The organism is Neobacillus dielmonensis (assembly GCF_000612665.1).
GTDB classification, from domain to species: Bacteria; Bacillota; Bacilli; order Bacillales; family Cytobacillaceae; genus Neobacillus; species Neobacillus dielmonensis.
In genome coordinates this window covers 57,672-107,354 of record NZ_HG942065.1, presented here as the reverse complement: position 1 = coordinate 107,354, position 49,683 = coordinate 57,672, and the positions used below count along the sequence as shown (strand labels likewise).

48 protein-coding genes, 1 other RNA gene, 2 pseudogenes and 1 other annotated feature are annotated in these 49,683 nt (G+C 40.7%); of the genes and pseudogenes, 39 read left to right on the top strand and 12 right to left on the bottom strand.

The genetic code is table 11. From position 1 onward, the window contains the following. The first annotated feature begins 268 nt into the window (after positions 1-268). Positions 269-1,108, top strand: coding sequence for a YtnP family quorum-quenching lactonase (locus BN2425_RS12435; RefSeq protein WP_042459787.1), 840 nt, complete (start codon positions 269-271; stop codon positions 1,106-1,108). Positions 1,109-1,161: 53 nt separating this feature from the next. Here BN2425_RS12435 and BN2425_RS12430 read toward each other — a convergent pair whose 3' ends face one another. After that, positions 1,162-1,494 carry a PepSY domain-containing protein gene (locus BN2425_RS12430; protein ID WP_042459784.1) on the bottom strand — a complete coding sequence of 111 codons (333 nt, stop codon included), beginning with the start codon at positions 1,492-1,494 and terminating at the stop codon, positions 1,162-1,164. Between the two features lie 176 nt (positions 1,495-1,670). Between BN2425_RS12430 and BN2425_RS12425 the strand changes: the two genes are divergently transcribed. The 12 genes from BN2425_RS12425 (at position 1,671) to ccpA (ending at position 13,847) form a co-directional block, all read left to right on the top strand. Then, complete coding sequence (locus tag BN2425_RS12425; protein WP_042459781.1) at positions 1,671-2,744, top strand: M42 family metallopeptidase; 1,074 nt, start codon at positions 1,671-1,673, stop codon at positions 2,742-2,744. A gap of 119 nt (positions 2,745-2,863) precedes the next feature. Beyond that, positions 2,864-3,385: a DUF84 family protein gene (locus BN2425_RS12420; RefSeq protein WP_042459779.1), complete on the top strand. Its 522-nt coding sequence runs from the start codon at positions 2,864-2,866 to the stop codon at positions 3,383-3,385. 375 nt (positions 3,386-3,760) lie between these two features. Next, complete coding sequence (locus BN2425_RS23080) at positions 3,761-3,985, top strand: hypothetical protein (RefSeq protein ID WP_235714623.1); 225 nt, start codon at positions 3,761-3,763, stop codon at positions 3,983-3,985. A 159-nt stretch (positions 3,986-4,144) separates the two neighbouring features. After that, positions 4,145-4,459 carry a thioredoxin family protein gene (locus BN2425_RS12410; RefSeq protein WP_042459773.1) on the top strand — a complete coding sequence of 105 codons (315 nt, stop codon included), beginning with the start codon at positions 4,145-4,147 and terminating at the stop codon, positions 4,457-4,459. Positions 4,460-4,466: 7 nt separating this feature from the next. Next, on the top strand, positions 4,467-5,255 hold the full coding sequence (locus tag BN2425_RS12405) for a DUF1444 domain-containing protein (RefSeq protein ID WP_042459882.1): 789 nt from the start codon (positions 4,467-4,469) through the stop codon (positions 5,253-5,255). A gap of 184 nt (positions 5,256-5,439) precedes the next feature. Continuing rightward, a complete protein-coding gene (locus BN2425_RS12400) occupies positions 5,440-8,157 on the top strand; it encodes a DNA translocase FtsK (protein ID WP_074433060.1) in 2,718 nt (905 codons plus the stop codon). A 225-nt stretch (positions 8,158-8,382) separates the two neighbouring features. Then, positions 8,383-9,681: a UDP-N-acetylmuramate--L-alanine ligase gene (gene murC / locus BN2425_RS12395; protein ID WP_042459770.1), complete on the top strand. Its 1,299-nt coding sequence runs from the start codon at positions 8,383-8,385 to the stop codon at positions 9,679-9,681. Between the two features lie 173 nt (positions 9,682-9,854). Beyond that, positions 9,855-10,316: a DUF948 domain-containing protein gene (locus BN2425_RS12390; protein WP_042459767.1), complete on the top strand. Its 462-nt coding sequence runs from the start codon at positions 9,855-9,857 to the stop codon at positions 10,314-10,316. A 75-nt stretch (positions 10,317-10,391) separates the two neighbouring features. Beyond that, the gene (locus BN2425_RS12385; RefSeq protein WP_042459765.1) at positions 10,392-10,847 is read left to right on the top strand and encodes a YtxH domain-containing protein; all 456 of its coding nucleotides are present in this window, start codon (positions 10,392-10,394) and stop codon (positions 10,845-10,847) included. A 77-nt stretch (positions 10,848-10,924) separates the two neighbouring features. Continuing rightward, the gene (ytxJ, locus tag BN2425_RS12380) at positions 10,925-11,254 is read left to right on the top strand and encodes a bacillithiol system redox-active protein YtxJ (RefSeq protein WP_042459763.1); all 330 of its coding nucleotides are present in this window, start codon (positions 10,925-10,927) and stop codon (positions 11,252-11,254) included. Between the two features lie 243 nt (positions 11,255-11,497). Further along, a complete protein-coding gene (locus BN2425_RS12375; RefSeq protein ID WP_042459761.1) occupies positions 11,498-12,574 on the top strand; it encodes a bifunctional 3-deoxy-7-phosphoheptulonate synthase/chorismate mutase in 1,077 nt (358 codons plus the stop codon). A gap of 271 nt (positions 12,575-12,845) precedes the next feature. After that, complete coding sequence (gene ccpA / locus BN2425_RS12370) at positions 12,846-13,847, top strand: catabolite control protein A (protein ID WP_195891933.1); 1,002 nt, start codon at positions 12,846-12,848, stop codon at positions 13,845-13,847. 64 nt (positions 13,848-13,911) lie between these two features. Here ccpA and BN2425_RS12365 read toward each other — a convergent pair whose 3' ends face one another. The 3 genes from BN2425_RS12365 to BN2425_RS12355 form a co-directional block, all read right to left on the bottom strand. Further along, the gene (locus BN2425_RS12365) at positions 13,912-15,099 is read right to left on the bottom strand and encodes an acetoin utilization protein AcuC (protein ID WP_042459759.1); all 1,188 of its coding nucleotides are present in this window, start codon (positions 15,097-15,099) and stop codon (positions 13,912-13,914) included. Then, positions 15,096-15,743 (bottom strand): acetoin utilization AcuB family protein, encoded by a 648-nt coding sequence (locus BN2425_RS12360; RefSeq protein ID WP_042459756.1) that lies wholly within the window; start codon positions 15,741-15,743, stop codon positions 15,096-15,098. Before BN2425_RS12360 ends, BN2425_RS12365 begins: the two co-directional genes overlap by 4 nt. Positions 15,744-15,865: 122 nt before the next feature. Continuing rightward, complete coding sequence (locus tag BN2425_RS12355; protein ID WP_042459753.1) at positions 15,866-16,498, bottom strand: GNAT family N-acetyltransferase; 633 nt, start codon at positions 16,496-16,498, stop codon at positions 15,866-15,868. A gap of 196 nt (positions 16,499-16,694) precedes the next feature. Here BN2425_RS12355 and acsA point away from each other — a divergent pair, with 196 nt between their 5' ends. Then, positions 16,695-18,413 (top strand): acetate--CoA ligase, encoded by a 1,719-nt coding sequence (gene acsA / locus BN2425_RS12350; protein WP_042459750.1) that lies wholly within the window; start codon positions 16,695-16,697, stop codon positions 18,411-18,413. A gap of 44 nt (positions 18,414-18,457) precedes the next feature. Here acsA and BN2425_RS12345 read toward each other — a convergent pair whose 3' ends face one another. After that, on the bottom strand, positions 18,458-21,235 hold the full coding sequence (locus BN2425_RS12345; protein WP_042459747.1) for a transglycosylase domain-containing protein: 2,778 nt from the start codon (positions 21,233-21,235) through the stop codon (positions 18,458-18,460). A 146-nt stretch (positions 21,236-21,381) separates the two neighbouring features. Next, positions 21,382-21,605, top strand: a binding site (T-box leader). A gap of 41 nt (positions 21,606-21,646) precedes the next feature. On the opposite strand from BN2425_RS12345, the gene tyrS reads away from it, so the two are divergent. From tyrS to BN2425_RS12330, 3 genes and pseudogenes are all read left to right on the top strand, one after another. Beyond that, positions 21,647-22,906: a tyrosine--tRNA ligase gene (gene tyrS / locus BN2425_RS12340; protein WP_042459744.1), complete on the top strand. Its 1,260-nt coding sequence runs from the start codon at positions 21,647-21,649 to the stop codon at positions 22,904-22,906. Positions 22,907-23,095: 189 nt separating this feature from the next. After that, positions 23,096-23,487, top strand: a pseudogene (locus tag BN2425_RS23540) (DUF4395 domain-containing protein). Between the two features lie 338 nt (positions 23,488-23,825). Further along, positions 23,826-24,017 carry a DUF6954 family protein gene (locus tag BN2425_RS12330; protein ID WP_042459741.1) on the top strand — a complete coding sequence of 64 codons (192 nt, stop codon included), beginning with the start codon at positions 23,826-23,828 and terminating at the stop codon, positions 24,015-24,017. A 48-nt stretch (positions 24,018-24,065) separates the two neighbouring features. On the opposite strand, the gene rpsD is transcribed toward BN2425_RS12330, so the two are convergent. Further along, a complete protein-coding gene (rpsD, locus tag BN2425_RS12325; RefSeq protein WP_042459739.1) occupies positions 24,066-24,668 on the bottom strand; it encodes a 30S ribosomal protein S4 in 603 nt (200 codons plus the stop codon). A 362-nt stretch (positions 24,669-25,030) separates the two neighbouring features. Between rpsD and megL the strand changes: the two genes are divergently transcribed. Then, complete coding sequence (megL, locus tag BN2425_RS12320; RefSeq protein WP_195891932.1) at positions 25,031-26,215, top strand: methionine gamma-lyase; 1,185 nt, start codon at positions 25,031-25,033, stop codon at positions 26,213-26,215. Between the two features lie 43 nt (positions 26,216-26,258). Here the strand turns inward: megL and BN2425_RS12315 are convergent, their stop codons facing one another. Then, on the bottom strand, positions 26,259-26,741 hold the full coding sequence (locus BN2425_RS12315) for a GAF domain-containing protein (RefSeq protein WP_042459734.1): 483 nt from the start codon (positions 26,739-26,741) through the stop codon (positions 26,259-26,261). 160 nt (positions 26,742-26,901) lie between these two features. On the opposite strand from BN2425_RS12315, the gene refZ reads away from it, so the two are divergent. The 7 genes from refZ to rarD all read left to right on the top strand — a co-directional run bounded on the left by refZ (position 26,902) and on the right by rarD (position 35,244). Beyond that, positions 26,902-27,534 (top strand): forespore capture DNA-binding protein RefZ, encoded by a 633-nt coding sequence (gene refZ, locus BN2425_RS12310; RefSeq protein WP_042459731.1) that lies wholly within the window; start codon positions 26,902-26,904, stop codon positions 27,532-27,534. Positions 27,535-27,867: 333 nt separating this feature from the next. Further along, a complete protein-coding gene (gene ezrA / locus BN2425_RS12305) occupies positions 27,868-29,556 on the top strand; it encodes a septation ring formation regulator EzrA (protein WP_042459728.1) in 1,689 nt (562 codons plus the stop codon). 132 nt (positions 29,557-29,688) lie between these two features. Then, positions 29,689-30,834 carry a cysteine desulfurase family protein gene (locus BN2425_RS12300; protein WP_042459725.1) on the top strand — a complete coding sequence of 382 codons (1,146 nt, stop codon included), beginning with the start codon at positions 29,689-29,691 and terminating at the stop codon, positions 30,832-30,834. Next, complete coding sequence (gene thiI, locus BN2425_RS12295) at positions 30,831-32,039, top strand: tRNA uracil 4-sulfurtransferase ThiI (RefSeq protein ID WP_042459722.1); 1,209 nt, start codon at positions 30,831-30,833, stop codon at positions 32,037-32,039. Before BN2425_RS12300 ends, thiI begins: the two co-directional genes overlap by 4 nt. A gap of 99 nt (positions 32,040-32,138) precedes the next feature. After that, the gene (locus BN2425_RS12290; protein ID WP_042459719.1) at positions 32,139-32,345 is read left to right on the top strand and encodes an alpha/beta-type small acid-soluble spore protein; all 207 of its coding nucleotides are present in this window, start codon (positions 32,139-32,141) and stop codon (positions 32,343-32,345) included. Positions 32,346-32,576: 231 nt separating this feature from the next. After that, positions 32,577-34,163, top strand: a complete 1,587-nt coding sequence (mbcS, locus tag BN2425_RS12285; protein WP_042459716.1) for an acyl-CoA synthetase MbcS — start codon at positions 32,577-32,579, stop codon at positions 34,161-34,163. A gap of 157 nt (positions 34,164-34,320) precedes the next feature. Continuing rightward, complete coding sequence (gene rarD / locus BN2425_RS12280; RefSeq protein WP_042459714.1) at positions 34,321-35,244, top strand: EamA family transporter RarD; 924 nt, start codon at positions 34,321-34,323, stop codon at positions 35,242-35,244. 46 nt (positions 35,245-35,290) lie between these two features. Here the strand turns inward: rarD and BN2425_RS12275 are convergent, their stop codons facing one another. Further along, on the bottom strand, positions 35,291-36,094 hold the full coding sequence (locus BN2425_RS12275) for an NAD kinase (protein ID WP_042459711.1): 804 nt from the start codon (positions 36,092-36,094) through the stop codon (positions 35,291-35,293). Between the two features lie 142 nt (positions 36,095-36,236). On the opposite strand from BN2425_RS12275, the pseudogene sppA reads away from it, so the two are divergent. From sppA to BN2425_RS12230, 9 genes and pseudogenes are all read left to right on the top strand, one after another. Then, positions 36,237-37,248, top strand: a pseudogene (gene sppA / locus BN2425_RS12270) (signal peptide peptidase SppA). A gap of 11 nt (positions 37,249-37,259) precedes the next feature. Continuing rightward, positions 37,260-37,817 carry an RDD family protein gene (locus BN2425_RS12265; protein WP_081798060.1) on the top strand — a complete coding sequence of 186 codons (558 nt, stop codon included), beginning with the start codon at positions 37,260-37,262 and terminating at the stop codon, positions 37,815-37,817. Positions 37,818-37,901: 84 nt separating this feature from the next. Further along, a complete protein-coding gene (locus tag BN2425_RS12260; RefSeq protein WP_042459708.1) occupies positions 37,902-38,594 on the top strand; it encodes a DUF2953 domain-containing protein in 693 nt (230 codons plus the stop codon). Between the two features lie 17 nt (positions 38,595-38,611). After that, positions 38,612-39,094 (top strand): GerW family sporulation protein, encoded by a 483-nt coding sequence (gene ytfJ / locus BN2425_RS12255; protein ID WP_042459705.1) that lies wholly within the window; start codon positions 38,612-38,614, stop codon positions 39,092-39,094. 201 nt (positions 39,095-39,295) lie between these two features. After that, on the top strand, positions 39,296-39,796 hold the full coding sequence (tpx, locus tag BN2425_RS12250) for a thiol peroxidase (protein WP_042459702.1): 501 nt from the start codon (positions 39,296-39,298) through the stop codon (positions 39,794-39,796). Between the two features lie 145 nt (positions 39,797-39,941). Continuing rightward, on the top strand, positions 39,942-40,925 hold the full coding sequence (locus tag BN2425_RS12245) for a class I SAM-dependent methyltransferase (RefSeq protein WP_042459701.1): 984 nt from the start codon (positions 39,942-39,944) through the stop codon (positions 40,923-40,925). 295 nt (positions 40,926-41,220) lie between these two features. After that, positions 41,221-42,414 (top strand): acetate kinase, encoded by a 1,194-nt coding sequence (locus tag BN2425_RS12240; RefSeq protein ID WP_042459699.1) that lies wholly within the window; start codon positions 41,221-41,223, stop codon positions 42,412-42,414. A 134-nt stretch (positions 42,415-42,548) separates the two neighbouring features. Then, positions 42,549-43,385: an EcsC family protein gene (locus BN2425_RS12235; protein ID WP_042459697.1), complete on the top strand. Its 837-nt coding sequence runs from the start codon at positions 42,549-42,551 to the stop codon at positions 43,383-43,385. A 4-nt stretch (positions 43,386-43,389) separates the two neighbouring features. Next, a complete protein-coding gene (locus BN2425_RS12230) occupies positions 43,390-43,902 on the top strand; it encodes a MogA/MoaB family molybdenum cofactor biosynthesis protein (RefSeq protein WP_042459871.1) in 513 nt (170 codons plus the stop codon). Between the two features lie 29 nt (positions 43,903-43,931). On the opposite strand, the gene BN2425_RS12225 is transcribed toward BN2425_RS12230, so the two are convergent. Further along, a complete protein-coding gene (locus tag BN2425_RS12225; RefSeq protein ID WP_042459694.1) occupies positions 43,932-44,249 on the bottom strand; it encodes a hypothetical protein in 318 nt (105 codons plus the stop codon). 119 nt (positions 44,250-44,368) lie between these two features. After that, entirely contained in the window at positions 44,369-44,821 is a 453-nt protein-coding gene (locus BN2425_RS12220; RefSeq protein ID WP_042459692.1) for a universal stress protein, read from the bottom strand. A 104-nt stretch (positions 44,822-44,925) separates the two neighbouring features. Between BN2425_RS12220 and BN2425_RS22760 the strand changes: the two genes are divergently transcribed. Then, on the top strand, positions 44,926-45,087 hold the full coding sequence (locus tag BN2425_RS22760) for a hypothetical protein (protein ID WP_195891931.1): 162 nt from the start codon (positions 44,926-44,928) through the stop codon (positions 45,085-45,087). A 154-nt stretch (positions 45,088-45,241) separates the two neighbouring features. After that, positions 45,242-45,463, top strand: coding sequence for a hypothetical protein (locus tag BN2425_RS12215; protein ID WP_042459689.1), 222 nt, complete (start codon positions 45,242-45,244; stop codon positions 45,461-45,463). Between the two features lie 264 nt (positions 45,464-45,727). Here BN2425_RS12215 and ssrS read toward each other — a convergent pair. Both ssrS and BN2425_RS12205 read right to left on the bottom strand, forming a co-directional pair. Next, positions 45,728-45,923, bottom strand: a non-coding RNA gene (gene ssrS, locus BN2425_RS12210) — 6S RNA. 51 nt (positions 45,924-45,974) lie between these two features. After that, positions 45,975-47,075 carry a M24 family metallopeptidase gene (locus BN2425_RS12205; RefSeq protein WP_042459686.1) on the bottom strand — a complete coding sequence of 367 codons (1,101 nt, stop codon included), beginning with the start codon at positions 47,073-47,075 and terminating at the stop codon, positions 45,975-45,977. 171 nt (positions 47,076-47,246) lie between these two features. Between BN2425_RS12205 and BN2425_RS12200 the strand changes: the two genes are divergently transcribed. The 3 genes from BN2425_RS12200 to BN2425_RS12190 all read left to right on the top strand — a co-directional run bounded on the left by BN2425_RS12200 (position 47,247) and on the right by BN2425_RS12190 (position 49,673). Then, positions 47,247-47,924: a metal-dependent hydrolase gene (locus BN2425_RS12200; RefSeq protein WP_042459682.1), complete on the top strand. Its 678-nt coding sequence runs from the start codon at positions 47,247-47,249 to the stop codon at positions 47,922-47,924. A gap of 79 nt (positions 47,925-48,003) precedes the next feature. Further along, the gene (locus tag BN2425_RS12195; RefSeq protein WP_042459680.1) at positions 48,004-48,240 is read left to right on the top strand and encodes a hypothetical protein; all 237 of its coding nucleotides are present in this window, start codon (positions 48,004-48,006) and stop codon (positions 48,238-48,240) included. Positions 48,241-48,356: 116 nt separating this feature from the next. Further along, positions 48,357-49,673 carry a CBS domain-containing protein gene (locus BN2425_RS12190; protein WP_042459677.1) on the top strand — a complete coding sequence of 439 codons (1,317 nt, stop codon included), beginning with the start codon at positions 48,357-48,359 and terminating at the stop codon, positions 49,671-49,673. Positions 49,674-49,683 lie beyond the last annotated feature (10 nt).

Sequence of the window (49,683 nt, the reverse complement as noted above, 5' to 3'; positions counted from 1 at the left end):
ACCCCGCAGGCGCTAAAGCGCCGAGGAGGCTCCCCGGCACGCCCGCGGAAAGCGAAGCACCTGGAGCGGAAATCAATAGGCCCCATTGCAGGCGATAATCAATTCTAAAAATCATATTTTAATTCAAGTAAAATGAAAAATTGCCGAGAAAAATAACCTTTCTCGACAATCTGAGGACAGTCTACTTGACTGTCCTCTTTTATTAATGTTTTGAGTTTTCCAAACAGTCTGTCAGTGGTAAACTTTAACTAAGGAGGGCTGAAGAAAAATGCAAACGTTAAAGATTGGCAAGGTGACATTAACATGGTTATCCGGTGGAGTGACCCATTTGGACGGGGGAGCAATGTTTGGGGTCGTGCCCAAGCCTTTATGGTCGAGGCGTTATCCATCTAATGACAACAATCAAATTAAACTTATGGCTGACCCAATTTTGGTGCAGATGGAGGGCAAAAATTTATTAATTGAATCTGGCTTGGGAAACGGCAAACTGACAGATAAACAAAAAAGAAATTACGGAGTTACAAAAGAATCAGAAATAGAAGACTCCCTTAAGCGGCTAGGACTGGATACAAATTCGATTGATTATGTACTTATGACTCATTTGCACTTTGACCATGCCTGCGGTTTAACCAAGCCTAAAGTGGAGGGATATCAATCCTCATTTCCTAATGCCCAGATGATTGTATCCAAGATTGAATGGGATGAAATGCGGAGCCCTAATATCCGCTCTAAAAGTACATACTGGCAAGAAAACTGGCAAGCAATTGAATCACAAGTAGTAACGTTTGAAAGCACCTGGAGCCTTGGGCCGATTCAAATGATCCACACGGGCGGCCATAGCGATGGCCATAGCATTATTATCATTGAGGATGGCGGCGAGATGGCGATCCACATGGCTGACCTAATGCCGACCCACGCCCATCAAAACGTATTATGGGTAATGGCTTATGATGATTATCCAATGGATTCAATAAGGGAAAAAGAAAAATGGCTGCCTTATGCAACAAATCAAAATGCCTGGTTTACGTTTTACCATGATGCATTTTACCGGGCGGTTAAATGGGACCAAGAGACCGGGCAGTTAAAGGAGTTTATAGAAGTTAAATAACCTGCTGGGTAAGTATAAATTAAACAAGCCGCTTTTTATCGCGGCTTGTTTGTTTAAGAAGCTAAATCCTCAGGGAGACGACGTATATCTATGAGCGTGCCTGTATAGGCATCTGCAATAAATTCATATTGCACATTGGCTCCATTAGTATTTTTTGAGATGCCCCCCTTATATACTTGATAATGAAATTTATGCTTTTCATATGGTACAGCTTCCATATGTATCCAAGAACCGCTAATAGGACCAGATTCTTTAAATTGTTTCTTCACATATTCCAAAACTTTTTCAGGTGAGACCTTTGTTTTTTTGGAAACAAACTCCCTTGCAGCATATCCTCCAATCACTCCGATAACCGCGCCTAGAATTAACGATGACTTCCAGTTCATTTGCAGACCTCCAAAAATTTTTTGGAAAAAAATACATGATTACTTCCCTTTCAGTATATCGTATTAAACAGGAATTAGGTAATATTACATTTAATAATTGAATTATTGGTAAGTACTTAAAAGTTTAGCTAAAATAATAATATATACATATATATTGCATGGTAAGGAGATAGAAAATGAACGAACAAACATTAAAGCTTTTCAAAACTTTAACTGAACTCCCTGGTGCACCAGGTAATGAGCATTTAGTCCGAAAATTTATGAAGGAACAATTAACGAAGTATGCCGATGAAATAATTCAAGACAATTTAGGTAGTATCTTTGGAGTAAAAAGGGGAAACGGTGACGGTCCAAAGGTTATGGTTGCAGGCCATATGGACGAAGTTGGATTTATGATTACGGCCATAACAGACAATGGCATGCTTCGATTCCAGCCACTTGGAGGCTGGTCAGCACAGGTGTTACTTGCCCAGCGTGTTCAAATTTTAACCCAAAATGGTCCGATTATAGGGGTGGTTGGCTCCATTCCTCCACATCTTTTAGATGATTCTAAGAAAAACAAACTGCCAGAAATTAAAGACATGCTCATTGATATCGGGGCAGATGACCGGAAAGACGCTGAAAAAATCGGTATTAAGCCTGGCCAAGCTGTATTGCCAATTTGTCCTTTTACTCCAATGGCCAATCCTAAAAAAATTATGGCAAAAGCTTGGGATAACCGTTACGGCTGCGGATTAGCCATCGAGCTGTTACAGGAATTACAAAACGAAACATTGCCAAACATCCTTTATTCAGGTGCTACTGTTCAAGAGGAAGTTGGCTTACGCGGTGCACAAACGGCAGCTAACATGATTAAGCCTGATCTCTTTTTTGCTCTTGATGCCAGTCCAGCAAATGATATGACAGGGGATAAAAACCAATTTGGCCAACTGGGCAAAGGAGCACTGTTGCGGATTTTTGACCGGACCATGGTTACGCATAGAGGAATGCGTGAGTTTGTTCTCGATACAGCGGAAACTCATCATATCCCATATCAATATTTTATCTCTCCGGGAGGCACTGACGCAGGACGTGTGCATCTCTCGAATGAGGGTATTCCAAGTGCTGTAATTGGCATTTGCTCCCGCTATATACATTCACATGCATCGATTATACACGTGGATGATTATGCCGCAGCAAAGGAATTGGTGACCAAACTGGTCTTAGCTTGTGACAAAACCACTGTAGAATCCATTAAAGCTAACAGCTGATTTATTGAAGAGGCATGTCATGCGCATGCCTTATTTTTATTCACAAGGCTCTGTTAAATGAAAAACTTGATTTTTTAACAGCCAAATCTAACAGAGCCATTCACAAAGGAGTTGCGTATATGAAGATTGTCATCGGATCAAAAAACCCCACAAAAATTGCTGCTGTAGAAAGAAGTTTCACCGGCTACGAAGCCGAGTTTGTCTCATTGGACGTATCATCGGGAGTTAGCAATCAACCTTTTTCAGATGAAGAAACCATTAGAGGTGCCATCAATCGCGCTAAAGCAGCCTTAAAGGAAGGAACCGGAGATATAGGTGTGGGTCTTGAAGGGGGAGTCCATGAAACCAGCCATGGATTGCTTTTGTGTAATTGGGGCGCCTTAGTGACCACCGAAATGAATCCGATTGTTGCTGGCGGCGCGCGATTCCTCCTTCCTGAAGAAATCACTGAACGGCTGCGGGCAGGCGAGGAACTTGGAATTGTCATGGAGGACTTTTCCAAAAAGAAAAATGTTAGTAAACAAGAAGGGGCAGTAGGAATCTTTACTAATGGCATGGTTAATCGTGCGGAAATGTTTACCCACGTTATGTATCTGTTAGTGGGACAATTTGCTTATCACCAAAAGTTTTCACAAAACTAATATTTTTCGACGGTAACTTTCGACAAAACTCTTGTCATTTGAATAATTTGGAAGGTATGATGGAGATAGCATATATTTAGGAGGCGAAAGCGTCTGAAATCTTTAAAAGCGATCTCTGTTCTATTCCTATTTGTTGTCCTATTAAGTGCTTGCGGACATTCCTCTTATAAAGCAGAAAGTAAAAATGCCATAAAGTCAGTAAAATCTGCATTTGAGGAGAAGGCAAAAAAGCCAAATAAAAAAAGCGAAAATATAAAGTTTTATCTACCTTTCGGGTATGAAATTAAGGAAAAAGCACCCAATAATCTCATTCTTAAAAATGGTTCAAACACATATATCTTGTTTATAAATCCAAAGGAGAACCCTTCGAGCGAAGTGGTTTATCAGGCAACGATAGACCAATATAAAAAGTTGGATACGATTGAGAAGTTTAAGAGCGCTGAGCAGTTTGGATTTTTGGCCATTAAACAAGTAGAAGAAGATTTAAATGAGGTGACTGTCGGTGTTGGCGGGGCCAAAATTACTACTCAAGTAGAGACGAACAGTATGGCCCAAGAAGCAGAAACGATGATGGAGATAGCTCGTTCTGTTCAATATTAATAAAAACGGAGGCGGCCCTCCGTTTTTTATTGTTAACTTTAAATGGATATGTAAAGAGTGTGTTCCTGCAGGGCTGGTTCATTTAGTTGGACTCAGTGGCTGAAACACTGTTATGATGGAAAAAATAGAAACAATAGTGCAAATGGAGGATGATTTACGGTGAAAAATTTAGAGTCAATGGAGCAATTTGAACAAGTAAAAAGCCAAAATAAAGCAATCTTTATGTTTTCTGCAGGTTGGTGTCCGGATTGCCGCTTTATTGAACCGGCACTGCCAGAAATCGAAGCAAACTTCCCTGAGTATACTTTTATCCATGTAGACCGTGATGAATATATTGATTTATGCCAGCAGCTCGACGTTTACGGCATTCCAAGCTTTATCGCCTTTGACCACGGGAAGGAGCTTGGCCGCTTTGTCAGCAAAGACCGTAAAACACAAGAAGAAGTAGAATCCTTTATTAAGGGCCTGAGCTAAAGTGAAGATGGATAGCCAAAGAATGCGGCGTGAACTAGAATCACGTTTGCGAGGAGAAAACAGAAAGTTAATTTATGATCGTGAAAAGGACCAACTCCGGATTGAAAGTGAACGCACTGGGAAAGGAATTACCGTTTCCTTGACAGGGATCATTGCAAAGTGGAATTCGGAGAAAGAAAAAGCCATCGACGAGGTTGTCTATTATGTTGAGGAAGGGCTTCGGGCAATGGAAAACCCGGTCCAATTAACCGATCATGAAAAGAAGATTTTTCCGGTTATCCGCTCAACCTCGTTTCCAGCGGAAGCCGAGGAGGGTGCTCCATTTCTAACTGATGAGCATACGGCAGAAACTAGGGTTTTTTATGCCTATGACATGGGGAACACGTATCGGTTAATTGATGCACGCATCATGGAGAACGAAGGGTGGGAGCCTGAACGGATAAAGGAAATCGCCCTGTTTAATGCAAGGTCATTACCAACCCCGTTAAAAGAAGATCTAGTGGCCGGTAATATTTTTTATTTTTTAAATACCAATGATGGTTATGACGCCTCTAGAATCTTAAACAAAGGGTTCTTAAATGATATGAACAAGAAGATACAGGGAACGATGGTGGTTGCAGTTCCCCATCAGGATGTACTCATTATTGGTGACATCCGGAACGACCGAGGCTATGATGTTTTAGCCCAAATGGCGATGAGTTTCTTCACCAGCGGCCGAACACCGATAACCGCCTTATCCTTCCTATACGAAGACGGAGAACTAGAGCCGATATTCATTTTAGGAAAGAACAAATGATTAAGTTGTTTTAACCCTGTTTAATAGCTGACAGATCACTTTAAAAAAGTGGTCTTTTTTCATTGCCTTTTTCCATCCAATTGTCATTTTATAAATAAAATCGGCTGAATCTAAAGAATCCTGTCGAAAAAATCTTAAATACTGCTAAAATAGAAAGATAGCAAAGGAAGAAAGAGTGATTGTTTTGAGTTGGATCCAAGAATTGATTCAAAAATTAAAAAAAGAAGATGAGTTTGAATCTGACGACCCTTATTTACATAATGATAAACCGGAGCTGCTGTTCCATAAGAGCAATCCTAACAGCATAAAAGATGTGGATGCGAGAATATCCTACCAATATCCAAAAAACCACATTCGTTCTAGTCCAATTCATAAACCCAGTGAAACGGGAATACCAAAAATTAAACCGGAAAGAAGCTCCGGGAGGAAGAAATTAGATCTATCAAACCTTGCACCAGTACAGGAACCTGTATCCCGGAAGGAGCCAATTTCCCAAAACGAAAACACATCACAAAAACGCCAAGTTTTCAAAAAGGAACCCATTTCGAGAAGCCACGGGCCATTTCATCCAACAGAAATCCCTTCACCGGTTTTTGGGTTTAACCGGCCGAAAACACAGGATCCTGTTATTGAATATGAACTAGGTTATTTCTTAGAAAATGACAGCTTAACAGCTCACGAGCCGCTAATGAAACAAGAAAGGCTAAAAGTGGACGATGGCAGGGATGATGAAGAGAGCAATAGCCGTTCCAAACAGCATTCCACCGAAGAGGAAGGAACAGATGCTGCTAAGATCCACAGCGTGGCCACGAATTCCCCTGAGCAATCTAAAAACAGCAGCATCACTTGGGAACCTCCTAAGGAATTTGAAATCAGCCGGATGGCAGTGGAACCCTCTGTAGAAGTTGAAAATAAAATTGAAACCATGGAAGCCCTTTTGAAGCTTGAAAGCAACAGTGGATCCACGGACTCTCCTGTGAAATTTGAAAGCAACAGCGTGAACACGGAGGTCCCTGTAAAACCTGAAAATAGATTTGTTAGCGTAGAGAATGAGGTTGAACCTAACAATGAGGAACAGGATGTAATGCCAGGGGGGGGGAAGAGGAATCCTGAAAATAATGCCCCGGGTGTTGAAGACATTTCTAGCAATGCCATCCACGAAGTTGCATATGTAGACGAAACCGATTTAAATGACACTTTTGAAACTTCAACAGGCAAAACGGATACTGTAGTACACACAGACCAAAGTCCTTCGGATGAGGAGGAGAGAAAGACGGAGCGGCCGCGCAGGTCCCATCTTCCATTTAATGTTCTCATGCTAAAACAAGATAGGGAGTCTTGGGCATCCAAGGGAGTAAATCAGACACGGGGTGTAAAACAGGAGCAGCCTCCTGTAGTAGCTCAAGTCAATGCCGTTCCAGAGCCCCAAAACCAGCCTGAGATGCAGCAAATAACAGAACAAATTAGTGACTCGGAATTATTTCAGTTCCCGACCACATCTTTGCTGACACCTCCGATTGTCGAAGGGAATGATACGGAGTGGATAGAGAATCAACAGGAGGTTTTAAATCTCACATTACAGAATTTTAATGTTGGCGCAAGCGTCGTCAATGTGACGCAAGGCCCGGCAGTAACCCGTTTTGAGGTTCAGCCTGAGCCGGGGGTGAAAGTAAATAAAATTACTAATTTAAGTGATGATATCAAACTTAGCCTGGCTGCGAGGGATATCCGGATTGAGGCCCCAATTCCGGGTAAACATACGATCGGGATTGAAGTACCTAACAAAAAGGCAAGGCCCGTATTCATTAGTGAAATTATTCAAAGCAGCGTGTTCCGCAATTCGCCATCACCACTAACAGCTGTACTAGGTCTCGATATCGGCGGTAGCCCGATTGTAACGGACTTAAAAAAAATGCCGCATGGATTAATTGCCGGCGCAACAGGTTCGGGAAAAAGCGTCTGCATTAACTCGATTTTAGTGAGTTTGTTATACAAAGCTACTCCCGATGATTTAAAACTGTTGCTGATTGACCCAAAAATGGTAGAATTGGCTCCATATAATCGGATACCCCATCTTGTCAGCCCGGTCATTACCGATGTGAAGGCAGCTACTGCCTCATTAAAATGGGCGGTAGATGAGATGGAACGGCGTTATGAATTGTTTGTACATGCAGGTGTTCGCGATATCGGGAGATTTAACGATTTGGCTATGGAGCATAAACAATATGCTGACAAATTGCCATATATCGTTATTGTCATTGACGAGCTGGCAGATTTAATGATGATGTCTCCGGCGGATGTGGAAGAAGCCATCTGCCGAATTGCTCAAAAGGCCAGAGCCTGTGGCATACACTTGATTGTTGCCACCCAAAGGCCATCAGTTGATGTTATTACAGGTTTAATTAAGGCAAATATTCCTACCCGGATTGCCTTCTCCGTGTCATCACAGGTTGATTCACGGACCATTATTGATATTAGTGGTGCAGAAAAGCTGCTTGGCCGGGGGGATATGCTATTTTTAGAAAATGGCTCCTCAAAACCAGTCCGGCTCCAAGGGTCATATGTATCTGATGAAGAAATTGATCGGATTGCCGATTATGTTAGAAGCCAAAGAGAGCCGGATTATTTATTTGAACAAGAGGAATTATTAAAAAAAGCACAAGTTACCTCAGATGAAGACGAATTGTTCTATGATGCATGTGAGTTTATTATTGACCAAGGGGGAGCTTCCACCTCGAGTTTGCAGCGTCGGTTTAAAATTGGGTATAATCGGGCAGCAAGGTTAATGGATATGCTAGAAGATAACGGATATATTTCTGGCGCAAACGGGAGTAAGCCCCGTGATGTCCTCATCACGGAAGCAGATTTAGAATCGATTCAAGATTCCATGCTTCATTCATAGTATTCTTTATTACAGGGACTGCATAATAAACAAGGAATTGAGTTGTTTTTTAGGTGTCCGCAATAAGCAAAATAGTTTTTATTAGTAAACAGTGCTATAATATTGAATTGTATTTTCAATATAAAATAAAAATCAGCTATCGGACATGACTAGTTTTTCATGTTAGCAATTACAGACAGATGTCATATACTGTTTTACAGATAGACGTTGGTTGGAGGTTCTTCTATGACTATTTACCATTTTGTAGGTATAAAGGGGTCTGGGATGAGTGCACTCGCACAAGTCCTTCACGATATGAAATTTCAGGTGCAAGGCTCCGATGTCGAAAAGCGCTTTTTTACACAACTGGCCCTTGAACAATCAGGGATTACAATCCTTCCGTTTCAGAAGGAGAATATTAAGCCAGGCATGACAATTATTGCAGGAAATGCTTTTCCTGACACTCATGAAGAAATTCAAGAAGCCATGAAGCTAGGACTTCCTGTTGTACGGTACCATCGCTTTTTGGGCGATTTTATGCAAAAGTTCACGAGTGTTGCCATTACAGGGGCACATGGGAAAACATCGACTACCGGGCTTATGTCTCACGTGATTTCAGGTGCCAAGCCTACTTCGTTCTTAATCGGGGATGGCACTGGCAAAGGAGAAGAGAATGCTGAGTATTTTGTTTTTGAGGCATGTGAATACAGACGGCATTTTCTTTCCTATTTTCCCGACTATGCGGTCATGACCAATATCGATTTTGATCACCCTGATTATTTTGCCAATATTGATGATGTTTTCTCTGCGTTTCAAGAGTTGGCCATGCAAGTGAAAAAAGGCATTTTTGCCTATGGGGATGATGAAAAGTTACAAAGGATTCAGGCAAAGGTCCCTGTATTATACTATGGTTTCGGAGAAGAAAATGATTATCAGGCGGCCAATATTGTAAAAACGACAGAGGGCACCACCTTCGATGTATTTATACGGAATACTTTTTATGATACTTTTTCGATTACTACGTTTGGCGATCATAACGTGTTAAATGCATTGGCAGTTATTGGTTTATGCCATTATGAAGACATCAATAAAGAAATCGTAAAAGAGCGGTTGACCACCTTCCAAGGGGTAAAAAGAAGGTTCACTGAAAAAACAGTCGACAAACAAATATTAATTGATGATTATGCCCATCATCCAACGGAAATTAAAGCGACAATTGAAGCCGCTAGACAAAAATACCCTGATCGGAACATTGTGGCCGTCTTCCAGCCGCATACTTTTACACGCACGCAAGCATTTCTTGATGATTTTGCTGAAAGTTTAAGCCTTGCTGATAAAACGTATTTATGTGAAATTTTTGGTTCGGCACGTGAAAAGCAAGGGAAGCTTACCATCAGTGACTTACAAAGTAAAATTGCCGGGGCTGAAATTTTGACCGAAGAATCGACAGGTGTATTAAAACAATATGAAAACAGTGTAATCCTTTTTATGGGTGCTGGGGATATTCAAAAGTTCCAGGAAGCCTATGAAAAGCAATTAGTATAATAAATGGCCCGCCAACTGGCGGGTTATTTATTTAGGCGTATGGACAATTCAGTAAAAGGCAAATTCTGCAAGACAAGACACTCAAAACGTTGTAGTATTAGATTATACCCTGAGGTTTACATAGATGGCAGATAGGTAATATATAATGATAGGAATAAGGCGGAGGTATCAAAATGGAAATTATTTTATACTTAAGTGCAGCCTTAGCAGCCATAGCATTTTTAATACTGGTTATTTATTTAGCCTCCACATTAAAAGCACTGCGGGCTACACTGGATAGTGTGTCAGACACACTAAAAGGCTTGGAAAATCAGTTGGAAGGCGTTACAAGTGAAACAGCTTTACTATTGCAAAAAACAAACGCTCTTGCCGATGACTTGCAGCAAAAATCGGAACGGCTGAATACGGTCGTGGATGCGGTGAAAGATGTTGGTACCACAGTTACTAGGTTTAACGGTACGTTGCAGAACATAACCCAAACGATTGACAAGCAAGTTGAAGCAAACAAAGAAAAAGTTTCGCAAATCGTCCAATGGAGTAATGTATTCCTTGAATTAAAGGATAAATGGCAGGAAAGACGGCAAGCACAAAAAGAACAAACAGTAAAAGAACCGCTGAGAGTACGGTCACATTAATTTAAGATACTTGACTAGTCGATCCTAAGATGAAAGTAAAGACAAAAGATGAATAAAAATAGAGGTGGTTGGATTATGTCTAAACGGGATTATGAATCACGTGATAACAATCAAAATCGTACGGCAGATACTTCAGGCAGCTTTCTTCTAGGTGCTATTATTGGCGGTATCGCTGGGGCAGCTGCCACATTGTTATTAACAACGAAAACAGGAAAAGAAGTTAGAGACTCCATTACAGGACAAGCAGGCAGGGTAATCGAAAAAACAGCTCCATTCTTGGATAATGTGAAATCTAGGACATCTTCATTACCATTGATACAACATTCCGCTGAATTATTAAATAAAGCAACAGGAAATAATGAAGAAATAGAGAATGAGACAGAAATTTCTTATATACCTATTAAAGGGTCTCGGGAAAGCTCAAACGACAAAGAAACAGCAGGCACTAAAATGGATAGTGAGGCAATCAAGAAAAAATTAGAGGAAGCACGGAGAGCGTTCGAAGAAGAGGAAAGCAAAGTAAAATTCTAAAAACCTGTTTGTTTGTATAATCTTTCGGTGAAGTGTTAAAATGACTTCACCGTTTACTATTTTCAGGAGGTATAAAAATGCTAAAAAAAATCGATTCCGTAGATGAATTTAATCAAATCGTAAACAACGAAGCGAAGTTTCTTCTTTTAAAACACAGCTTAACTTGCCCCATCAGCCAGGCGGCCTACAAAGAATATGAAAAGTTTTCTGAAGAAAACTCATCAATCTCCACTTACTATTTAGCTGTACAGGATGCACGCCCATTATCCAATGAGATTGCCGAAAAATATTCGATCAAACATGAATCCCCGCAGACAATCCTTTTTTCTAATGGTGAGGCTTTATGGAATGCCTCGCATTGGAAAATAACCAACCGAGCTCTATCTGCCGCTGTGAAAGAGCAGTAGTTTGCTTTAAAAGTTGAACCTTTTTATCTGCTATTGCATAGATTAATTTAATATACATTTAATAAATGCTTTAGTGCTTAAAAGCGTTTAATTATTAAAGAAAAAAGTGGTGACAAACGATTTCTTTTAGGCTATAATAAAGCCTAATTATTATAAATCTTTTAAAAATTCTATGATTGTATAACAGGAAGTGTTCCTTCACAGGATACCTATACTGATTTACAAGGAAAGGACGGGACTAGGATGGGCAATGATAATTTGGATCAGTTACGTGCTCGGGTCGACGAAGTAAACTTGGAATTGTTGAGGCTTATTAATGAAAGAGCTCAGCTCGTCCAAGAGATTGGACGGGTAAAAGAAACTCAGGGGGTATACCGTTTCGATCCGGTCCGTGAAAGAATGATGCTAGATAAAATCAAGGAACATAATGATGGTCCATTTGATAACAGCGTCATCGACCATCTGTTTAAGGAAATTTTCAAAGCAGGTCTTGACTTGCAAAAGGATGACCACAAAAAAGCACTTTTGGTCTCAAGAAAGAAAAAACCAGAGGATACCATTGTTACATTAAAAGGCGAGAATATTGGCGATGGCAAGCCTCATTTCGTTTTCGGTCCATGTTCAGTAGAGTCCTACGAGCAAGTGGCTACTGTGGCTAAGGCGATGAAGGAGAAAGGTTTAAAATTATTGCGTGGTGGAGCCTATAAACCAAGGACTTCTCCCTATGATTTCCAAGGTTTAGGGGTTGAAGGGCTAAAAATTTTAAAGCGAGTGGCTGATGAATATGATATGGCGGTTATCAGTGAAATCGTTAACCCAGCCGATATCGAAATGGCATGTGATTACATTGATGTCATCCAAATTGGTGCACGTAATATGCAAAATTTCGAATTACTCAAAGCTGCAGGTGCGGTGAATAAACCAGTATTATTGAAGCGTGGCCTTTCTGCAACCATCGAAGAGTTCATCAATGCAGCCGAATATATTATGTCGCAGGGAAATGGTCAAATTATCCTTTGTGAGCGCGGTATTCGCACCTATGAAAAAGCAACTAGAAATACGCTTGATATTTCCGCAGTGCCTATTTTGAAAATGGAGACTCACCTTCCTGTTATGGTCGATGTCACCCATTCTACTGGCCGCAGAGATTTATTGCTGCCAACAGCAAAAGCAGCAATCGCAATCGGCGCAGACGGAGTTATGGCCGAGGTTCACCCAGACCCAGCTGTTGCCTTATCCGATGCTCAGCAGCAAATGGATTTAGGTCAATTTGACGAGTTCTACAATGAACTCCTTGCATCAAATTTTGTTAGGGTTTAATAAATCGCGGAGTTGAGACCTTCTGCATGTTTTATGCAGGAGGTTTTTTGTGTTATAGTTTAATGCAAACTAGGTAAATCAGCAATTACAGGCATTATGTAAAAAAATAGGTTTAAATAATTGCGGCTTTCGACTTATTATCGTATCATTAAATACATACTTTAGATTGTTTACTTTATCACAAAAAGAAAAAGCGGAAATAATATGATTATATTTTTATTTACTGCTGTAAAATAAAGAAAACAATGAACGTTTTTAGGAGAGTGTTACAGTGAATAATATTACGATCTATGATGTTGCCCGTGAAGCAAGTGTCTCGATGGCAACAGTTTCCCGCGTAGTAAATGGAAATCCGAATGTAAAACCGGTTACTCGAAAAAAAGTATTAGAAGTTATTGAAAGACTTGGGTATCGCCCGAATGCCGTAGCTAGAGGATTAGCAAGCAAGAAAACGACTACTGTTGGTGTAATCATTCCTGATATATCCAATATTCTTTTTGCAGAATTGGCTCGCGGAATTGAAGATATAGCTACCATGTATAAGTACAATATCATCCTAAGTAACTCTGACCAAAATAAAGATAAAGAATTACACCTGCTCAATACCATGTTAGGCAAGCAGGTTGATGGACTTGTTTTTATGAGCGGTCATATTACTCCGGAACATGTTGAAGAATTCGAAAAATCTCCGGTGCCAATCGTGCTTGCTGGCTCCATGGAGGAATCCGAAAAAATTCCTTCTGTCAATATCGATTATGAACAGGCTGCATACGATTCTGTTAAGGAGTTTATTGATAAGGGGCATAAACATATTGCGATTGTGATGGGCCCAGTTTACGAACCTGATATTTCAAATAAAAAGTTAGATGGTTATAAACGTGCATTAGAAGAAGCTGGGGTTCCATTTAACGAGGAGCTTGTAGTTGAAGGGGATTATACTTACGACTCCGGAATTGAGGCATTTGATAAGTTATTAGAAGCTGAGCATAAACCAACGGCGATTTTTGTTGGCGCCGATGAGATGGCACTTGGGGTCATTCACGGGGCTCAAGACAAGGGGTACAGTATCCCAGATGATTTTGAAGTCATTACTTCCGATAACACAAGGCTTACACTTATGGTCCGTCCGCAGCTGACAACGGTTGTTCAGCCTTTGTATGATATTGGTGCCGTTTCAATGCGGTTGTTAACTAAGCTGATGAATAAAGAAAAAGTCGATGAAAGCATCGTGGTCCTACCTCACCGGGTGGAACATCGCCAGTCGACTAAGTAATTGATAATCATATAGTCAGGCCGCCAGTTTAGATTGGCGGCCTAATATTATGGACAACATTGCTTTAGAAGCTCTCTGTCGTTTTTGTCTCACTTTTTTGTCGGCTGCGAATCGGGTAGAGTGCTTTTTCTAGGGTAATCAGATTCTTTTCCGTTATTTCTGCTTTTCTTGGTATTATAGGATAGATGTCTTCTGGGTCATCCCACTCCTGGGGTAATTTCACTGGTGCTTGTGGCTGCCAATGAGCAACCCAGTCAGCGGGAAAACTGCTGAGCAAATGAGAATTTTCAGTCATCTCAAGCCAGATCATCGCCCACGCTCTAGGGACAACTCGCCAAATATCATACCCGCCTCCGCCAACTGCAATCCATTTTCCCCCACAATAACGGTGGGCAATTTCATGGGCAAGTCTCGGGATTTCACGATATATTTTCATTGTTGCTGACAAATGAGTCAAAGGGTCATAATAATGCGAATCTGCTCCGTTCTGGGTCAGAATGATATCCGGTTTGAAGAACTCAGCAATCTCTCTAAAAGCTTGTGTATAGGTATCTAACCATGATTCGTCCTCTGTGAAAGCATCAACGGGGATATTAAAAGAAAATCCGTAACCTGCACCCTGTCCCCGCTCATTTACGTTTCCAGTGCCTGGAAACAAGTACCGTCCGGTTTCGTGAATCGATAACGTACAAACATTAGGATCATCATAAAATGCCCATTGGACTCCATCACCGTGATGAGCGTCCGTGTCTATATATAAAACACGGGCATTATATTTTTTCTGGATGTATTTAATCGCAACCGCACTGTCATTATAAACACAGAATCCAGATGCTTTCCCGCGGAAGCCATGATGGAGTCCACCCCCAAGATTAACAGCATGGAGGACTCGGCCAGACATCACTTCATCTACCGCTGTAAGCGTACCCCCCACGAGCAGGGAACTGGCTTCATGCATGTTTGTAAATATAGGTGTGTCTTCTGTTCCTAATCCGTAGTTTTCTGCTACCTCATTAGCAAGTAAGCCTGATCCCGCCTTTTTCACTGCTTCTATGTAACTGGGGTCATGAATTAAAGAGAGTTCTTCTTCTGTTGCTATTCGTGGCGGGACTATTTGTTTTGGGTCGAGTGCATGCAGGCGTTCCAATAAGTCTACTGTCAATTTGAGCCGGAATTGATTAAACGGGTGATGGCTTGAGAATTTGTAATTTAGCTGTTCTTCTGAATAAACGAAGGCACACTGGTCTTTCATAAGGAGATCCCCGGAAGATTTGGCCATAGCACCTGATGCCCCGCTTTTTTTAGATCCTCAATTAAACCCGTTGGATTCATCATCTGCACCCGAATAACCAGTATTTTGTAATGCTCATCCAATTTATCTGGGTAAACTAGAACACTTAAAATATTTGCGTTGCGATTGCGGATAATTCCAGCCACATCGCAAAGGACGCCTGTAATATTCGGAACTTTTATCTCGATTTGTGAACCAGGTTGATGCGCACCCGTTAACTCGACCATGGTCCGAAGTAAATCCGTTTCTGTTAAGATACCAACCAATTTTTTGTCTTTAATAATCGGGATACAGCTAATTTTATGTTCATAAAACACGGCTGCTACTTCCTCTACAAAATCAAGCGGATGGCCAGTAATTACATTCTTCTCCATAATCAGTTCCAAAGGCTTTTTTAGATCCTCCGGGTTTTCATTAGTCCGAAAAGTCGAAGGGATAATCTCTTTTAATTTTGATATTGTCACCAAACCGGCCAAATGATCCTCGTCATTAACAATGGGGATATGACGGATATTATTAACCTCCATTACTTGGATTGCATCAGCTACCGAGTCAGTAGGATGTAAAGTTACCACGTTGGTTTTCATAATTTCTTCTACAATCATTGAAATTCCTCCGTTCAAAATGAGTAACTCAAACAACGGTGCCCGAAGCAAACGGTTGAAGGTCTTTTTAGGTGTATTTCTTGCGCTCTAGTTTCTCGTCGTTTCAGCGGCTTCCGTTTTTCCTAATACATAAATCGGTTCATAAATCGGAGTCGGTCAAATCGTTGAATGGAATCTGAATCGACACGTTTCCCGATTCGGGCCATTAAGCAGTTAGCTGGGTGAGAGCAGATTTCTGGGTCATCAGTGGCATACCATTGAAGGCCGCCGGCACTCATCATTTTCTCCATAATTTTCCGATACTCCCAGACATTTAAGTTGGTTCCTTTTAAATCCCAGTGCCAATAATATTCTGTGGTGATAATGATATAATCTTCCATCGCATCATCCAACATGGAGACAATTAATAGATTCTTTCCCACTGCACAACCTCGAAACTGGGGGATGACTTCAATTGCTCCTAATTCTATTAAATTCTCAATTTTACCTTCAGACCAGCGTTCTAGTGGATCCGGGTATAGGTATGTGACATAGCCTACCACTGTATTTTCATGGCGGGCAATAATAATTCTTCCTTCCTCTAAATCCGCAATCCCAACTAACGCTTTATGCTGCTGTTCAGCAGGTCGGAAGGCCAAAAGGTCATGATGAAATTCTAGGCTTGCAAGTTGATCAGCTGTGATAGGGCCTTCAATAATCAGCGTCCCGTGGGGGGTGCTTAATTCTTTGGTATAATAGGTTTTTTTATGTTCCATTAGGTCACCGCCTGGAATATTGAATAGATTACTTTTATTATACATAATTTTTTAATCATGAAAGTGTTTTCACTAAATTTTCTGTATTATTTATAGTATAAAAGATTCATATGTTCAAAAAAATATTTTTTTAAAATTGTGAATAGTCACTTCTTGTAATATAATAATCTCAAAAGCGACAAAGGGGGAGTTTGTGATGAAATTGGAAGCGTTACCAGTTGTACCAGGGGACCACAATTTACAAAACTACGAAGAAATGTATCAAAACTTCAATTGGAGTGAAACGGAAAAAGAATTCTCCTGGAAAGAATCAGGTCTTGTTAACATGGCGTATGAAGCAATAGACCGTCATGTGGACACGTTTAGGAAAAATAAGGTGGCCCTTTATTATAAGGACGCATCAAGAAATGAAAAATATACTTTTAAGGAAATGAAAGAGCTGAGCAACAAAGCCGGGAATGTATTTAAGCAATACGGCGGTGTTGTAAAGGGTGACCGCGTGTTTATTTTTATGCCGCGTTCTCCTGAACTTTACTTTTCGGTATTGGGTGCCATTAAACTTGGTGCAATTGTTGGCCCATTATTTGAAGCATTCATGGAAGGGGCTGTACGGGATCGTCTACAGGACAGCGAAGCAAAAGTCCTCGTTACAACGCCAGAATTGCTTGACCGGGTACCAGTTCAGGATTTACCGGCATTAAAGCATATTTTTGTTGTCGGCAACAATGTGAAGGAAGACGAGCTATGCATTGATTTTTTACAAAAGTTTGAAACAGCTAGCAAAGACCTCGCAATCGAATGGGTGGATAGAACGGATGGACTGATCCTTCATTACACATCAGGATCCACAGGCAAGCCCAAAGGCGTTTTGCATGTACATAATGCCATGATTCAACATTACCAAACGGCAAGATGGGTGCTCGACTTAAAAGAGGAAGATGTCTACTGGTGTACTGCTGACCCAGGCTGGGTAACAGGGACCTCCTACGGTATTTTTGGACCGTGGTTAACAGGAACTTCCAACGTTATTGTCGGCGGACGATTCAGCCCTGATGATTGGTATAAAACCATCCAAGATTTTGGTGTCACTGTTTGGTATAGTGCACCAACCGCATTCCGGATGTTGATGGGTGCAGGTGATGAACTGGTGAAGAAATTTAATTTGAACAGTCTTCGACATGTTGCTAGTGTAGGAGAGCCATTAAACCCTGAAGTTGTAAAATGGGGAGCTAAGGTGTTTAACCGCAGAATTCATGATGGCTGGTGGATGACGGAAACAGGGGCACAGTTGATCTGCAACTATCCTTGCATGCCGATTAAGCCTGGTTCAATGGGTAAACCAATCCCTGGGGTACAAGCAGCGATTGTGGATGACCAAGGAAATGAATTACCTCCATATCGGATGGGAAACCTGGCAATTAAAAAAGGCTGGCCTTCCATGATGCATACAATTTGGAACAATCCTCAGAAATACGAATCCTATTTTATGCCAGGGGGCTGGTACGTGTCTGGAGACTCTGCCTACATGGATGAAGATGGCTACTTCTGGTTCCAGGGCCGGGTTGACGATGTCATTATGACCTCTGGCGAGCGTGTTGGACCATTCGAGGTAGAAAGCAAGCTGGTGGAACATCCTGCGGTTGCTGAGGCAGGGGTTATTGGCAAACCGGATCCTGTCCGTGGAGAAATCATTAAAGCGTTCATTGCTTTAAGGGATGGGTATCAGCCATCAGATGAATTGAAAGAGGAAATTAGACAATTTGTCAAAAAAGGCCTCGCTGCACACGCAGCACCAAGGGAAATTGATTTCCGAGACAAACTGCCTAAAACAAGAAGTGGTAAAATCATGAGACGTGTATTAAAAGCATGGGAATTAGACCTGCCAACAGGCGACCTATCAACAATGGAAGATTAATAAATACAAAACCCCGGACCGTTTTCACGGTCCGGGGTTTTGTATTATTGTGGTACAACCTCTTGAGGGAGGCCTTGTTTAGCGTCACCGATTTCAACGAAATTAGAAGGTGCCGATTCTTTGCCGGCAATATCCACGGCGGTTACATAATAAAATCCAGGACTTGCTGTATACGATAACTTTCCATCGCTTTTTATGCTGGCTACCTTAGAGGCTGAAAACCCTCCTTGATATACCCGATAACCGACTACATCATTATCAGAAGGGGCCGACCAGGAAATGGTAGTACCTGATGCAGTTAGGCTGACACTGTCAGGCTTCTTTCCATTATCCGACATTTTCGCATCCGCGACTAGAACATTTGCCCATCGCTCACGGTTTGGTATGAGCTGTTTGGTATCTTTGAAATTTCCTCCTGTCATTCTGGTGACGAAATCAGGATTTAAGATGACCCCGGTTTGCGAAAATTCGTTTGGAGTTGAATCTAAGGCTAAATATTTTTTTCCGTTGGCGGTTACATATTTTCCTGCAATCAAACTGTCGTCCGTTTTGGTTGGGACATTTTCTGCATTAAAGTAATCTGATTCTACTAATCCGGCTTTTGAACAAGCCTCTGACGGAAGTAAACCGGAAACGGCACAGAAACTGCGTTTAACGATTCCATCAGGCATCGAAAATTTCTCTTGTGGTGCGACTAGTTCAGGCCGCTTTTCGTATGCTGCATTGATTAGCTGCGCCCAAAGGGTGTTAGTCCGCTGGCTATAAGACATGCCGCTAGTCTTTAATGATTTAGGAGTATCATAGCCGGTCCAAATTCCAAATGTGACATTAGGGTTTGTTGCCACTAACCATGAATCCCAGTAATCAAAGCCTGTTCCCGTTTTCCCTGCCCAATCGGCATTAAACTTAAGCTGGCTTTTAACACCGGCTGCTGTTCCCATATTGATGACATCTCTCATCATATCGAGTGTTAACCAAGCGGTTTGTGGCTTGAAGACATCTACCGGTTTCACCTCATGTTGGTAAACGGCTTTTCCATCTTTATCAACAATTTTGTCAATTAAATAAGCATCAATAAATTTTCCGCCATTGGCAAATGTGCTGAAGGCATTGGTGTTCTCTTCGATGGTCACCCCATTTGTCAACGAGCCAATCGCAGTAGAAGCGTGTTCATAATCATCTTTTGTCAAAGAGCTGAATCCCATTTTTTCAAGGTACTTCGCAGGTTTCTGATCTAGTATTTCCGTATATAGTTTAACTGCCGGTACGTTATAAGATTTGGCTAAAGCGTACCTGGCTGACACAATGCCGCTGTATTTCAAATCATAATTATGCGGCCAAGGTGAGTTTTTAGATGGGTCTAGTTTTAAGGCTACGTCAGGCAGTGGCATCCCGGGAGAAGCTTTTCCCAACTCGATTGCCGGTGCATAGACAAGCAGTGGCTTCATGGTAGAACCATTCTGTCGAACCGCACTGGTTGCATGATTTAACTGATGGTCACTGTCATAATTTCTTCCGCCGACAAAACTGATAATTTTACCTGTTTTATTCTCAATCAGCATGGCTCCAACTTGGACTTGCTCCATAACGCTTTTGGTTTCTCCCGTTTCAGGGTCTTTCTTTTCTTGAGGCTTGTCCGGGCCGTAATATTTATAATTATCTTTTACGACTTGCATCACATCATAGATATCTTTGTCGATAGTCGTATAAATTTTATAGCCATTTTGTTTTAAGTCATGACTTGCCAAAGTTTTATATTTGTAAGCCAGGTTTTCGTCCTTTGTCAAATCATCCTCAGTAAAGCCGTCCTTTTTGGCTAAAACGGTTGTCAATGCTTCTTTTGCCCGTTTTTCAATTTCAAAGGTTAGCCAAGGATAATCTTCCAGCGGGTTACTAGTACTTGGCGGGATGAAGTCCTTGGTAATATCGTAGCCGGAAGCTTCCGCGTATTCTTTTTGGCTGATATAGCCGCCATCATACATTCGCTTTAAAACGGTCTTCATCCTGGTCATGCCAGGTTCGAGATTATTCTTGACGGTCCCTTGTGCAGTAAACGGGGTATAGCCAAATGGGCTTTGTGGAAGACCAGCAATGAACGCCGCTTCTGGTAACGTCAGTTCATTGGCGGGCTTGCCGAATATTCCTTTTGCGGCAGCTTGGACACCGGCAATGTTTCTCCCAGAAGAATTCCGTCCAAAGGTGGAAACATTTAAGTATGCTTCAAGAATTTCTTTTTTATCAAAAAATTTCTCGAGGCGAAGCGCTAATAAAATTTCATTGGCTTTTCGCTGAAACGATACTTCATTCGTCAAAATTTGGTTCTTGATGAGCTGTTGGGTCAACGTACTGCCGCCTGATTGAACGGAGGAGTTGGTCACCTCTTGAAATAAAGCTCTAAAAACGGCTTTAGGCACAACCCCTTTATGCTGATAAAAATATTCGTCTTCTGTGGCAATTACGGCATTTATCAGATAATCTGAAACTTGGTCCAGTTTTACTTCTTCCCGTTCGAGGTCTGTCCTAAGCTTTCCTAAATAAACGTCATTAGCAAAATATAATTCCGATGTTTCTGAGTAATTATAAATATCTTTTTTCATACTATCATAGGAGCGGACAGGCTCGTCTTTAACAAGAGAAGCAAAGTAACCTGCACCTACACCTGCCGCAAATGATCCTCCCAGTATGAAAATAACTAAAACAAGGAGGAAAAGGTTCCAGACTACCTGGGAGGTAATCCGAACTCCCTTAATGGTTTTTTGATGGGTAATGAAGGTAAGCAGGGATTTTGCTTTTTCTAGCCATGGTTTCAACTTTTCTTTCATAGCATCACCTCTTTTAAAATCACATTACATTATAGCATACCGGGGGTATAAAAACTGACAACCTTCAACATTTTTCTGAAATTTCCATTTCGAGTTTGACAGTGGGATTAATATATGATAAAAATGCTTATAATAGTTTACTAATACACATTGCGTTGATGGGAATCAATGGTAGTTCTTCTATCCCTGTTCTTTAGAGAGACAGCGGCTGGTGCAAGCTGTCACATATAGAAGAATGAATTACATCCTGGAGCTTTCTCTGTGAAAAAATACGAAAGTAGCAGAGAACGGTTTTAACCGTTATTCTTTTTAAGTTGGAGGATAGATATCCTCAAGCTGGGTGGTACCGCGTAAATATTACGTCCCTGCATTTTGCAGGGGCGTTTTTTATTTTAATTGGAGGGATTAAAAGTGGATTTATTGCAGGACTTGGAATGGAGAGGCATTATTTACCAACAGTCTGATGAAGAAGGTTTAAAGGATCTTTTAAATAAAGAAAGTATTTCGCTATACTGTGGAACAGATCCATCTGCTGACAGTCTCCATATTGGCCATTTGGTACCATTTTTAACGTTGAGAAGATTTCAGCAGCATGGACATCGTCCGATTGTATTGGTTGGCGGCGCTACTGGATTAATCGGGGACCCGAGCGGCAAAAGTGAAGAGAGGAAACTGTTGACCGTAGAAACGGTTCAGCAAAATGCGGAAGGGATTAAAAATCAGTTAGAGGCCATTTTCGAGTTTGAAGGAGAAAATGGTGCCATCATGGTCAATAACTATGATTGGACCCATGCGATGGATGTAATTACCTTCCTGCGTGACATTGGCAAGCACATCGGGATTAATTACATGCTCGCAAAGGATACCATTGCGAACCGCCTAGAGACCGGGATTTCATTCACTGAGTTTAGCTATACAATTTTACAGGCAATGGATTTCTTGCATTTGTATGAGAATCATAATTGCCGGATGCAAATCGGCGGCAGTGACCAGTGGGGTAATATTACCTCAGGGTTGGAGTTAATCCGTAAGATTCACCCGGATGAATCCAAGGCTTTCGCCTTAACAATTCCGCTTATTACGAAAGCAGATGGGACTAAGTTTGGTAAGACAGCGGGAGGAGCGGTCTGGTTGGATCCGGACAGAACGACTCCATATGAGTTCTACCAGTTCTGGATTAACACAGCAGATGCCGATGTGGTTAAATACTTAAAACTGTTTACGTTCCTTTCACATGAAGAAATTGAACAATTAGAAGTGTCAGTTCAAGCTGAACCGCATCTTCGTAAAGCGCAAAAGGCATTGGCAGAAGAAATGACCCGTCTTATTCATGGAGAGGAAGCGCTCCAGCAAGCAATTAAAATTTCCGAAGCTTTATTTAGCGGCGATGTAAGAAGCTTAACAGCATCCGAAATTAAGCAAGGCTTTAAGGATGTACCTTCTTTTGACGTGGATAGTGAATTTGACGGCAATCTTGTTGATTTACTAGTATCAGCTAAAATCTCACCTTCTAAGCGCCAAGCTCGTGAGGATATTTCCAACGGAGCAATATCCCTAAATGGCGAAAAATTAACAGACAGCAATTACGTGTTACAGGAATCCGATCGGATTGAAGGTCAATATACGATCATCCGAAGAGGGAAAAAGAAATACACTTTAATCAAATACTAAGAATCAAAGGGACCTGGATTTTGCAGGTCCCTTTTTTGCGCATGCAGGGGGGATTAAAGACAAAAACTTTAAATATCTGGGAAAAATGTCGTTAATAAGGGCTCTTAAGGACAATAGCAGGCAATAAGTCCAATAAAATGTCGTTTATAAGACCTCTTAAAGACAAAATGGTGAAGAAACCCTAATCACATTCAAACCTCAAGGTCGATTCCACGTCCGCTTGTTAAAACCAATCAATGGGTGATTGTGATTAGTGTACTCCTAACATGGTGATCAGTTATGAGTGGATTTTATTAATACCATTTATAGCAGGAATAATTGGTTTATTATTCGGGTTTAATCCAGTTATGCAAATAGCAAAGCTTTTTTTGAAGAAGGATCCCAAATCGTATATCCCAGAGGACTGGGAGCAGCAGCAGTTTAACCAAAAGATTGCGGTGTCTTGTCTTTGTATTGGATTTATGGTTTTGTGCTGGGCTGGAATACGCTCGGTTATGTGTTTTCGGCGCTAGTAGCGATTGCTGCGTTTGTCGCAATCCTGGGATTTTTGCATCGGCTGTTTTTTTGCAGCTCTTTTTTAATGGGGAGGTGATCAGTCCGAGCTATGTTATGAGGACAAGGATCACGAAAATCACAGGAGATTTGTCCTCGTAGAGGGGTTATGAGGACAAGAATCGCAAAAATCACAGGAGGTTTGTCCTCATGGAGGGGTTATGAGGACAAGAATTGCGGAAATCACCAAAGTTTTGTCCACATGAATCTAGAAAAATTACCTTAAGGAATTTATCCCAGCATGATTCTCGAAGAGTTTTATTAAAGAACAGAAAAGTATAACGCCCAGCCCATCTAGTTTTGCGTAACTAGCGGTCTGGCAACTTCGTCATATAGTATAGAGATCAATTAATTTGGGGGTGTAGGAATGAAGTTCTTAATACACACCGTCTTCATCGTTCTCATAGCGCTTGTAACCTTTTTCGGACTAGGACCCGTCTTATTAGCGGACGGCAGTTTACAAGAAAAACTCGTCACAGCCGCAATTGTTGTCATAATCTACATCATGCTGGCATTTTTATATCAAAAAACCATCCATTGGTATAAAAATAAAAAGTAAACACACAAAAAACCCCAACCATTTGGCTGGGGCTTTTCTGTGTGAAGATTAACGAGAGTAGAACTCAACGATAAGAGTTTCGTTAATTTCAGCAGGTAATTCAGAACGCTCAGGTAAGCGAGTGAAAGTACCTTCTAATTTGTCTGCATCAAAAGTTAAGTAATCAGGAACAAAGTTGTTCACTTCGATTGCTTCTTTGACAACATCAAGGTTGCGTGATTTTTCACGAACACCGATAGTTTGACCAGGCAATACACGGTATGATGGGATATCTACGCGAGCGCCATCAACTACGATGTGACCATGGTTTACTAATTGGCGAGCTGCACGGCGAGTGCGAGCAAGACCTAAACGGTATACTAGGTTATCTAAACGTGATTCAAGAAGAATCATGAAGTTTTCACCGTATACGCCAGGCATTTTGCCAGCTTTAACAAATAGGTTGCGGAATTGGCGCTCATTTACACCATACATATGACGAAGCTTTTGCTTCTCTTGTAATTGCAATCCGTATTCAGAAAGCTTTTTGCGTTGGTTTGGACCATGTTGTCCAGGAGCGTAAGGACGCTTTTCTAATTCTTTACCTGTGCCGCTTAGAGAAATTCCAAGACGACGAGATAATTTCCAGCTTGGGCCGGTATAACGAGCCATGAATGACTCCTCCTCTGTGTTTTTATTTTGGTAAAATAAAAACCGCTGCGAAAACATCGATAACCGCCATTTTGTTTTCATGCACCATCGCCCTAGCAGCAGAGGGTTACTCGATGCACCATCATAAAACATTATGAGGAACAAAATGAACCAATTAAAGTCGTTTCCATAGGCTGCAATATTTTACACAAGGAGTATTATATAATTTTTATATACTATGAGTCAAGTATCTTTTAGTTTTAGTTTTCCATTTCCTAGTATGGCCCTTCCGTAAAATCAACGGCAGCTTTCTTAACGCTTAGGTATTGAGCACATATACTATAGGAAAAACGAGACCGTTTACAATCTTAGGAGGCGCAGTGATGAAACAGAAGAAGGCTCGGTTTGATACAGAAGTGATACATGCTGGATATGACGGGAAAAGCCATTTGGGTAGTTTAGTGCCGCCACTTTACCAGTCATCCACTTTTATATTTGACAATGCGGTGCAAGGGGAAAGAAGATTTGCCGGGGAAGAAGCTGGTTACATTTATTCCAGGTTAGGAAATCCAACTGTAAAAATTCTCGAAGACCGGATGGCAGTTTTGGAACATGGTGAAGCCGCCCTGGCGTTCGGATCCGGAATGGCGGCAGTCAGTGCGGTTCTTGTTTCCCTGACAAAAACAGGGGACCATATACTTTGTTCACAAGGTGTATATGGGTGTACATTTGGACTCCTGAAGCTAATGAATGAAAAATATAAGATTGAATACAATTTTTCCAAAATGAATTCAGTAGAAGCGCTAGAAAAGGAAATCAAACCTAACACGGCTTGTATCTACATTGAGACTCCGATTAATCCCACTATGAAGCTGGTCGATTTTGAATTGGTTGTCAAAACCGCTAAAGAAAAGGGAATCCCCGTTGTTGTTGATAACACCTTCTCGTCTCCCTACCTGCAACGTCCAATTGCCCACGGCTGTGATGTCGTAATACACAGTGCAACCAAATACATTTGCGGGCACGGTGATGTCGTTGCCGGACTGGTAATTGGAAAACAAGAATTTTTGAAAAAAGTTGCTAAAACAACCCAAAAAGACATTGGCGGGGTTATCTCTCCATTCGATGCTTGGCTGCTATTAAGAGGACTCAAAACCCTGCCAATCAGGATGGACCGTCACTGTGAAAATGCCTCGCGGATTTTTCAGTTCTTAAAAACCCACCCGAAAATTGATAAGATTTATTATCCAGGTGATCCCGATCATGAGGATTACGAAATTATGAAGAAGCAAATGGAGCAGCCTGGCGGCATGGTTTCGTTTACTATCAAAGGAACAAAAGAAACAGCCCAGCAGTTTATCAACCATTTACAGTTAATTCACATTGCTGTCAGCCTTGGAGACCCAGAAACTTTAATTCAGCATCCGGCCTCGATGACCCATGCTGTAATCCCAGCAGATGAGCGGAGGAAAATGGAGATTGAGGATAATCTTCTCCGCCTCTCAGCAGGCCTTGAGGCATGGGAGGATATTCTGGAGGACCTAGAGCAGGCACTTGAGAAAATATAAAAAACACCCGCCTGCTAGGCTGTTACTTAGCAGGCGGGTGTTTTTATAATTGATTAACTAAGATCGAAACAAATTCTTCAAGTTTCGTTTGATCTAATTCGTCAAATCGGTTTGTTTCCGGTGAATCAATATCAAGAACACCAATCACCCGGCCGTCTTTCATAAGTGGGATGACAATTTCGGATTGAGAGGCAGCATCACAAGCAATATGCCCTGGAAATTGGTTAACATCTTGGACACGAACTGTTTCTTTTTTTGCAGCTGCCGTACCGCATACCCCCTTGCCAAGAGGAATCCGGATGCAAGCAGGAAGACCTTGGAATGGACCTAAGACAAGTTCATCATTCGTATCCATTAAATAAAATCCTACCCAATTAATTCGGTCCAGAAATTGATTCAGCAAGGCAGCAGCATTACTAAGATTAGCAATTTGATTTGGCTCGTCATGAATCAATCCTTGTAGCTGTTTCTTTACTAATTCATAATTATCTTCACGGTTTTCCTGATATTTTTCGACGTTAAACATGAAAATCCACCTATTTCTTCTGTTTTTTATAGTCTATTTTAGCAGAATCTGCGAAAATGAGCACACATTGTCGACTTTTTCATACAGGAATCCTGAGTAGGTATAAAGAACTCTTATGTATGGGAAGAGGGCCGTTCAAAAAGGAGGAAGATGAAAACCGATGAAGAAGGATTCAAAAGAAGCAATTATGCAGGCTGCTATTTTGTTGTTCAATTCAAAAGGATATTCGGGTACTTCAATAAGGGATATTGCTAACGCTGCGAAGGTAAATACAGCTTCAATAGCCTATTATTTTGAAAATAAAGCAGGTTTGTTAGAATACTGCTTCACCTATTTTTTTGAACAATACGTTCGGATCATCGAAGATGCGTATTCCTCCATCGATAAGGGTGCTACAGTCTGTTTAAAGAGGATTGCGGCAGATTTGCTTCATTTTCAATGTAAGAATAATCAACTAGCCACCTTTGTGTATCGGGAAATGTCCATGGACTCGCAAATTTCTAGGGAGATCATGTCCACCTATTCCATAAAAGAAAAATATTACCTTCAGCAAATTTTTGAGCGGGGCTTCGAATGGAAAGAATTCCGCCCACACTCCATCCCATATTTAATCGTTCAAATCAAAGGATTATTAATGATGCCGTTTATGAATACCAATTATATGAGAGAAGTTTTATATGTATTTCCAAGTGAAAGATTCTTCGAACAGAAATACTTAAAGGACATCCTTCTATGGATCGATAGTGTTCTCTGCATGCCAATTGAGATAAAAAAGGAAGCAATAAGCAAATAGTGTTCTAGTTAAATTTCTATGATAAAAGTTCAATAAACAAGTTGCCTTACACAATAGCACTTGCTCAGGACTGAATCGGTCCAGGAAAGTGCTTTTTTATTTGCCAATTTCTAGCTTGTTGGTTCCTAAAACCTCTCTCAAAAATCGCTTAATTTTGCTATTATCCGTATTGTTTATTTTTTTTAGTGGAGTTTTACAAAAAAATTGAAAATAATAGTCAAAAATTGTCGTTATCATGGTATCATTAAGGCATTGATAGTGAACGAACACATAAACGTTGTTGTATATAGATCGGTAAGAATGCTAGGTGTGCTGAATAGGGGGCTTAACACTGTGAAATATGTCATTGGAGTATTCATCCTAGTACTAGCCTTTTTTGTAGTAGGATATTTTATAAAGAAAAAATATTTTAAAGAAATGGACCGGCTGGAAGCTTGGAAAATAGATTTGTTTAATCGTCCAATACTGGATGAAATGTCAAAAGTCAAACAGTTGAATATGACTGGACAGACGGAGGAGCTTTTTGAACAATGGAGAAACCAATGGGACGATGTGGTTACAGTAAAACTGCCGGACCTTGAAGAATTGCTTTTTGATGCAGAAGATTACATAGATCATTACAGATTTAAAAAAGCAAAGGAAGTCCAATTCTTAATTTCCGAAAAACTTCAGGAAACTGAAAAGCAGGTCAATGAGATATTGGAGGAACTTCATGAACTTGTCGGAAGCGAAGAAAAAAACCGTGTAGAAATCGAGGAACTAAAAGAGATCTACCGCGAAACAAAAAAGACACTACTTGCTCATCGTCATAGTTTTGGAAGTGCGGAGAAATACTTGGAAACGGAACTGGCATTTGTAACGGAGAAATTTCATGAATACGAAGAAAAAACAGATCAGGGGAACTACTTGGATGCCCGTGAAGTCGTTTTAATGATTCATGGGAAGCTGGACACGATTAAAAAGAGTATGAATGCTATTCCTCAGTTATTAATTGAATGCCAATCTTTAATCCCTAACCAGCTTGCGGAAGTGCTGGCTGGATTAAGAGAAATGACGGGCCAAGGCTACTATCTAGAGCATATACGGGTAGAGGAAGAAATTAAACGCTTAGAGGAAAAGACAGCAGAAAATTTACGATTAATTGAACAAACGAATATTGACGAAGCTGAAGAAGGTATGGCGGAGGTCAAACAGCGAATTGATGTGCTTTTTGATCTGCTAGAGCAAGAAGTGCATGCCAAACATTTTATTATGAAAAACGAACCACTGACAGAGCAGCTGCTTGCCTCGGCGGGGGAAGAAAATCATCAGTTATCGAATGAAGTGCAGTATTTGCAGGAAAGCTATCAATTATCCGATGAGGATTTAGACTTGCTAGCAAGTATAGACATGGAGCTTACTACGGTATATAAACGCTATGAAATATTAGTGGAAAAACTAAAGCTTAATACAACGCCTCAAACCGTGATTAGTGAAGAATTGGCAGAAATAAAGGAACAGTTGGATGTAGTCCGCGAGGGGCAGGATACCTTTGCCCAAAAGTTGCAGGCTCTTCGAAAAGATGAACTGGAGGCCAGGGAAAGGGTCAAAGAGCTGACCAAAAAAGTTGGCGAAACGGTTCGCCATGTATCGAAAAGTAATGTGCCTGGTTTACCGGAGGATTACCAATATTTGATTGAGGATACAAATGAAAGTATCCAAAACGTACGATTACAATTGGAAGAAAAGCCACTAAATATAGCTGCCCTTAACCAATATTTGGAGATCGCCGTGTTAACTGTTGAGAAGCTTGTTAATTCCACAATTGATTTAATTGAAAATGCGGCATTAGCAGAGAAAGCCATCCAGTACGGAAATCGCTACCGCAGCAAATTTTCATCAGTAGCCAAAGGATTGGCCGAAGCGGAAAATGCATTTAGAAGATATGATTATCAAGAGGCGCTTGAGCAGGCAGCAGCATCATTGGACAGCGTCGACCCACAAGCATTAAAGAAGATTAAAGCTACAATTGAAACGGAATAGTGATAAATAAGAAGAAACCGATTCGACCATAATGAGGTTAATTGGTTTCTTCTTTTCTTTTTCAATTAGCAAAGTTGTGATAAGATTTATTTCTGGTGTATGTACGGCTTTAAAAAGAAAGGTGAAGGTTTCATGATTTATTTTGACAACAGTGCAACAACGAAACCATATAGGGAAGTATTAGATTCTTATGTTAAGGTTGCGGGTGAATATTACGGTAATCCTTCTTCACTCCACAGTTACGGCGGACAAGCAGAAAAACTGCTGTCACATGCGAGAGAACAAATCGCTAAGCTATTAGGTGTAAAGGCTTCAGAGATTTACTTTACATCAGGCGGCACTGAGAGCAACAATTTGGCTATAAAAGGGACCGCACTTACTTATCACAACAGAGGACGTCATATCATTACTACAAGCGTGGAACATCCATCGGTGAGTGACGCGATGGAACAGCTTGAATTACAGGGTTTTGAAATAACTTATCTCCCAGTGGATGAAGCGGGAAGAATATCCGTTAGTGCTGTAGAGCGAGCCATCCGTAAAGATACAATTCTTGTTTCCGTTATGCATGTAAATAATGAGGTTGGGACAATTCAACCGATAAAGGAAATCGGAACCATGCTAAGCAGATATCCTTCAATCTTATATCATGTAGATGCTGTTCAAGCGGTGGGAAAGGTGCCAATCCATATTGCGGAAAATCACATTGACCTTCTGTCCATTTCTGGCCATAAATTCCATGGCTTAAAAGGAACGGGAGCATTGTTTCTTCGGGAAGGGGTCCGGCTTACACCGTTATTTAACGGAGGACAGCAAGAAAAGAACATTCGAAGTGGAACTGAAAACGTTCCTGGTGTAGTAGCAATGGCAAAAGCACTCAGACTCACGATGAATAAAAGTGAAACTGGTATTGCTGAAATGAGGAACATACAAAGACTTCTTAGATCAGGTCTTAGTTGCATAGAAGACATCCAAATTAACACTCCTATCGAAAATGCAGCACCACATATTCTCAATTTTTCATTAAGAGGAATACGATCAGAAGTGTTCATCCATTCCTTGGAGCAACAAGGCATCTATGTATCCACCACTAGTGCCTGTTCGTCAAAAAGGAAGTCAGCAAGCAAGACACTACTGGCAATGGGAGTATCTGAGGAATTAGCTGAAAGCGGCATCCGCATCAGTTTATCCCTAGAGAATAATGAAGATGAGGCAAGGATTGTTCTAGAAGCAATTAAGAAAACTGTAAACCAATTAAGGAAGGTTATGAAACCATGAACTATGATCGTATTTTAATCCGATATGGGGAAATCTCTACAAAGGGTAGAAATCGCAAAAAGTTTGTCGATAAGCTCCGCAAAAGTGTCAGAATTGCCCTTTCACCATTTCCCAATGTAAAAATAGAAGCGAGCCATGACCGGATGTATGTTTTATTAAATGGAGAAAATGGAATAGAAATCATCGAAAAATTAAAACATATATTTGGGATTCAGTCGTTTAGCCCAGCAATTAAAGTGCGTAAAGACATGGATGAGCTAAAACAATCATCACTAGATTTAGTGTCATCACTATATCGTGAGGGCCAGACCTTTAAAGTGACCACTAAACGTTCTGATAAAACATTTGAGTTGAATACAGATGAAACTAATCATACGATTGGCGGACATTTGTTGCAAAACATCCCGGGAATTAAAGTGGATGTTAAACATCCAGATATCAATTTACGGGTAGAAGTAAGGAAGGAAGCTATTTACTTGTCTTGCCAAACCATACAAGGTGCAGGTGGATTGCCGCTGGGATCGAGCGGTAAAGCCATGTTAATGTTGTCCGGAGGGATTGACAGCCCAGTAGCTGGCTTTTTATCGATGAAGCGGGGATTAGAGATAGAAGCTGTTCACTTCTTCAGCCCGCCGTTTACTAGCGAAAGAGCAAAGGAAAAGGTTATTGACCTAACAAAAAAATTAGCAGGGATATATGGTTCCTCCGTCACCTTGCATATCGTTCCGTTTACCGAAGTTCAGCAAGCAATCCGTGATCAGGTGCCTGAAAATTACACCATGACTTCGACTAGAAGAATGATGCTCCGCATTACCGATGCACTGCGAAATAAACGAGAAGCACTTGCAATTATAACGGGAGAAAGCCTTGGACAGGTGGCGAGCCAAACACTCGAAAGTATGTTTGCCATCAACGAAGTGACAAATACTCCGATCATTCGTCCCTTGATTTCAATGGACAAAAACGATATTATAAAAATCGCTCATTCGATTGATACGCTTGAGATTTCTAATCGGCCCTATGAAGACTGCTGTACCATTTTTGTACCAGCATCACCAAAAACAAGGCCAAAAAGAGAAAAAGTTATACAATACGAAAGCTTCTTTGATTTTGAACCACTCATTCAAGAGGCTGTAGAAAAAGTGGAGACGATGGTTATTCAACCGAATCGTGAACATCATCAGGAATTTGAAGATTTATTTTAACTGTTTAAATATGAAATTTTTGTGAACAATTACCAATAGATAAAAAGAATGAACGATTGTTTTTCTACACATTCTATACTCACAAGGAGGTGAGTATAGATGGCAAACAACAACAGCTCAAATCAACTTTTAGTATCTGGTGCTCAACAAGCTCTTGATCAAATGAAATATGAAATTGCTCAAGAATTTGGTGTTAACCTTGGTGCAGACACAACTTCTCGCGCTAACGGTTCTGTTGGTGGAGAAATCACTAAGCGCCTAGTATCTATGGCTGAATCACAATTAGGCGGCGGCTTTACTCGATAATCAAACAATTCAATATAATGGCTACAGAGAGGGTGAGATACAAATTCTCACTCTCTCTTTTTTTGCCAAGGATATGTTAAACATTGTTGGTAATTTCCTCTCGTATTGGTTTACATAAATCAACCTTGTCCCTCACCCTATACTTTGCCAAAAGAAAAGAATGGGTTTATAATTAGTATCAGGTATTAATACTTAATGTAATATTCTTGTAATAAAATAGGGGGAGTAAAGATGAACCGGGAAGAATTAATTGCACCGGAAAGATATAATCTTGTGTCTGAAATGGAGCGATTTGCTAAAGATCCAAACAAATTAGCGCTAAAATGGGAGAACGATTTAGGGGAAACGAAGCAAGCTACCTACGAGCAACTGTTAAAACAGGCTAATCGAGCTGCAAACGTATTTAAACAACACGGATTAAAACAAGGTGATGTTGTTCTTGTCATGGTCCCCCGCCTAATTGAAGCCTATATTGTTTATTTGGCAGCATTAAAAGCGGGAATGGTTGTCATTCCATGTTCCGAAATGTTGAGGGAAAAAGATTTACAGTACCGTATTACCCATGGTGACGTCAAAGCCGTCATCAGTTATTATCCATATGTCGACCAATTTAAAAATATCGTAGGGACTCAACCTATTCTTAGATTCACCATTGGCGGCCAGGCAGAGAAATGGAACCACCTAGATCATGAAATGGAAACAGCATCTCAAGACTATCCGTTAGCAGATACCCATCGAGATGACATGGCGTTTCTATCGTACACTTCAGGGACAACAGGGAATCCCAAAGGGGTCGTTCACACACATGGGTGGGCTTTTGCCCATTTGCGGACTGCTGCAGCCAAATGGCTCAGTATTAGTGAAACGGATACAGTGTGGGCAACGGCAGGTCCAGGCTGGCAAAAGTGGATTTGGAGTCCGTTTTTGTCGGTGCTTGGTTCAGGAGCAACCGGCTTAGTTTACCATGGCAGGTTTGAACCTAGTAAATACTTAAGCTTGCTGCAGAAATATGATGTTAATGTTTTGTGCTGCACACCGACAGAATACCGGTTAATGGCCAAGGTTGATCATTTGGCAGACTATCAGTTGCCTAACCTTCATAGCGCAGTTTCGGCTGGAGAGCCGCTTAATCGTGAGGTAATTGATATTTTTAGGAAAAACTTCAACATCGACGTACGTGACGGATATGGGCAAACAGAAAATACCTTGCTGGTTGGTGTGACGAAGGGAATGAAATTAAAACCAGGTTCTATGGGTAAGCCTACACCAGGGAATCGGGTGGAAATTATCAATGAAGATGGACAAATTTGTCCTCCAGGAGAAGTCGGAGATATTGCTGTGCATGTTAAAACACCGGCATTATTTAAAAATTATTATAAAGATCCTGAGCGAACGGCTAAACAATTCCGTGGAGATTATTATGTTACCGGTGATAGAGCCAGAAAAGATGAAGAAGGCTACTTCTGGTTTGAAGGCAGAAGCGATGATATTATTATTAGCTCGGGGTATACGATTGGGCCGTTTGAAGTGGAAGACGCATTAGTCAAACATCCATATGTAAAGGAATGTGCTGTAGTCGCAAGTCCGGATGAAATCCGGGGCACGATTGTAAAAGCATTCGTAGTCCTAAAAGACGGGATTGACCCGAACGACTCCGGTTTGACGAAGATGCTGCAAAACCATGTGAAAACTTTAACGGCACCGTATAAGTATCCACGAAAAATTGAATATGTGTCAGAGCTTCCAAAAACAACATCAGGTAAGATTCGCCGAATTGAGCTCCGGCAGAAAGAATATCAAGCACAAAAGAAAAACTAGAAATGATACAGAAGCAGGTATCCGTAAGAGGCATGCCTGCTTTTTTGTGTATTTTAGCTAATTTATGGCTTCTCTGAAAAATACCTAGCATTTGAGCTGTTTAGCGTTATAATGATAATATTATTTCGATACTAGAAAGAATAGGGGATTGGATATTTTGAAAAAAAGTGAAACGCAGCTCGGGGCAATTTATGCAGGGCTTTCCTACTTTCTCTGGGGGTTACTGCCGATTTACTGGAAGCTGTTAAACGATGTCGGCGCCATAGAAATCCTCGCAAACCGGGTGTTTTGGTCATTTATCTTTATGCTAGTTATTGTTCTCCTGACAAGGAAATGGGGTTTATTTATTCGAACCATAAAAGGGTTCGCACAAAATAAAAAGCAATTATATGCCTTGATTCTTGCATCCATTCTAATAAGCATTAATTGGTTTACGTATATTTGGGCTGTGAATAACGGCCATATGATCGAAACCAGCCTTGGCTATTATATTAATCCGCTTGTCAGCATAATTCTAGGAATGTTGGTATTAAAAGAAAAATTATCATTTTATCAATACTTTTCATTTGGTATGGCAGCAATAGGCGTTTTGATTATCACCTTTTCGCATGGCAAGTTCCCATGGATTGCGATTGTTTTGGCACTGTCCTTTGGTTTATACGGGTTGGCAAAAAAGCTGATCAATGTGGATTCGTCTGTAGGACTAACACTGGAAACTTTTGTGGTTACGCCAATTGCGGGAATTTACATGTTGTGGCTGTTCATTAATGGTACAAACTCTTTTACTGCGACAGACTGGACTACCAACCTGTTATTGATGGGGGCCGGTGTTGCCACCGCTGTTCCGCTGCTTTATTTCGCTAAAGGAGCCCAAAAGATACCTTTATCGTTACTCGGATTCCTCCAATATATATCTCCGACCATCACCTTACTGCTGGGGATATTCGTTTATCATGAGCATTTTTCTAAAGTTCAGTTTGTGTCCTTTTTGTTTATATGGCTAGCTCTGATCATTTATTCACTTTCGAAAACCAAGCTGCTGCCGGAAAAAGGATTGAAATGGAGCAAAGGAAACATTTAAAAATAACAGGCTGCCTGCGGGCAGCCTGTTTTACTCTGTTCTGGTTTTATAGAAAACTCCGTTTCACTTTTTCCCAGAACGAGTTGTCTTTTAATTTTAACGTTTTAATTTTACTTTCACTAAGTTTTACCTGTACTTTATCAACAGAACGAATGCTCATGGCCTCATTGTCCATGCCCATCGTTGGATAATCGTTGTCTTCTTCCGCTACCACTTTAAGCATTAGCGTCCGATCTCCTCCTAGGACGAAGGATGACCCGAGAGTACGATAATAGTTGTTATTGACGGAGGCAACTTCGCTAACCTGCATACAGGCAAGAAGCGGATCCACAACGGCGCCATTAACCGATTTATTATATGCGGTGCTTCCGGTTGGTGTTGCCACAATCAACCCATCCCCGCGGAAGGTTTCAAAGTGAAGAGTATCAATAAACACATCAATAACCAGGGTTTTAATAATGGAAGAACGAATGCTGAATTCATTCAAACATTTAAAGGTTCCCTGACCATCAATGGACACTTCAATCACCGGATAGCGGCGGACTTCCAGCAAATCACTTTGCATAGCGGTAATCATATTGGAAGTATCTCCGATTCGAAAATCACAATACATGCTCAAATTGTTGTTGATGGAAATCCCCATATACAGACAATCTTCCCGGAAACCTGTTTTTCTGACTGCCTGAAGGAAGGTGCTGTCATCTCCGATACTTGCAATAATATTCGCCTGCCGATAATCATTGACTATGGTAAAACCATACTTCTCTGTTGCCTCATATAAAGGGGCAGTCTTGGCAAGCATGTCCTCATCACGTTTATGAAAATAATATACGTTACGACGCTCTTCCATTTATGTACCTCCCAAAAAAGAAAAATTTTCCCATCCTAAATTTAACTTCTGATAAAATAAGGTTAGTCTTAAATTAGTTTAACACTTTATTGAAACAATATGGAAGAGAAGACTAGAATTTAACACCTAAGGGGGATTAAGTGTGAGTGGGAAACGGTGGGCTGCTCTTGGCATTGCAGCGGCATTATTTATTGCATCTGTATTGATCAATTTGTTATCTGCTTTTGCTTTTAAAGGACTTGAAACGGATTTTACTGAGCTAATGGCGGCTACGGAGAATCCTTTTACAGAAGAAGTAGTAAAAGAGGGAAGCGAATTAAAAAGAATTGCCATTTTAGATGTAGACGGCGTAATCCAGGATACTGGGAAAACCGATACGTTATTGCAAAGTTCCGGCTATAATCATCAAACGTTTTTAAAAAAGCTCAAAGCGATAAAAAGAAGATGATACGATAAAAGGGGTCATTGTCAGAGTCAATTCTCCGGGTGGAGGCGTCGTAGAGAGTGCGGAAATTCATGACCAATTAAAGGAACTACAAGAAAAATCTAAAAAGCCTGTATACATATCCATGGGGGCAATGGCTGCCTCTGGAGGCTACTATATTTCGACTGCTGCTCAAAAAATTTACGCTAGTCCTGAAACCATGACGGGAAGCCTTGGTGTCATCATGGAGGGAATTAACTATAAAGGGCTAGCTGATAAATACGGAGTGGATTTCGTTACCATTAAAAGTGGCAAATATAAAGATATCATGAGCCCAACAAGGGAAATGACAGAGGACGAACGGCAGATCCTGCAGAAAATGATTGATAATTCTTATGAAGGATTTGTGAAGGTAATATCTGAAGGTCGACATATGAGTATCGACCAGGTTAAGCAAATTGCTGATGGACGTGTGTATGACGGTCGTCAGGCAAAGGAATTAAATTTAATAGATGGTTTTGGTTATTTGGATGATGTGATTGCGGAAATGGAAAAAAACGAAAAGCTAAAAGGAGCATCAGTTATCCGATATACAGACGATCTTGGAATCGGTTCTTTATTTCAAATGCAGGCAAAAAAATGGATGGGGGAAACCCAGGAAACAGCTGGCTTAATGAAGCTATTATCACAGCCTAATTCACCCCGACTTATGTATCTTTACGCGGAATAGGGGGGGAAATAATGGAACAAACGGAAAATCAAAATCATCTGGTTGATTTGCCGGAAAATCAACATGCTGCCGGCAATTTGGAGCCAATGGAACTGAACCAGCTGGAATCACAGGGAGACGCTAACCCTGAGCGGCATTCTGCCAATTCTGCCTCAATTCGATACGCTGGATTTTGGATGAGATTTTGGGCGTATCTCTTGGATTTAGTAGTGATTGGAAGTATTGAACGTATTTTAGTTAATCCACTATTCCGAATGCTGGATATATCCTTATCGGAATTTAATATGTTTGCCCCTGTCTCGATTGCTTCGGCGGTAATCTTTTATTTATATTTTGTTTTAATGACCAAGTTTTTTAATCAAACCATAGGAAAAATGGTTTTTGGGATGAAAGTGATTGACCTGAAGCATGAAAAATTAACATGGGGAACGGTATTATTTAGGGAATGGATTGGCCGATTTATTTCAACGACGGTCATTATTGGATATATGATTGTCGCCTTCCTCCCGAAAAAGCAAGGACTTCACGACTTGTTTACGGACACTACTGTTATTCATATTGAACGATAGCAAGTAAAACCTATTAACACATGTTGATAGGTTTATTTTTTTGCATAGAGGGAAAAATAGCTGGCGAAGAGGAGGTTAACCAATTTGTTTTGGCTGGGTATCGTTCTGCTGGTTCTTATTGGATTATTCGTCATTATTATTTTTACTAAATTAACGATACTTGTAAATTACCACCATCAGAACGATGATGACCATTTAAAGGTCGAATTTCGAATATGGTTGGGTTTAATCAAATATAAGCTGGATGTCCCGCTTGTAAAAGTGGATGAGGACTCACCAAGTGTAGTAGTAAAAACCAATACGTACGCAGGTGATTCACCTGACGGAGCTTCTGATGGCAACGTCGAGGAATACACAAAAAAAGATATAAAATCCTACTTAAAAAACAGGCAACTATTAAGACAGCAGATTTTTAAACTAAATGTGATAATGAAAAAGTTTCTAAGAAAAGTAAGCGTAAAGAAATTCGAATGGCAGTCATTAATCGGGGTGGGAGATGCAGCACATACCGGTGTCATTTCTGGGGCACTTTGGTCCGTAAAAGGAGGGATTATTGGCCTGGTCAGTCATTATTTAAATTTGAAGGCTGCTCCGCAACTTTCGATTACTCCCCATTTTCAAGCATCTGTTTTTCATACAAGAATCTCATGTATTTTTCAATTCCGTATCGGGCATGCTATTTTAGCAGGCCTAAAACTGATTAAATTCTGGAAGGGCGGGAAACTGCCATCCAAAGACAAAACAGGGTTTTCAAATGAAAAAAACAAATCGGTATAAAATAGGAGGATGCTGCTATGTCTGATCACCCAATTCAAGGCTTGATGACCACGGCGATGGAGAGCCTGAAGGAAATGATCGATGTGAATACGATTATTGGCGATCCTGTTGAAACGCCAGATGGTAGTGTGATTTTAACAGTCTCAAAGGTTGGCTTTGGATTTGCTGCCGGGGGTAGTGAGTTTAAAATGGATGCTGCCGGAGGGCAGGACAAAAGCCAAGGTGAAAACAAAGGACAACCACAGCTGCCGTTTGGCGGAGGTAGCGGTGCTGGTGTTTCTATTACCCCAATTGCTTTTTTAATTGTAAATGGGCAGGGTGTTAAAATGCTTCATCTTGATGAGAGTACCCATATTTATGAGAAGATTTTAGAACTTGCACCGCAGGCAGTGGATAAAATCCAACAAATGTTCTCTAAAAAAGATGAAGGTAAACAGCAAAATGGTTCAAAGGGATCGGAATCCTCCAACCAACAAAAGAAGGATGATTTCGATATATAACCAGAAAGGTTAATCTTCCCTAAGGGAGGTTAACTTTTTTCTTGGATAATAAGGGAACAGTGAAGAATGCTGCTCATAAGAGTCTTAATAATTGCAAAAGTATTTCTGACAGGATATAGTAACACTGTACATATTTTTACGGATTCGGTTCTATTTAGGGAACCAGATTCGCGTCATTCGATAAAGGGGGATGTAATAAACATGGCAAATGTAACTTTTAAAGGCGGTCCTGTTACTCTATTAGGTAATGAGGTAAAGGTAGGGGATAAAGCTCCTAATTTTACCGTACTAGCTAATGACTTATCTGAAGTGACATTGGAAAATACAAAGGGACAAGTTCGCTTAATCACATCCGTTCCATCACTTGATACAGGTGTTTGTGATGCGGAAACACGCCGCTTCAATGAAGAAGCTGCAGGTTTAGGCAATGTAAAGGTACTTACAGTAAGTGTGGACCTTCCATTTGCTCAAAAACGCTGGTGTGCAGCAGCGGGGATTGAAAATGTACAAACTTTATCTGACCACCGTGATCTTTCATTTGGTGAAGCATACGGTGTGGCAATTAAAGAATTGCGGTTATTAACACGCGCTGTTTTCGTAGTTGATTCTTCTGACACAGTGACTTACGTGGAATACGTTAGCGAAGCTACCAATCATCCAAATTATGAAGCAGCTCTTGAAGCAGCTAAAAGTGCAAAGTAAAATTAACCTGTAATTTACGAATCTTCAGTTACAGTTGCCTGAATAGGCGAATTTACGTTTAATGAAAGGCCTCGTTACCATAGCGGGGCCTTTCATACGTATCTAGCTATGCTGCATGAAATTGAAAAAAGGAATGAGACAAAGAATGGCGATATCTTCAATAGAACAATTATTTACACTATTTAATGAGACAGCACAGATTTTACAAGAAGAATTAGACTGTTCTTTTTTGGAGGCTCTGTCTGAGACAGGGGAAAATATCTTTCAAGACACGATCCTGCAAGAAGAGCTAAGCGAAATAACGGAGAAACGCTTAAAAAAACAATATGAATCCTTGCAGTTAGATTTATTCAGTAAGGAAGAGATTCGTAAGGCATTTCAACTCGTTACATTAAAGGGGATGAAAGAGAATATTCAACCTAATCATCAAATGACACCTGATTCGGTTGGTATGCTTGTCGCCTATTTGGTAGAAAAATTTATGGAGCCACAATCATTCCGCTTGCTAGATCCTGCAGTGGGTACGGGGAACCTGTTAATGACCGTGTTAAATCATCTTCAGAGGGATGTCATGGGCATCGGTGTCGATATAGACGATTTACTAATTAAACTAGCTTATGTGAATGCCAATCTCCAGGAGCAGCCTGTTCAATTGTTCAATCAGGACAGTCTAGAGCCATTATTCATTGATCCTGTGGACGCAGTCATCGCTGATTTGCCTGTTGGTTACTATCCGAATGATCTGAGGGCAGCCGACTATCAGTTGAAAGCGGAAAAAGGCCATTCATACGCCCATCACTTATTTATAGAACAAAGTGTACGACATACAAAGTCTGGTGGGTATTTGTTTCTTATTGTTCCTAATGGACTTTTCGAAAGTGAACAGGCTGGCGCGCTGCACGAATTTATTAAAGAAAAATTAATCATTCAAGGTTTACTGCAGCTGCCTTCAAATATGTTTAAAAATAAACAGGCCGCAAAAAGCATCTTAATACTGCAAAAACAAGGAGCGGAAATAAAACCGCCAAAACAGGTTTTGTTAGTAAATCTGCCTAGTCTATCAAACCGACAGGAAATGGATAAAATGATGATCAAATTGAATCAATGGATGAAAGAAAACAAAGGATGACATTGGCTGCCTAGTCAATGCATCCTTTTTTTGATGTGTTAAAAATGGCAGTTGATGTCTGCTCCAAATATTCAACATTAACCTTTAGTCATTTATTTTTTAAAAGTCTAAACAATTTGAATTAATTTATATTTTGTTGTAATCGTTCCCATTACAAATTATGCCTTGTATTGTCTAAAATACAGTGTTTAAATGAGAAATTGGGGAGATAATCAGGGCGGAATTGTACACAATAAAACTGTGCATAAACAGAGAGTATATGTAATTGAAGTGTTATATAAAGGAGCGTAGCATTATGGCAAAAATAATCGCAATTAATGCAGGAAGTTCATCATTGAAATTCCAATTGTTTGACATGCCAAGTGAAAATGTCATTACTAAAGGACTTTTTGAAAGAATTGGATTAAAAGATTCCATTTTTACTATTACTGTGAACGGTGAGAAAATCAAAGAAACACTTGATATTCCGGATCATGATGTTGCTGTTAAGATGCTGTTAGACAGATTAACAACACTCGGAATCATTGAATCGTTGGATGAAATTGAAGGAACTGGACACCGGGTTGTACATGGCGGTGAAACGTTTAATGATTCTGTTCTCATTACAGATAAAGTATTAAAGAAAATAGAAGAATTATCAGAATTGGCACCATTGCATAATCCTGCTAACGCAACAGGAATTAAAGCTTTCCAACATGCACTCCCAAATGTGCCTGCGGTAGCTGTTTTTGATACAGCATTCCATCAAACTATGCCTGAGAGTTCGTTTCTCTATAGTCTTCCATATGACTATTATAAGAAATACGGCATTCGCAAGTATGGCTTCCATGGCACAAGTCACAAGTATGTTTCCCAGCGTGCTGCGGAAATGTTAGGCCGTCCGCTTGACCAATTACGGTTAATTTCCTGTCACTTAGGAAATGGTGCAAGTATTGCAGCCATCCAAGGCGGCAAATCAATAGATACCTCAATGGGCTTTACACCGCTTGCCGGGGTAACCATGGGTACACGTTCCGGAAACATTGATCCGGCGTTAATTCCTTATATCATGGAAAAAACCAACCAAACCGCTGATGAAGTGCTTGATGTCCTAAACAAGAAAAGCGGGATGCTGGCGATTTCCGGTTTCTCGAGTGACCTTCGCGATATCACCGAAGAGGCGAAAAAAGGAAATGACCGTGCTCAGCTTGCATTGGATGTATTCGCCAACCGGATTCACAAATACATTGGATCCTACGCAGCAAGAATGAATGGCGTAGATGCGATTATCTTTACAGCGGGAATTGGAGAAAATAGCGCTCCAGTTAGGTCAAGTGTACTAAAAGGTTTGGAATTCATGGGTATTTATTGGGATCCGGCTTTAAATGAAGTGAGTGGAGAAGAAGCATTTGTTAACTATCCACATTCACCAGTTAAAGTTATGGTGATTCCTACGAATGAAGAAGTCATGATCGCCCGCGATGTTGTTCGCTTAACAGAATCACACTAATAGAAAAAAGGCAAAAGTGATTATAGATGCTTTTGCTTTTTTTTTTTGGCAAAAAAAGTACCTCTTCCATTAGGACAATATGGAGTATAAAAGATTGTGATATACTAAATATAAATCTAGGAAGGGGGATTAGCATGCCATTGACTGATCGGGAGAAGAGGACTTTACAAGACATCCGAGATTGGGAACATACTTTGATAAACTATGAAGCAACTGATCTGGAGGCGACAGTCGAGAAATATTTGGAGCAATCCTTTTCCCTATTGCCGGAATTGACCCAACAACAATTTTTTTCGCTGATTGATACTTGGCTGTTCCATTTGAACGGTATCATTCAAGGGTCGCAGTTGCAAACCGAAGCGAAGAATAGAATCTTGTCTCTCGGACGGACGATCGGAACACCTGATATCGAGGAAATACAAGACTTGAGAAAACTAACTCTGGATCAGGTACAATACATAGCAGAACAGCAGGTTACTAGACATCGGATGTATTCTTTGTTTCAAGGAGGTCTATCTGGAACGGGAAATGCTCTATTACTAGGAGCAGATATTCCAGCAATGGCGGTGATTAATCTAAAAGTAGTTCAATTAATCGCCATGTCGTTTGGAGTTGACACTAGGATCCCTTTTGAAATGATGACATCTTTAAAAGTGTTCCATACGGCCACACTGCCTAGGAGATTGCAAAAACAAGGCTGGTTTTCATTAATGGAAGAATTAAAGGACGGAGAGCATGCTTATTTTTATGAGGGAAAAGAGGAGTTGACGGATATTTCCTGGCTCGAACAGCCAATCAAACAAATGATGAAATCCATTACTCTTATCTACTTTAAAAATAAAAAGATCCAAGGAATCCCTTTACTAGGCATGGCTGTTGGAGCAGCTGTTAATTATCGGTTGACGAGGAAGGTAACCGAATTGGCAATGAAATATTATCAACTGCGTTATCTAAAAGCAAAAGAGGAGTAACATGATGAGTACAACGGAGCATAAAATGCAAGCCCCTAAGGCAGTAAATTGCAAAGTGATTACGGTCAGTGATACAAGAGATAAAAGCACTGACAAAAGTGGACAACTGATGATAGAGCTGTTAACACAGGCCGGACACCGGGTTGTTGACTATTGCATTGTGAAGGATGAAGCCGCCCCCATTAAAGCGGAAATAGTAAAAGGGACCGAATGTGAGGATATTGATATTATCCTAACTAATGGCGGAACTGGTATTGCTAAACGCGATGTGACTATCGAGACAGTACAAAGCCTACTGGATAAGGAAATGCCTGGGTTCGGGGAAATATTCCGAATCCTAAGCTATCAAGAGGATATCGGTTCTGCTGCCATATTGTCTAGAGCGATTGCTGGAGTGGTAAACAATAAAGCTGTATTTTCAACTCCTGGCTCTTCAGGCGCTGTGAGGCTGGCGATGACGAAGATTATTTTGCCGGAGTTGGGACATGTCGTTAGGGAATTAAAAAAAGATTTATAAGCTGGGAAGGGCTGTCTAGCAGCCCTTTTCTAATGGTGGGTTTTGGATGTTGAAAGGCTTTGGTCTGCTCGATACCAAAGCCACAAATCATTGATGATCGAGGCTAAGTCTGCAATCTCACTGTTTAACTGACAGGAACGTTCAAAATTCCCTTCGTTGGAAAGCGCTGCCTGTTTATGATTTATTTCTCGTTCTAGATCGATGATCCGGTCGGGGATGGAACCGCGGACTTTTTCCCACTGATAAAGAATTTCTTCTTGGTCTTCTTTTGTATAATCATCCCAAACTTTTATTAAATCGGGTATATAAATGCCCAGCCGCTGATCAAAAACAAAATTCTCTTTCATGGCAACCTCCAAGGGTAATACTTTCATTTACTATACAACGACCTATTATTCACGACAAGTAATTTGACCAAAATAAGAAGCGCGATTCCTTTTAAGGATTCGCGCTTTAACCATTTGAATTATGATAAATCTTTTTCTGTTCGGATGACTAAAACATCACAAGGAGCGTAGCGGACAATATGCTCGGAGACACTGCCGATAAAGAACCGTTCTACAGCATTCATGCCAGTTGCTCCGCAAATAATTAAATCAACGTGATGTTTTTTTGCTATTTCTCTAGGTATCTTAATTTTCGGAGAGCCAAACTCGATTTCGTATTGTACATTCGGTAAGCCTGCTTCAACCGCTTGTTTAACGTACCCTTCTAGCATATCTTTTGCAAGTTTTTCTGCCCTATCACCAATTACTGTGTCATATGCTTCAATTAATGCGAAGGAACGGGTATCAACAACATGTACTAACAGCATTTTGGAATTGTTCCTTTTAGCTACTTCAATTGCCTTCTTAAATGCCCAATCTGCTTCTTTGGAACCATCAATAGCGACTAAAATATTTTGATATTTAAGTCCCATGATTATCATCTCCTCACTTTGATTATACAATATTTAACAGTGTATGGATGTTGCAACTTTTCGAACAATAAGGGGGTAGACATACATTAAAAGGAGAAGATATGATGGATGACCCGAAACGGAAGTATACGTTTGATTTTGATGAAAGGGGTACAAAAGAAGTGAGTGACCAAATTATGAATTCCTATAATCTTGGATTCATTGACCAGGGTACGGCGCCCCAACTCCAGGGAGGGATTGAAGCAACTGCTGACGGAGCCGATTGACAAGGTAATGCTTATATCACAATGGACTGTCTTTTATGGGCAGTTCTTTTTTTGTTTATTGGATATCTATCATTGAAGGGCATATACCCAAGAGTTTCATAACTGTGATGCATATTCTTTAGTGATTAAGAATCATGTTTGAGGAGGAAAAGAGATGAACTATAACATGTATAACCCAGGATATGTGTCCTATGATCCATCCATGTATAATCCGGGATATGTGCCCTATGAACAATCTAACCCATATGTAGGAAATGACTCCAGATTGTGGGGATTTGGTGGCTTTGGCTTCCGTCCGTGGGGCTTTGGCTTCGGAGTGCCATTTGGCTTTGGATTTGGCTACCCGTTCTTTGGCGGCTTCCCTTTCTTCTATTAAAAAGTAAATTTGTAATGTAGGAGAGAGTTGTGAATCCAGAATTTCAAGTGGGTACTGTTATTATGGAAATCCCTTTAATACTAAAACCGAACAGCAGCCTTGTCGTTTAAATGGCAAGGTTGTTCTTTTGTTGAGTTAAATTGGTGAAAGCCCCAAACGACCGAGGAAGCAGAAAAGGAACAGTTAGGGGAGTTAGAAAGGCTCCAAACAACCATGAAGGCAAAAAAACACCAGCCCCTTACTAGGGTGCTGGTGTTTTCTTTATGTACAGCCGCAATTGCCGTAATTTAATATAAGAAAGTTTTAAACCACCACTCCTCAAAGTGGGTGTTCGCAGAAGCTCTCCTGCGTGTCCTCCATGTCGTATAGACAGAGGCCTGTCATTCCTGCTTCAATTAAAACTCCCTATTACAGTCTAAAGGTTAAAACTTTATTATGGTTACGAACAATGCAGCTTGTAGAATTATAATATCGCATCTGTCTCAATAATTCAATGTGAATAATTTCCTGTTTAATTCTTTATGATCTGCAGTTCTTTTGGATACTTGGTTAGTGCCACAGCACCGTCTGATGTAATCAGTACATCATCTTCAATCCGTACACCTGCTACATTAGGGACGTATATGCCCGGTTCGATAGTGAACACCATTCCCGTTTCCATCACAAGGGGGTTTGTTTCAGTTAAGGATGGGTACTCATGGATACTGATTCCCAGACCGTGACCCAAACGATGCGGGAAATATTCACCGTATCCGGCATCCGCAATTATTCTACGGGCGGTAAGGTCAATTTCTGCAGCCGTAACACCAGGTTTGCTAGCCTCTAATGCAGCTAATTGCGCTTTTAATACCGTATCATAGATCTCTTTCTGCTTGTCATTAATATCTCCAAAAGCCACCGTTCTGGTGATGTCGGAACAATAACGGTCCACAACCACCCCTAAGTCGAATAAAACCAAATCGCCCTTTTGAATTCTAGTCGTACCAGGATTGCCATGCGGAGATGCGGCATTCGCTCCGGACAACACCATGGTGGAAAAAGACATTTCGGTTACTCCTTTTTGCTTAAGGGCATATTCCAAAGCATTGAGAACCTCCAATTCGGTCTTTCCTTCCTTCAGTTCGCTGGCCCCAAACTCTATTGCATAATCGGCTAAGGCACATGCCTCTTGGATGGTAGCTATTTCTTTTTCATCCTTGATCATCCGAAGCATTCTTAATTTTTCTTCTGCCGAAACGAAAACAGCATGAGGAAATAGGCCTAATAACTGTTCGTATCGCTCAACATTCATGTGCTCTTTTTCAATGGCTGCTTTAGAAACCTTCTTTATTCTTTGCTGAATCGCCTTTTCCACTAAGTCCCAAGGGTTATCAATATCACTAAAGCCGATAATTTCATGTTCCCAACCGGAATTCTTAGCATCATGCACTTCCATCGAAGGCAACACTAGAAAGGGTTCCTGCTCTTGAAATACAGCAAGGGCTAGCAATCGTTCATGAGGGTCCGTATAATAACCGCTTAAATAAAAGACATTTTCTGAAGAAGTAACAAAGCTTACCTCTACATCATGATCCCTCATCCATGTTTGTAGTTTTTCAATACGCTGATTCATGTTCGTTCCTCCTAAAAATCAATCTCTTATTTGAGAGTAGCAATATTATTTTGTGATGTAAACTATCTCGATTATCATGTGCTAAAACTTTAATGTTATGGGTATAAATGGGAAGGAAAACTAAAGTTTTTATGGAAATAGTAAGATATTTGAGGAAAGGGGAGTAACAAGATGCGAATTTCTTATCATGGACATTCTGTTGTGCAAATTTTTACTGGAGGAAAAACAATTATCATTGACCCATTTATTACAGGCAATGGATTAACGGATTTAAAGACAGAGGACGTTAAACCAGATGTGATTATATTAACACATGGACATGGGGATCATGTCGGTGATACGGTTGAATTAGCAAAGCGCAATGATTCCTTGGTGATTGCCAATGCTGATTTATGTGCCTTCTTAAGTTTTAAGGGAGTCAAAACCCATGCTATGCATATCGGCGGCTCTTATCAATTTGAGTTTGGCAGGGTGAAATTGACCCAAGCCTTTCACGGTTCAGGGTATGTGGAAGGAGACCAAATCATTTATTGCGGCATGCCTGCAGGAATCCTGTTGATGAATGAAGGAAAAACCGTCTATCATGCTGGTGATACAGGTCTTTTCTCCGATATGAAATTGATTGGTGATCGCCATCCGATTGATTTGGCATTCCTGCCAATTGGCGATAACTTTACAATGGGGCCTGAAGATGCCGCCTATGCCGCCGAATTATTGCAGGCCAAAACGGTTGTTCCGATCCATTACAATACGTTCCCACCAATTAAACAGGACCCTCACCGATTTGTGGAAATGCTGGCGGCCAATAATGGTAGAGTTTTAGAGCCAGGGGAAAGTATCGAACTGTAATTTTTCCATTTAGACATGCTTTTTTTCTCCCATTATGCATAGAAATGAAACAAGCAGGTTTATAAGGGAGGAAAATTAGTTGAAAAAAAACCGATATTTACTTTGTCTTTTACTTAGCGGCTTTCTGCTCTACTTGGCTGTGCCGAGATTATCAGTTGCGGCTGAAGGGATGCAGGGGGTCTTTTCATTATCGTGGCTTGCCTTTGCGCTGATTGTGGTTGCAGGCAACCTCACTGCTTTGCTTTATTCCCCAAAGCAGAAAAACCAGAAGCCAAGAACGGAAAAATTAAGAAAAAGAGCCCGTTCGCTGCACTAAATGGCTGCAATATGTGACAAACTTAATTGAATCAAGGCTTTCAACACTTTATAATAACAGTAAGGTCCAATCTTAGACTGGAAAGATTGGAAGTCATTTTATAAAGGGTGAAGGTCTTGGCAACGAAACATGAACAAATTTTGCAATATATTGATGGCCTGCCGATAGGAGAAAAAATTTCGGTAAGGCAAATCGCCAAGGCGATGAACGTTAGTGAAGGCACAGCTTATCGTGCCATTAAAGAAGCGGAAAATAAGGGCTATGTCAGCACCATAGAACGGGTAGGAACCATTCGGATTGAGCGTAAGAAAAAGGAAAACATCGAAAAGCTTACATTTGCAGAAGTGGTCAATATTGTGGATGGCCAGGTTTTAGGCGGAAGAACGGGACTTCATAAGACGTTAAATAAATTTGTCATTGGTGCCATGAAATTAGAGGCAATGATGCGCTATACGGATGCAGGTAGCCTGCTGATTGTCGGTAACCGGACACAGGCACATGAACTTGCCTTAAAAGCCGGGGCAGCGGTTCTCATAACTGGGGGTTTTGATACAGATGACCAAGTGAAAAAATTGGCGGACCAATTAGAACTGCCAATCATATCCTCCAGTTATGATACGTTTACGGTTGCAACCATGATTAATCGGGCGATTTACGATCAGTTAATTAAAAAGGAAATCATCTTGGTGGAAGATATCTTGACGCCAATCCAAGAGACTTATTACCTGAAAACGACTGACAAACTATCGACCTGGCATGAATACAATGAGCAAACGGGACACAGTCGGTACCCGGTTGTTGACCAAAATATGAAAATTCAAGGGATTGTGACGAGTAAAGATGTCTTGGGACAGGACCCTAATACATCCATAGATAAAATTATGACCAAACAGCCAATGACTGTCACAGGAAAAACCAGTGTTGCTTCCACTGCCCATATGATGGTTTGGGAAGGGATTGAAGTACTTCCCGTCGCTGACGACTCCAATCGGTTAGAAGGGATCATCAGCCGTCAGGATGTATTAAAAGCGCTGCAAATGAACCAAAGACAGCCGCAGGTAGGCGAAACGTTAGATGATATTGTTACCAATCAAATGACATTGCTTCAGGGCAAACCAAAAGGGGAAGATGTCTTTACCCTAGAAGTCACTCCACAAATGACGAACCATCTCGGAACTATTTCTTATGGGGTTTTTACCACGATTGTCTCTGAGGCGGCAAATCGGGTCTTGCGGAGCTATAAAAAGGGTGACCTTGTAGTAGAAAGCATGTCCATTTACTTTATTAAACCGGTCCAGATGGAAACGACCATTGAGATTGTTCCGCGTATCCTTGAAGTAGGCAGGAAGTTCGGAAAGGTAGACGTGGAAGTATTCAATGATGGATTACTGGTTGGGAAGGCCATGATGACCTGCCAGTTGATTGACAGGTAGAACGGTACGG

What these genes read in the sequence shown, in the direction of transcription:
- BN2425_RS12390 (WP_042459767.1), top strand. Translation starts at nt 9,855, where the DNA reads ATGGAAATTATTTTATACTTAAGTGCAGCCTTAGCAGCCATAGCATTT.
- BN2425_RS12360 (WP_042459756.1), bottom strand. Translation starts at nt 15,743, where the DNA reads ATGATTGTAGAAGAAATTATGAAAACCAACGTGGTAACTTTACATCCT.
- BN2425_RS12225 (WP_042459694.1), bottom strand. Translation starts at nt 44,249, where the DNA reads ATGAAAGAGAATTTTGTTTTTGATCAGCGGCTGGGCATTTATATACCC.
- BN2425_RS12375 (WP_042459761.1), top strand. Translation starts at nt 11,498, where the DNA reads ATGGGCAATGATAATTTGGATCAGTTACGTGCTCGGGTCGACGAAGTA.
- BN2425_RS12245 (WP_042459701.1), top strand. Translation starts at nt 39,942, where the DNA reads ATGGCGATATCTTCAATAGAACAATTATTTACACTATTTAATGAGACA.
- BN2425_RS12200 (WP_042459682.1), top strand. Translation starts at nt 47,247, where the DNA reads ATGCGAATTTCTTATCATGGACATTCTGTTGTGCAAATTTTTACTGGA.
- BN2425_RS12215 (WP_042459689.1), top strand. Translation starts at nt 45,242, where the DNA reads ATGAACTATAACATGTATAACCCAGGATATGTGTCCTATGATCCATCC.
- BN2425_RS12220 (WP_042459692.1), bottom strand. Translation starts at nt 44,821, where the DNA reads ATGGGACTTAAATATCAAAATATTTTAGTCGCTATTGATGGTTCCAAA.
- tpx (WP_042459702.1), top strand. Translation starts at nt 39,296, where the DNA reads ATGGCAAATGTAACTTTTAAAGGCGGTCCTGTTACTCTATTAGGTAAT.
- refZ (WP_042459731.1), top strand. Translation starts at nt 26,902, where the DNA reads ATGAAGAAGGATTCAAAAGAAGCAATTATGCAGGCTGCTATTTTGTTG.
- BN2425_RS22760 (WP_195891931.1), top strand. Translation starts at nt 44,926, where the DNA reads ATGGATGACCCGAAACGGAAGTATACGTTTGATTTTGATGAAAGGGGT.
- BN2425_RS12420 (WP_042459779.1), top strand. Translation starts at nt 2,864, where the DNA reads ATGAAGATTGTCATCGGATCAAAAAACCCCACAAAAATTGCTGCTGTA.
- BN2425_RS12405 (WP_042459882.1), top strand. Translation starts at nt 4,467, where the DNA reads ATGGATAGCCAAAGAATGCGGCGTGAACTAGAATCACGTTTGCGAGGA.
- mbcS (WP_042459716.1), top strand. Translation starts at nt 32,577, where the DNA reads ATGAACCGGGAAGAATTAATTGCACCGGAAAGATATAATCTTGTGTCT.
- BN2425_RS12205 (WP_042459686.1), bottom strand. Translation starts at nt 47,075, where the DNA reads ATGAATCAGCGTATTGAAAAACTACAAACATGGATGAGGGATCATGAT.
- BN2425_RS12230 (WP_042459871.1), top strand. Translation starts at nt 43,390, where the DNA reads ATGAGTACAACGGAGCATAAAATGCAAGCCCCTAAGGCAGTAAATTGC.
- BN2425_RS12365 (WP_042459759.1), bottom strand. Translation starts at nt 15,099, where the DNA reads ATGAAAGACCAGTGTGCCTTCGTTTATTCAGAAGAACAGCTAAATTAC.
- BN2425_RS12330 (WP_042459741.1), top strand. Translation starts at nt 23,826, where the DNA reads ATGAAGTTCTTAATACACACCGTCTTCATCGTTCTCATAGCGCTTGTA.
- BN2425_RS12235 (WP_042459697.1), top strand. Translation starts at nt 42,549, where the DNA reads ATGCCATTGACTGATCGGGAGAAGAGGACTTTACAAGACATCCGAGAT.
- ytxJ (WP_042459763.1), top strand. Translation starts at nt 10,925, where the DNA reads ATGCTAAAAAAAATCGATTCCGTAGATGAATTTAATCAAATCGTAAAC.
- acsA (WP_042459750.1), top strand. Translation starts at nt 16,695, where the DNA reads ATGAAATTGGAAGCGTTACCAGTTGTACCAGGGGACCACAATTTACAA.
- BN2425_RS12430 (WP_042459784.1), bottom strand. Translation starts at nt 1,494, where the DNA reads ATGAACTGGAAGTCATCGTTAATTCTAGGCGCGGTTATCGGAGTGATT.
- thiI (WP_042459722.1), top strand. Translation starts at nt 30,831, where the DNA reads ATGAACTATGATCGTATTTTAATCCGATATGGGGAAATCTCTACAAAG.
- BN2425_RS12275 (WP_042459711.1), bottom strand. Translation starts at nt 36,094, where the DNA reads ATGGAAGAGCGTCGTAACGTATATTATTTTCATAAACGTGATGAGGAC.
- BN2425_RS12290 (WP_042459719.1), top strand. Translation starts at nt 32,139, where the DNA reads ATGGCAAACAACAACAGCTCAAATCAACTTTTAGTATCTGGTGCTCAA.
- BN2425_RS12315 (WP_042459734.1), bottom strand. Translation starts at nt 26,741, where the DNA reads ATGTTTAACGTCGAAAAATATCAGGAAAACCGTGAAGATAATTATGAA.
- BN2425_RS12385 (WP_042459765.1), top strand. Translation starts at nt 10,392, where the DNA reads ATGTCTAAACGGGATTATGAATCACGTGATAACAATCAAAATCGTACG.
- megL (WP_195891932.1), top strand. Translation starts at nt 25,031, where the DNA reads ATGAAACAGAAGAAGGCTCGGTTTGATACAGAAGTGATACATGCTGGA.
- BN2425_RS12265 (WP_081798060.1), top strand. Translation starts at nt 37,260, where the DNA reads ATGGAACAAACGGAAAATCAAAATCATCTGGTTGATTTGCCGGAAAAT.
- rpsD (WP_042459739.1), bottom strand. Translation starts at nt 24,668, where the DNA reads ATGGCTCGTTATACCGGCCCAAGCTGGAAATTATCTCGTCGTCTTGGA.
- BN2425_RS12425 (WP_042459781.1), top strand. Translation starts at nt 1,671, where the DNA reads ATGAACGAACAAACATTAAAGCTTTTCAAAACTTTAACTGAACTCCCT.
- ytfJ (WP_042459705.1), top strand. Translation starts at nt 38,612, where the DNA reads ATGTCTGATCACCCAATTCAAGGCTTGATGACCACGGCGATGGAGAGC.
- BN2425_RS12345 (WP_042459747.1), bottom strand. Translation starts at nt 21,235, where the DNA reads ATGAAAGAAAAGTTGAAACCATGGCTAGAAAAAGCAAAATCCCTGCTT.
- BN2425_RS12300 (WP_042459725.1), top strand. Translation starts at nt 29,689, where the DNA reads ATGATTTATTTTGACAACAGTGCAACAACGAAACCATATAGGGAAGTA.
- BN2425_RS12240 (WP_042459699.1), top strand. Translation starts at nt 41,221, where the DNA reads ATGGCAAAAATAATCGCAATTAATGCAGGAAGTTCATCATTGAAATTC.
- BN2425_RS12435 (WP_042459787.1), top strand. Translation starts at nt 269, where the DNA reads ATGCAAACGTTAAAGATTGGCAAGGTGACATTAACATGGTTATCCGGT.
- BN2425_RS12355 (WP_042459753.1), bottom strand. Translation starts at nt 16,498, where the DNA reads ATGGAACATAAAAAAACCTATTATACCAAAGAATTAAGCACCCCCCAC.
- murC (WP_042459770.1), top strand. Translation starts at nt 8,383, where the DNA reads ATGACTATTTACCATTTTGTAGGTATAAAGGGGTCTGGGATGAGTGCA.